The sequence below is a fragment of the Patescibacteria group bacterium genome, from assembly GCA_041674405.1.
GTDB lineage: Bacteria > Patescibacteriota > UBA1384 > XYA2-FULL-43-10 > XYA2-FULL-43-10 > JBAYVT01.
Genome location: JBAYVT010000001.1, coordinates 169,414 through 227,084 on the forward strand (window position 1 = coordinate 169,414; position 57,671 = coordinate 227,084).

Annotated in this window: 56 protein-coding genes and 1 pseudogene (1 of these 57 running past the window's edge); 19 read left to right on the plus strand and 38 right to left on the minus strand. The window is 41.1% G+C overall.

Annotation, left to right across the window (positions count from 1 at the left end; all coding sequences use genetic code 11):
- Positions 1–2,629, plus strand: partial view of a condensation domain-containing protein gene (locus WC080_00965; protein MFA7243847.1) — the 3' portion only. 326 nt of this gene lie to the left of the window's left edge; only the last 2,629 of its 2,955 coding nucleotides appear in the window; its start codon lies beyond the left edge, outside the window; its stop codon occupies positions 2,627–2,629.
- Position 2,630: 1 nt separating this feature from the next.
- Positions 2,631–3,296, plus strand: a complete 666-nt coding sequence (locus WC080_00970) for a 4'-phosphopantetheinyl transferase superfamily protein (protein ID MFA7243848.1) — start codon at positions 2,631–2,633, stop codon at positions 3,294–3,296.
- 4 nt (positions 3,297–3,300) lie between these two features.
- Here WC080_00970 and WC080_00975 read toward each other — a convergent pair whose 3' ends face one another.
- From WC080_00975 to WC080_00990, 4 genes are all read right to left on the minus strand, one after another.
- The gene (locus WC080_00975) at positions 3,301–4,587 is read right to left on the minus strand and encodes an aspartate aminotransferase family protein (protein ID MFA7243849.1); all 1,287 of its coding nucleotides are present in this window, start codon (positions 4,585–4,587) and stop codon (positions 3,301–3,303) included.
- Positions 4,511–5,092, minus strand: a complete 582-nt coding sequence (locus WC080_00980) for a GNAT family N-acetyltransferase (protein MFA7243850.1) — start codon at positions 5,090–5,092, stop codon at positions 4,511–4,513. Before WC080_00980 ends, WC080_00975 begins: the two co-directional genes overlap by 77 nt.
- 284 nt (positions 5,093–5,376) lie before the next feature.
- Positions 5,377–5,865, minus strand: coding sequence for a GNAT family N-acetyltransferase (locus WC080_00985; GenBank protein ID MFA7243851.1), 489 nt, complete (start codon positions 5,863–5,865; stop codon positions 5,377–5,379).
- Between the two features lie 254 nt (positions 5,866–6,119).
- On the minus strand, positions 6,120–6,416 hold the full coding sequence (locus WC080_00990) for a hypothetical protein (GenBank protein MFA7243852.1): 297 nt from the start codon (positions 6,414–6,416) through the stop codon (positions 6,120–6,122).
- A 104-nt stretch (positions 6,417–6,520) separates the two neighbouring features.
- Between WC080_00990 and WC080_00995 the strand changes: the two genes are divergently transcribed.
- Positions 6,521–7,114 carry a class I SAM-dependent methyltransferase gene (locus WC080_00995; GenBank protein ID MFA7243853.1) on the plus strand — a complete coding sequence of 198 codons (594 nt, stop codon included), beginning with the start codon at positions 6,521–6,523 and terminating at the stop codon, positions 7,112–7,114.
- 248 nt (positions 7,115–7,362) lie between these two features.
- Here WC080_00995 and idi read toward each other — a convergent pair whose 3' ends face one another.
- Genes idi through WC080_01010 form a run of 3 tightly spaced genes read right to left on the minus strand, consistent with a single transcriptional unit; the run spans position 7,363 to position 9,417 of the window.
- Positions 7,363–7,872 carry an isopentenyl-diphosphate Delta-isomerase gene (gene idi, locus WC080_01000; GenBank protein MFA7243854.1) on the minus strand — a complete coding sequence of 170 codons (510 nt, stop codon included), beginning with the start codon at positions 7,870–7,872 and terminating at the stop codon, positions 7,363–7,365.
- Between the two features lie 32 nt (positions 7,873–7,904).
- Entirely contained in the window at positions 7,905–8,975 is a 1,071-nt protein-coding gene (locus tag WC080_01005; protein ID MFA7243855.1) for a polyprenyl synthetase family protein, read from the minus strand.
- A gap of 1 nt (position 8,976) precedes the next feature.
- On the minus strand, positions 8,977–9,417 hold the full coding sequence (locus tag WC080_01010; GenBank protein ID MFA7243856.1) for a secondary thiamine-phosphate synthase enzyme YjbQ: 441 nt from the start codon (positions 9,415–9,417) through the stop codon (positions 8,977–8,979).
- Between the two features lie 174 nt (positions 9,418–9,591).
- Here WC080_01010 and WC080_01015 point away from each other — a divergent pair, with 174 nt between their 5' ends.
- The 5 genes from WC080_01015 to WC080_01035 all read left to right on the plus strand — a co-directional run bounded on the left by WC080_01015 (position 9,592) and on the right by WC080_01035 (position 16,024).
- Positions 9,592–10,449, plus strand: a complete 858-nt coding sequence (locus WC080_01015; GenBank protein MFA7243857.1) for a UbiA family prenyltransferase — start codon at positions 9,592–9,594, stop codon at positions 10,447–10,449.
- Entirely contained in the window at positions 10,446–12,104 is a 1,659-nt protein-coding gene (locus tag WC080_01020; protein MFA7243858.1) for an ATP-binding protein, read from the plus strand. Before WC080_01015 ends, WC080_01020 begins: the two co-directional genes overlap by 4 nt.
- A 464-nt stretch (positions 12,105–12,568) precedes the next feature.
- Complete coding sequence (dnaK, locus tag WC080_01025) at positions 12,569–14,467, plus strand: molecular chaperone DnaK (GenBank protein MFA7243859.1); 1,899 nt, start codon at positions 12,569–12,571, stop codon at positions 14,465–14,467.
- A 103-nt stretch (positions 14,468–14,570) separates the two neighbouring features.
- Positions 14,571–15,263, plus strand: coding sequence for a hypothetical protein (locus tag WC080_01030; protein ID MFA7243860.1), 693 nt, complete (start codon positions 14,571–14,573; stop codon positions 15,261–15,263).
- A gap of 98 nt (positions 15,264–15,361) precedes the next feature.
- A complete protein-coding gene (locus WC080_01035; protein MFA7243861.1) occupies positions 15,362–16,024 on the plus strand; it encodes a DnaJ domain-containing protein in 663 nt (220 codons plus the stop codon).
- A gap of 99 nt (positions 16,025–16,123) precedes the next feature.
- On the opposite strand, the gene WC080_01040 is transcribed toward WC080_01035, so the two are convergent.
- The 19 genes and pseudogenes from WC080_01040 to WC080_01130 all read right to left on the minus strand — a co-directional run bounded on the left by WC080_01040 (position 16,124) and on the right by WC080_01130 (position 37,517).
- Positions 16,124–16,489, minus strand: a complete 366-nt coding sequence (locus WC080_01040; protein MFA7243862.1) for a hypothetical protein — start codon at positions 16,487–16,489, stop codon at positions 16,124–16,126.
- Between the two features lie 16 nt (positions 16,490–16,505).
- On the minus strand, positions 16,506–16,883 hold the full coding sequence (locus WC080_01045) for an NUDIX domain-containing protein (GenBank protein MFA7243863.1): 378 nt from the start codon (positions 16,881–16,883) through the stop codon (positions 16,506–16,508).
- Positions 16,884–16,928: 45 nt separating this feature from the next.
- Positions 16,929–17,909: pseudogene (obgE, locus tag WC080_01050) on the minus strand (GTPase ObgE).
- Positions 17,910–18,119: 210 nt separating this feature from the next.
- A complete protein-coding gene (locus WC080_01055; protein MFA7243864.1) occupies positions 18,120–19,220 on the minus strand; it encodes a CHAP domain-containing protein in 1,101 nt (366 codons plus the stop codon).
- A gap of 71 nt (positions 19,221–19,291) precedes the next feature.
- The gene (locus WC080_01060) at positions 19,292–20,521 is read right to left on the minus strand and encodes a CdaR family protein (protein MFA7243865.1); all 1,230 of its coding nucleotides are present in this window, start codon (positions 20,519–20,521) and stop codon (positions 19,292–19,294) included.
- Positions 20,522–21,322: a diadenylate cyclase CdaA gene (gene cdaA / locus WC080_01065; protein MFA7243866.1), complete on the minus strand. Its 801-nt coding sequence runs from the start codon at positions 21,320–21,322 to the stop codon at positions 20,522–20,524.
- Between the two features lie 175 nt (positions 21,323–21,497).
- Positions 21,498–21,989, minus strand: coding sequence for a hypothetical protein (locus WC080_01070; GenBank protein MFA7243867.1), 492 nt, complete (start codon positions 21,987–21,989; stop codon positions 21,498–21,500).
- A gap of 144 nt (positions 21,990–22,133) precedes the next feature.
- Positions 22,134–24,035 carry a translation initiation factor IF-2 gene (gene infB, locus WC080_01075; GenBank protein MFA7243868.1) on the minus strand — a complete coding sequence of 634 codons (1,902 nt, stop codon included), beginning with the start codon at positions 24,033–24,035 and terminating at the stop codon, positions 22,134–22,136.
- Between the two features lie 125 nt (positions 24,036–24,160).
- A complete protein-coding gene (gyrA, locus tag WC080_01080; protein ID MFA7243869.1) occupies positions 24,161–27,277 on the minus strand; it encodes a DNA gyrase subunit A in 3,117 nt (1,038 codons plus the stop codon).
- Positions 27,278–27,298: 21 nt separating this feature from the next.
- Entirely contained in the window at positions 27,299–29,374 is a 2,076-nt protein-coding gene (gene gyrB, locus WC080_01085) for a DNA topoisomerase (ATP-hydrolyzing) subunit B (GenBank protein MFA7243870.1), read from the minus strand.
- 279 nt (positions 29,375–29,653) lie between these two features.
- Complete coding sequence (locus WC080_01090) at positions 29,654–31,726, minus strand: DUF4012 domain-containing protein (GenBank protein MFA7243871.1); 2,073 nt, start codon at positions 31,724–31,726, stop codon at positions 29,654–29,656.
- 44 nt (positions 31,727–31,770) lie between these two features.
- Entirely contained in the window at positions 31,771–32,874 is a 1,104-nt protein-coding gene (locus WC080_01095; protein ID MFA7243872.1) for a glycosyltransferase, read from the minus strand.
- Positions 32,852–34,273 carry an undecaprenyl-phosphate glucose phosphotransferase gene (locus WC080_01100; GenBank protein MFA7243873.1) on the minus strand — a complete coding sequence of 474 codons (1,422 nt, stop codon included), beginning with the start codon at positions 34,271–34,273 and terminating at the stop codon, positions 32,852–32,854. Before WC080_01100 ends, WC080_01095 begins: the two co-directional genes overlap by 23 nt.
- A gap of 193 nt (positions 34,274–34,466) precedes the next feature.
- On the minus strand, positions 34,467–34,613 hold the full coding sequence (locus WC080_01105; GenBank protein MFA7243874.1) for a DUF5679 domain-containing protein: 147 nt from the start codon (positions 34,611–34,613) through the stop codon (positions 34,467–34,469).
- 277 nt (positions 34,614–34,890) lie between these two features.
- Entirely contained in the window at positions 34,891–35,334 is a 444-nt protein-coding gene (locus tag WC080_01110) for a protein disulfide isomerase family protein (GenBank protein MFA7243875.1), read from the minus strand.
- Positions 35,335–35,356: 22 nt separating this feature from the next.
- Complete coding sequence (locus WC080_01115) at positions 35,357–35,968, minus strand: hypothetical protein (GenBank protein MFA7243876.1); 612 nt, start codon at positions 35,966–35,968, stop codon at positions 35,357–35,359.
- The gene (locus tag WC080_01120) at positions 35,965–36,471 is read right to left on the minus strand and encodes a hypothetical protein (GenBank protein MFA7243877.1); all 507 of its coding nucleotides are present in this window, start codon (positions 36,469–36,471) and stop codon (positions 35,965–35,967) included. The genes WC080_01115 and WC080_01120 overlap by 4 nt, the downstream gene beginning before the upstream one ends.
- 108 nt (positions 36,472–36,579) lie before the next feature.
- Positions 36,580–36,774, minus strand: coding sequence for a DUF5668 domain-containing protein (locus WC080_01125; protein ID MFA7243878.1), 195 nt, complete (start codon positions 36,772–36,774; stop codon positions 36,580–36,582).
- 137 nt (positions 36,775–36,911) lie between these two features.
- Positions 36,912–37,517: a ribonuclease H-like domain-containing protein gene (locus tag WC080_01130; protein ID MFA7243879.1), complete on the minus strand. Its 606-nt coding sequence runs from the start codon at positions 37,515–37,517 to the stop codon at positions 36,912–36,914.
- 187 nt (positions 37,518–37,704) lie between these two features.
- On the opposite strand from WC080_01130, the gene amrA reads away from it, so the two are divergent.
- A complete protein-coding gene (gene amrA / locus WC080_01135) occupies positions 37,705–38,262 on the plus strand; it encodes an AmmeMemoRadiSam system protein A (GenBank protein MFA7243880.1) in 558 nt (185 codons plus the stop codon).
- 20 nt (positions 38,263–38,282) lie between these two features.
- On the opposite strand, the gene WC080_01140 is transcribed toward amrA, so the two are convergent.
- From WC080_01140 to WC080_01165, 6 genes are read right to left on the minus strand one after another with little or no spacing between them, the layout of a single operon-like run.
- The gene (locus tag WC080_01140; GenBank protein MFA7243881.1) at positions 38,283–38,627 is read right to left on the minus strand and encodes a hypothetical protein; all 345 of its coding nucleotides are present in this window, start codon (positions 38,625–38,627) and stop codon (positions 38,283–38,285) included.
- Between the two features lies 1 nt (position 38,628).
- Positions 38,629–38,790, minus strand: a complete 162-nt coding sequence (locus WC080_01145; GenBank protein MFA7243882.1) for a hypothetical protein — start codon at positions 38,788–38,790, stop codon at positions 38,629–38,631.
- Between the two features lie 51 nt (positions 38,791–38,841).
- Positions 38,842–39,423, minus strand: coding sequence for an L-threonylcarbamoyladenylate synthase (locus WC080_01150; GenBank protein MFA7243883.1), 582 nt, complete (start codon positions 39,421–39,423; stop codon positions 38,842–38,844).
- A 56-nt stretch (positions 39,424–39,479) separates the two neighbouring features.
- Entirely contained in the window at positions 39,480–40,571 is a 1,092-nt protein-coding gene (locus tag WC080_01155; GenBank protein MFA7243884.1) for a CapA family protein, read from the minus strand.
- On the minus strand, positions 40,544–40,828 hold the full coding sequence (locus WC080_01160) for a DUF5661 family protein (GenBank protein ID MFA7243885.1): 285 nt from the start codon (positions 40,826–40,828) through the stop codon (positions 40,544–40,546). Before WC080_01160 ends, WC080_01155 begins: the two co-directional genes overlap by 28 nt.
- A 23-nt stretch (positions 40,829–40,851) precedes the next feature.
- Positions 40,852–41,427, minus strand: a complete 576-nt coding sequence (locus WC080_01165; protein ID MFA7243886.1) for a metal-dependent hydrolase — start codon at positions 41,425–41,427, stop codon at positions 40,852–40,854.
- An 80-nt stretch (positions 41,428–41,507) separates the two neighbouring features.
- On the opposite strand from WC080_01165, the gene WC080_01170 reads away from it, so the two are divergent.
- A complete protein-coding gene (locus tag WC080_01170; GenBank protein MFA7243887.1) occupies positions 41,508–42,182 on the plus strand; it encodes a phosphatase PAP2 family protein in 675 nt (224 codons plus the stop codon).
- Here WC080_01170 and WC080_01175 read toward each other — a convergent pair.
- Positions 42,172–42,903: a ZIP family zinc transporter gene (locus WC080_01175; protein MFA7243888.1), complete on the minus strand. Its 732-nt coding sequence runs from the start codon at positions 42,901–42,903 to the stop codon at positions 42,172–42,174. The two genes, WC080_01170 and WC080_01175, sit on opposite strands and share 11 nt — an antisense overlap.
- A gap of 547 nt (positions 42,904–43,450) precedes the next feature.
- A complete protein-coding gene (locus tag WC080_01180; protein ID MFA7243889.1) occupies positions 43,451–48,199 on the minus strand; it encodes a hypothetical protein in 4,749 nt (1,582 codons plus the stop codon).
- A 112-nt stretch (positions 48,200–48,311) separates the two neighbouring features.
- Between WC080_01180 and WC080_01185 the strand changes: the two genes are divergently transcribed.
- Together WC080_01185 and WC080_01190 are read left to right on the plus strand one after the other, a co-directional pair.
- On the plus strand, positions 48,312–48,842 hold the full coding sequence (locus WC080_01185; GenBank protein ID MFA7243890.1) for a GNAT family N-acetyltransferase: 531 nt from the start codon (positions 48,312–48,314) through the stop codon (positions 48,840–48,842).
- On the plus strand, positions 48,823–49,281 hold the full coding sequence (locus tag WC080_01190; protein MFA7243891.1) for an MGMT family protein: 459 nt from the start codon (positions 48,823–48,825) through the stop codon (positions 49,279–49,281). The genes WC080_01185 and WC080_01190 overlap by 20 nt, the downstream gene beginning before the upstream one ends.
- Before the next feature lie 189 nt (positions 49,282–49,470).
- On the opposite strand, the gene WC080_01195 is transcribed toward WC080_01190, so the two are convergent.
- Positions 49,471–50,637, minus strand: a complete 1,167-nt coding sequence (locus WC080_01195; GenBank protein ID MFA7243892.1) for a hypothetical protein — start codon at positions 50,635–50,637, stop codon at positions 49,471–49,473.
- A gap of 290 nt (positions 50,638–50,927) precedes the next feature.
- Here WC080_01195 and WC080_01200 point away from each other — a divergent pair, with 290 nt between their 5' ends.
- Together WC080_01200 and WC080_01205 are read left to right on the plus strand one after the other, a co-directional pair.
- Entirely contained in the window at positions 50,928–51,227 is a 300-nt protein-coding gene (locus WC080_01200; GenBank protein ID MFA7243893.1) for an RNA-binding protein, read from the plus strand.
- A gap of 180 nt (positions 51,228–51,407) precedes the next feature.
- Positions 51,408–51,761 (plus strand): hypothetical protein, encoded by a 354-nt coding sequence (locus WC080_01205; GenBank protein ID MFA7243894.1) that lies wholly within the window; start codon positions 51,408–51,410, stop codon positions 51,759–51,761.
- Between the two features lie 69 nt (positions 51,762–51,830).
- On the opposite strand, the gene WC080_01210 is transcribed toward WC080_01205, so the two are convergent.
- Positions 51,831–52,598 (minus strand): slipin family protein, encoded by a 768-nt coding sequence (locus WC080_01210; GenBank protein MFA7243895.1) that lies wholly within the window; start codon positions 52,596–52,598, stop codon positions 51,831–51,833.
- Between the two features lie 118 nt (positions 52,599–52,716).
- Between WC080_01210 and WC080_01215 the strand changes: the two genes are divergently transcribed.
- The 3 genes from WC080_01215 to WC080_01225 all read left to right on the plus strand — a co-directional run bounded on the left by WC080_01215 (position 52,717) and on the right by WC080_01225 (position 55,027).
- On the plus strand, positions 52,717–53,649 hold the full coding sequence (locus WC080_01215; protein ID MFA7243896.1) for an ABC transporter ATP-binding protein: 933 nt from the start codon (positions 52,717–52,719) through the stop codon (positions 53,647–53,649).
- Positions 53,642–54,724, plus strand: coding sequence for an ABC transporter permease (locus WC080_01220; protein ID MFA7243897.1), 1,083 nt, complete (start codon positions 53,642–53,644; stop codon positions 54,722–54,724). Before WC080_01215 ends, WC080_01220 begins: the two co-directional genes overlap by 8 nt.
- 99 nt (positions 54,725–54,823) lie before the next feature.
- Positions 54,824–55,027 carry a hypothetical protein gene (locus WC080_01225; GenBank protein ID MFA7243898.1) on the plus strand — a complete coding sequence of 68 codons (204 nt, stop codon included), beginning with the start codon at positions 54,824–54,826 and terminating at the stop codon, positions 55,025–55,027.
- 60 nt (positions 55,028–55,087) lie between these two features.
- On the opposite strand, the gene WC080_01230 is transcribed toward WC080_01225, so the two are convergent.
- Entirely contained in the window at positions 55,088–55,717 is a 630-nt protein-coding gene (locus WC080_01230) for a hypothetical protein (GenBank protein MFA7243899.1), read from the minus strand.
- Positions 55,718–55,945: 228 nt separating this feature from the next.
- Here WC080_01230 and WC080_01235 point away from each other — a divergent pair, with 228 nt between their 5' ends.
- Positions 55,946–56,389, plus strand: coding sequence for a YbhB/YbcL family Raf kinase inhibitor-like protein (locus WC080_01235; protein MFA7243900.1), 444 nt, complete (start codon positions 55,946–55,948; stop codon positions 56,387–56,389).
- Positions 56,390–56,394: 5 nt separating this feature from the next.
- On the opposite strand, the gene WC080_01240 is transcribed toward WC080_01235, so the two are convergent.
- A complete protein-coding gene (locus tag WC080_01240; protein ID MFA7243901.1) occupies positions 56,395–56,706 on the minus strand; it encodes a hypothetical protein in 312 nt (103 codons plus the stop codon).
- Between the two features lie 288 nt (positions 56,707–56,994).
- Here WC080_01240 and WC080_01245 point away from each other — a divergent pair, with 288 nt between their 5' ends.
- Positions 56,995–57,651, plus strand: a complete 657-nt coding sequence (locus WC080_01245; GenBank protein MFA7243902.1) for a ribonuclease HII — start codon at positions 56,995–56,997, stop codon at positions 57,649–57,651.
- Positions 57,652–57,671 lie beyond the last annotated feature (20 nt).

Genomic DNA, 57,671 nt, shown 5'->3' on the forward strand with positions numbered 1-57,671 from the left:
TTATCAGACAAAGGACCGCTCGAGAGGCTTTGAACTCGAATTAAGAGCTCCCTACCGTTTGGCGATTTTTAAGATAAACGATTCAAACTTCCGATTTTTATTCAGTTATCATCACATATTACTTGACGGTGGCTCAATTCCAATCATCATACATGACATTGCTTACTACTACTCAGAAATTGTTGCTGGCAGGACCCCCAAAACCATCATGAATAAAACCTATAAAGAATATGTAATTTGGTTGTCAGGGCAAAATCAAAAGACCGCAAAAAAATTTTGGGAAGAATATTGTCAGAACTTTAGAGTGAACTTTAACAAAAAGGGAACCGAACTGAAAACAACTCTAAGTTCATCCAAATCTCTAACATTCGACCATAATATTTGTGACAGACTAAAAGTTATTAGTCGAACTAATAGCTTAACCCTGGCAAGTATATTAACTGGAATATGGGGTATTGTATATTGCTCATTTTGTAATCGTGATGAAACAATTCTTGGCATTCCAACTTCCGTTCAGCCACTAGATAAATCAGGGGGCGATTTTATCGGTGTATGCATAAATACCATTCCGCTAAAAGTCAGGCTTACTAATGTATCGTATTTAAAAGTGATTAGAAGAGTTCAGGAAGATTGGTATAAAACAAATCAATATAACCATTTGCCTTTAGGTGAAATTAAAAAATTATTTTCAGGTTACGATCTTAACGATCCTTTTGACTCTATCTTTGCTTTTTCATCACACAAACAGGATAACCATATTTTTAAAGGAGTGAACTGGGAATTACTAGACCACCTGGAATCAACACCATACCCTATCTCTACCGATCTTGTTTGGTCGGATAGTTCAATGCTATTAAAAATTACCTATCGGCCCGAGTTTTATAGCAGCGAAGAGATTGAAATTTTATTAGAAGACTTCAAGAAAAAACTAAATAATTTTTTGAATAATCCGGAAGAAAGTGTTGTGATTTACAAAATAAAGCGTCAAAATCTCTTACCCCAGTCAAAAAAGTATGACGATTCTGGGGTCAAACTCAAATATAATCCGATGATCTTGAATACATTAATCGGAGTTTGGAAAAATCTTTTTCCAGGTAATATCATCGATACTGATAGTAATTTTTTTGAACTCGGAGGAGATTCAATCACCTCGTTACGGTTAGTATCAAAACTTTTAACCCTTGGTATTAAAATAACTCCTCAAGACATTTTTGAATATCAAACTCCTGGAAAAATAGCCAGTAAAATATTCTCTGACCGCCTTAAGCCAGGCAAAAAAGCTGATATCAAAACAAAGAATAAAAAAACAATTCCGAAAGCAGTGATGGATTTTACTACGAGTCTATATGGTAGTCAGCTAGAAAAAGTACTTCCGGTTTCAAATGTGCAGAAAGGACTTCTCGAATCAGGCCAGAAAGAAGATCTATTTCATGACCAATCAACTTTTACTTACACGGGCAATCTGGATCACATGATTTTTGAATCGGCCTGGAACAATGTCATAAAACGGAATAGTTCACTCCGTGCATTCTTCTGTAAAGTTGAAAGAAATTGGTATCAATGCACTATTAAACATTCACACATTAGACTTGACTACATCGATATCTCTCAGAAGTCGACAAAAAATAAGGATACTTTTATCAAAAAAGCGATTCATGACGATCGCCTTAAATCTTTTTCTGTTGAAAATGGGCCATTGATTCGCATCTCTCTTTTTAAATTAGATAAAAAAGAATTTAAATTTTTTCTCCGATTTCATGTGCTTATAATGGATGGGTGGTGCTTTGCTTTTGTTTTAAAAGAGATTATGGACGAGTATGACGCACTGATGCGGAAGACTGAGTTCCATCCCGTAAAAAGGCCTTCATATGAGAAATATATCGAATGGCTAAGCACCAAAGATATATCAGAGGCAAAAAAATACTGGACAAAATACCTAAGCGGGACTAAGTCAGCCTTATCAATTCCGCGAGAAGTGACCAAAGATAATTCATTATCATATGATGTCAAAATGAACCTGATTGATCTGCCTGATCAGCTATTGATAAGGCTCGGCACCTTGGCAGCTAAACATAAGGTAACATTAAATACTTTATTTCAGACAGCCTGGGCTATTAATTTATGCCGCTTTAGACAGACAAAAGAGGTTGTGATAGGAATAACTGTCTCTCAGCGCCCAGCTGGTTTGAAAGGCTCGGAGGAAATTATTGGACTATTTTTTAATGATATTCCCTTAAGGTTTCAATTCAAAAATAACTATAATTTTTGGAAAGCAGCAAAAGCAATACAAAAAGATTTTCAAAACAGTAATGATTATCAATATCTGTCAGCCTACGAGGTTAAAAGAGAATTGGGGCTGAAACAAACTGAAGACTTATTCCAGACACTACTTGTATATGAAAATTACCCCAAACAGCAAGAAGATGCCCTAAAATCAAAACAGCAAAATTATTTTGTAAATACAGGTTATTGGCGAAGAGAGATGTCTGATATCGATCTAACAGTATATATTGAAACACGCACAAGCAACGGACACATAAAAGGGTGTTATCTCGACAAGCTAATATCTGACGATACAGCTTCGTCTGTCCTTAATGGTTTTTTAGCTGAGTTAAATAAAATTAAATAACATGATTAATATCGAAGTTTTAATAATAAGCTGGTCAGAGTCATACGCCCAACAAATTGACTCTGTTCAACTTCATTGTACAGATGAAGAAAAAGAGAGAGGAAAAAAATTTAAAAAAGAAACTGACAGGGCAGCTTACTTGCTTTGGTGCTCGTATATTAGAGAAGCCTGCTCTAAAATGATTGGGATATCACCTGCTTTGATTTCAATTTCTAGGGATAATTATGGCCGACCATTTTTAACCGACTACTCGAATAAAATTGATTTTAATATATCACATAGCGGATCAAAACTCGCAATTGGTATAAGTACCGACGGTAAAATAGGTGTTGACTTGGAAAAAATTATTCCGATAGACATTAGGGAAATTCAGAAATTTTTCACCCGCGAGGAAATGTCATATATTGATCATTCCAGAACCAATAAAACTCAGCGACTTTTTCAAGTCTGGACATCAATAGAGGCCTATTCAAAATTACTGGGTATCGGCCTTGATAAACAGATTAAAAAACGTATTTTTACACTATTAAATAAAGATCAGGCATTAATACAACATGCCGGATCGCCTATCTTCGTTAACTCTTTCAAGTGCAATAAATATATACTCTCAGTTGCTAGCAAAAATAGAAATTTTAAGGTAAATCTAAACAAAATTGACTTGGGCTGATTGTTCAGAAAAGGTTGGCTAAAACAGAGCCCAGCAAATCAAAAGCCTGTTTAAGCTCCTGCTCAGTTATTAATAATGACGGAGCGATTTTTAGATAATCACCGTTAATCCCAGAAGTTTGGATAATCAAACACTTCTCAAAAGCTCTCTTTTTAACTAAGGCGGCAATTTTTGAACTAGGTGTCTGTATGCCGCACGCCAGGCCAACAACACTGGTCTTAAGAACAATTGTTGGATATTCCTGATGTAATTGGCTCATCAAAGTTCGAAATAGTATGGATTTCGCCTGGACCTTCTCAAAAATTTTTTGATCACTGATCATTCGCACAACTTCACGGGCAATACTGATACCAAAAGCATTATTAGAAAAAGTTGAATCTAATCCAGATTTATCAGGGCCGATATTGTCAAAATATTCTTTTCGGGCAATTATGGCACTCAAGGGATAGTATCCACCAGCAAGTGATTTACCAAGTAAGACAATATCTGGTTGAAAATTATAACGCTCAAAAGAATAAAATGAACCGGTACGACCTATCCCGGCTTGAATCTCGTCTGCGATAATAATGATTTGGTGGTGGTTCGCTATTTCCTGTAATTTTTCGAAAAAATAACGCTCTGTTTCTCTAAAACCCGCTGCACCTTGCACTGGTTCGAGAATTATTGCACCAATTTTCTCCCTATATTTAAAAATAAGGTCTTCTAGTTGAGTTAGGGCTACATCAATTGAGGGTCCAATATTAATATCAGGGAAAGGCAAATGAAATATTTGCATATTTTGTATTGTATCGTAACTCTCATTAAAATATCCACGATCAGTTATACCGATTAATCCATTAATATACCCGTGAAATGCACCGTCAAAACTAATAACACCGTGTCTTTTAGTAAATATACGTGCCAACTTAATACTCACATCAACAGCTTTGGCACCTCCAACCGTATAGTATACTTGATAATCTTTGCCGGGAAACGGAAGATGATCTATTAATTCACCACTAAGATCATCTCGTTCACTTGTATTAAAAGCTGGGAAGTTATCCAGACGCTCGGCAGCCTTTTTAACCGCTTTAACTATAGTCGGGTTACAGTGGCCAAAATTAGTAGAACTATATGCCATCACAAGGTCAAGATAGGGCTTATCTTGACCGTCAAACCATATGTAACTTCCTTGTGCTTTTTTTACTAATAAGTTTGGGTTATAAATCCCAATTTCATCGGTTATTGGCAGCAGATTGTTCATTTTTATTTTTCCAATCTTTTTTAGATAAAACCGCTTCCCAACCGTCATATAATTTTCCATCAATAAAAGCGGCCGCAGGTTTAATGCCATATTCCTTAAAACCAAGTTTTTCAAACACTCGGCGGCTAGCAATATTAGGTTCAAAAATAATGGCAAATAAATATTCAAGATTAAGTTCAGAAAAGGCGTATTTAATCACACATTGTTCTACAATGGCTGCAATTCCATCGCCCCAATAATTTTTGTTCCCGATCATGATCCCAGTAAATGCGGTGGCTTCAGGAAATTGAATATCATGGAGCCAAACAGCACCCACGCAAACATCCTCTACGGTTATCTGCCACATGCACCATTGATTTGAAGACTGAAATTCTTTTAATCGTATATTTTCTTTGTTTTCATCTGTTTTTTCTGCATGAGGATCTAGCAATCGCATAACCTCAGCATCATTTAGCCAAGACACCAATAGAGCTGTGTTTTTTGTTTCAGGTTGAACTATAAAAATTTCCCGATTCTTTTTGTCTTTTCCGCAAAAGATTTTTTGTCCAAACATGTTAAACCTGATTAATTATTTTAGATTCATATTATCATTCAATAATTATTACTTCAATCATGACCATAAATTATTATCGATTTGAGCCTTTAAAAAATATGCGTCACCAGACAAAGAGATCTAAAATTTGTCAGATAGTTGTACTACCAAAAACAGGCAAGACCAGGCCTGCCTGCATGGTTTATAAGACGTGTTGTGCGAGTGAAAATAAAAAATTATATTCAGATACCAAAAAATCACTCTTCAAATTCTTCAGAGTGATTTTTTGGGTGAGTTTGCAATCCTTAAAGTTTCTTGTTCATCTTGATACTGTAGGGCACATATCCATTTTTGCTGTAGAAATTTATTGCGTTTTTATTGAAGTCGTAAACCAGAACCGTTAAGTCAGAGATTTTTTTTATTTTTGCCCATTTTTCTACCTCTTGTAATAGTTGTGAGCCGACACCCCGTCTAGCATGGTTTGGCAGGACCGATACTTCATCTACGGAAATTCTGTTGTAGCCCCGCGCTACCTCGTTGTCATCCTCTCGTTCAATTGTTGCGTAAAGAAAACCAACAATCTTGTTGTCAACTTCAGCTACCACGACAAGTGCATTTTGTTCATCCTCGATCATATTTAGAAAGGTACCCTTAGGAAGTACTCTTTTGGGGGTTTTTCTATAAGAATCTGGAATATTTCTGAAGTAGAGGTTGTAAGTTTCAAAATACAGAGAATTTACGGCCCCATAGTCCGCTTCGATCGCTTTTCTGATTTTTGTTCTGTTGTTCGTCATGTTTTTAATATTACACCATTTTCAACTTTTTAGGTGAAATAGCTGGGATGCTTGCTCTTCTTGAGCAAGCATCCCAGAGTTCGGACTGTGACACCGCGTTCAGCGATACTTCGGCGCCTTATAGCTATTGCCCTGGCCATGGCCCTTCGGCGCGCGCGGACCCTTGGGTGCCTTGGTCTGGTGCTGGTCGCGGTTACCCTTGAAACTGCCAGTTGACTGCTTCTTCGGCTTGTGTGCCAATTACTACACCCCCTTTAAGGAATCAAAATTTTATTCACGAACTCGTCAATGTCTCTCGGATTGGATTTTAGAGAATCATAACCAACCTTAAATGTTTTGTTCTGTTCTATCGTTTCCATATATATAACCGAGGATGGCTTTCTATTGTCGCCCGACCTCATAAAGCTATCGATGCAGTCAGACAAATTATCAAAATCTCCAAAATCGTCTACCCCATCAAGCAAATAGTATAGTTCTTTGACAATACTTTTTGGCGATTGATGGCTTTTTGCCCGCCTATCAATTTTTTCAGTTGGAATTCTTTCTGTCACGGCTTCTCCTTAGTGCATATTTGCGTCAGATCTTTTCGAGCAATTTTTGGAAATTGTCTTCGAGTAATGTTTTATCGCTTTCTGGTTGATATAATCATTTATATATGGACGCAGGTTTAATTAACAAATATGTCAATTTTAAAAATCCGGCAAAGATTCTGGACATTGGTTTTGGCTCCGGCAAAGATTCTGTTTATTTTGCACAAAACGGTTTTGACGTTGATGCTATTGATTTTGATGATGAAAAGATTTCTGTATTTAAGAAACGAATTGGACATTTGAAAAATATAAATATCATCTATGAAAACTTATTGGATTTTGAGTTTCCTCAAAACCATTATGACGTAATCCTTGCAAACCATGTTTTGGATTTTATTAGATATGCTGATTTTCAAAGGATTATTAGAAAAATTCATAATGCATTAAAGCTGGATGGCATTTTCTTTTTAGCAATTTTTAATATCTCTGATCCGTTTTTCAACAAATTGTCAGAAAAAAACTTACGAAGACCCGAAAATAATTCTTTTCTGATCAACGATCATGATGTCAGACACTTTTATACAAAATCGGATATTGAATTTATGAAAAAATTTTTTGAGATCGAATTTTTCGAAGAAGAAAGCGTCGATGATAATCATGGCCCGACTGGCAAACACCACCACAATTTTTTTCGAATTGTAGCAAAGAAAGTTGTCTAGTTTCCACCAAAAAATCACTCTGAAATTGTCGAAGAGTGATTTTTTGGGTGAGCCTTCAAGAAAAAGATACATTGGTGCGTCAAGTAACACTACTTGAAGGCCCGGATAATAAATCCCGGGACTTGTGTAGGGGAACATCATCAGGGAGCGCACATACTGAAATTCCCAAGGCCGTCAGGGCTAGCATTTGACGAGCCACTTGGATATTTTAGCAACACACAGGAAATATGTCAAAGGTCGAAGAGATCTTAAAATGGTTTAATTATCCCCATCTTGATGATTTTCTTGAACCAAAATGTATAATTTTGCGGGTTTCTTAAGATATCGTCTTTTAGAGCGCTTAATGAAATCCACTTCGTGGTCTCAATTTCAGCCGGATCCGGATGAATCGGCCCATTATACTTGCCAATAAATACAACATCGTATTCGTTTTCAATAAGCCCATCATCAAAATCAGCGCGGTAAATGAACGGCTTTATTTTCTTGACTGGGCAATCGAATCCCACCTCTTCATGTAATCTACGATGAACAGCTGAAATGTAACGCTCCCCTGGTCGTGGATGACTACAGACGGTATTCGACCACAGACCACCAGAGTGATATTTGCTTGAGTGCCTTTTTTGCAAGAGAAGCTCACCCTTATTGTTAAACACAAAAACCGAAAATGCGCGGTGGAGAAGGCCTTTTTTGTGAGCCTCAAGTTTCTCTTCCGTTCCTAGTTTTCGGTTTGATTTATTAACTAGAACAACTTGTTCCATAAATTTTGTAGTTAGAGATGAAAAATGAAAATTTAATAGTCTCGCTTGACCATGTAATCAGCAAGCTTGAGCATGAAATCTTTGCCTTCTTTTTCGAGTTTCATTGAGTTAAGAGCGTTTGTAGCTTTTTTGACTAAATCCGAAGCTAATTTTTTGGAGTAATCAAGTGAACCTGTTTGCTCAATTATTTTGCGGACAGATTCAAGACCGCGGATATTTACCCGTTTGTTGCCAAGGTTCAGAAGAATTTTGTCTCTCTGGCTTGGCGTTGCTTTCTCAAGTGCGTCAAGAATAAGTAAGGTTTTTTTGCCTTCTTTAAGATCTGAAGTAACCGGTTTACCGACTTTCTCTTCTGAGCCGAACATGCCCAAGATGTCATCCTGAATCTGAAAAGCAGTACCTAATGGATATGAATATCTTTCAAGTCTCTTTATTTCGCGGTCATTTGCACCAGCTAACATTGCCCCAAGCTTGATTGGCCCATCAAAGGTATAGGGTACGGTTTTTAGCTCATGGATCTGGATTGTATCTCCCTTTTTTACGTCATCACGAATTTCAGAAAAAATATCGAGCGCCTGACCCATACCTTCAACTGCATAAATTTTGTTAAGCTCTGCTAAAGCTCGAGATTTGAAATTGGCTGCAAATTTACAGTTCGAGATAATCTCATTACTCATCGCACAAGAAATATCACCGGCTAAAATTCCAAGAGCGCTGCCAAAATCTTTAGAATTGGTCTTTCCATTGAACTTATCTTCCGCGATCAAGCGATAGCTTTCATGAATAGTCATCCCGCCACGGCGCAACACATCATCATCCATTATGTCGTCATGGATAAGAAGATATGTTTCCGAAAGTTCCATCGACATCGCTGCTTTTATCGCCTCACGTTTGTTTTTTCCGCCATGGGCAATGTAGCTATAATACAAAAGAGCGGCTCGAATTCTCTTTCCGCCTCGGAGGGTCAGATCATAAATGTGATCCATCAGCTCTTTGGCGTAAGGAGAAATTTTTGCCGCCTCACTTACTTTTCCCTTTAGATATTTCTCAAGCTCTTTATCTAAAATTTTCTTGAATTTTGCTAGTTGTTCCTTGGCACCCATATTAGTCCTCAACGATTTTAACTAATACCTTGCGGTTTTCTCTGGGACCATCGAGCTCTATAAGTCCTATGTCTTGATATGTGCCGAGGTTTAGCTTTCCATTTTCTATATCGATAATGATATTTTGATTGGTGAGGACCTGACGAACATGGCTTGGACCATTGATATCATCAGTTTTGCATATTTTTTTCGGGTTATCTGTGCATCTATGTTTGTACTTGGTTCCGTCATCATCCACCATTTTAGTAAGCTGGTCGATGATATCCTCACAAAGGTGCGGCTCGCATGATTCCTGCATCATCAAACCTAAAGTAGTGTGGAGCGTATAAGCAAAAAGAGTACCATTTTTAATTCCGCTTTCTGTGACAACTTTTTCTATATCCTCCGTGACTGGAATAATTTCCGCTTTTTTGTTGGTAGTATACGAAAGAACCTTTTTCATTTTTCCCTTCTCCGTTCAATTTTAAATATAAAACAATCTTACTCGCATATATCAGTTTTTTCAAACATCAAAATATACCAGAAATATCTCATTTTGTCAATCTAGGGCTACTCTACTTTTTGAATTGGAACTTTTGAGGTAAAATGGAAGAAGAAAATTGGATGGGGATTTTGAATGTCAAAGGTTCTAAAAACAATTTGGAGTGAATTTATTTACGGAGGACACCTATTATCAATTGGCTCTGCAGGCATTGTATTTTCCGCTGCAAAACTTATTGGCAGCAGTTATGACTGGGCGATATTAATAGTGGTGTATTGCTTTTCCCAAGCGATTTATCTTTTTAATAGACTAGAAGAATTCGAAACGGATATAGAAACAAATCCCTCGAGAACAGAGCATATAAAGAATCGCCTCAAAAGCCTTAAAATCGAGATCTTGGCCTATTTAGTATTCGCATACGTCATTATGATTTACCAAAGAACATGGGGAGCGATATTTTTCAGCTTTATCCCATTGTTTATCGGATGGACGTACACAAAATATCTGAAAGATTTGACGTCTAAAATTATCGGCCTGAAAACAATAATCGTGTCAATCACATGGGCACTTTTATTACCATTTTATTATCTTTATTTTGAGATTTCTTCAAATCTAATGACTTTTCTGCTTGTTTTTCTGTTTATTTTGTTAAGGTGGGTTCTAAACACAAGCTTCTTTGACGTTAAAGACATTGCTGGCGACCAGAAAATTGGCCTAAAAACCTACCCTGTCTACTTTGGGATAAAAAGGTATATGTTATACGCAAAAATATTAAATTTCGTTTCTGTTGTCCCAATAGTAATTGGGGTTATCAATAGTATATTTCCGAAATGGGCACTAGTTTTTGTAATATTAATCCCTTTTATTCATGTTTGTCTAAATAATTCCCAAAAGTATCCCAAAAAAATGTCATATTATTATGTTTATGCAGATTCTGAGTTCATAGTTTGGGCACTTTTAGTCGTAATTGGCTTGAATTTAACACGCATATGAGCATAGACCTAATAAAATTATTATTTCTAATATTGGGAGCTGCCCTAACTTCGATTATCGCATTTTTCGTTTATCAGTCAGATCGTAAACGGACGCAAAACCGCTTTTTCGTAGCAATGTCGTTTTTTGGCATACTTTGGCTGTTATTCGCATATTTTTCGGTTGTGGACGCAGATCTAACAAGAGCAGCAATTTGGGCAAAATTGAATTTTGCATCTGTAACAATTTTTATCATTCTTTCATATTTTTTTGTAATTAATTTCTTTAAAAAGACTAAAACCACGAGAGCTGTCGATTATGCCATCGTGGCTTTTGGAACTGTATTATTATTTACTGTCACATTTTCTCGTCTGATAATTGACAGTACTAGCTCGGAAACATGGGGGAATCAAATCAATTATGGTCCTTTGTGGTTATGTTACGTACTTGCCATTAGCCTGATTGGCGGATATTCAGTATTTATTCTGCTCCAAAAATATAAGGATCTCGACACTGAAGGAAAAAGCAAATTAAAGTATTTTCTTGTTGGTGTATTTTTATTTTTTCTTGGCAACCTAATTTTTAACGCTTTGATAAATTTGATAGTCGATTCAAATAAATTTGACTCTTTCGGTGACTACTCAATCCTTATATTTCTGGGATTTACGGCGTACGCAATTATTAAAGACAAACTTTTTGATATCAAGTTGATTGCAACCCAAATTATTGTTATCGCGCTTTCGGTTTCATTATTGATTGAAGTATTTATTTCCAACACGCTGAGCGAAGGAGCGATAAAGGCTATTATTTGGGGATTGGCAACTTACGGTGGATATTTATTAATCAAGTCAGTTCAGGTTGAAATCAAGCAGCGGGAAGATTTGGCGGTTTTGGCAAAGAAACTTGAAAAGGCAAACGATGATCTTAAAAAAATGGATCAGCTCAAGGATGATTTTATATCGATGGCATCGCACGAGCTCAATACGCCTGTTTCAGCTATTAAGGGGTATATGTCCATGATCTTGGAGGAGGGGCTTGGCGGCAAAATCCCCGATCAGGTGCGAAGCTATCTCGAGAAGGTATATTCTTCTTCGCAAAGGTTGGCATCCATGATCAAGGATCTTCTCAATGTTTCACGTATTGAATCTGGCAGAATACACTTGATCTATGAGCAAAAGCCAATAGAAGAGCTGATAGACCAAGCCATTGGCGAGATTATGTCGAAGGCAAAAGAAGCCAATCATACCCTTGTGTTTAATAAACCAGAAAAGGCGTTGCCGCTTACCTGGTTTGATGTGACAAGAATTATGGAAATCCTCATCAATATTATTGGCAATTCAATCAAATATACTGATCCGGGTGGCAAGATCGAAGTTTCGGCATCAGCCGAGGACAAGCTTATCACTGTTGCGATCAAAGACAATGGCCGCGGTATCCCGAAAGAAAAGCAGGACCAGGTATTCTCCAAATTTACTCAGGTTGACGTACTTAAAGATGAGGTCAAAGGCACAGGCCTTGGCATGTACATTTCAAAAGAATTTATTAATCTCCACAAAGGCAAAATTTGGTTTGAGTCTGATGGCGAAAATAAAGGCACGACGTTTTACTTTTCACTGCCAATTTTGAAGGAGAAACCTCTCGACCCTCACGAAGGAGAAGGAGCCGTTTTGCACTAGCAAAACGGAATGACAAATTCCTAATATCAAATGTCTAATAAATTGGATATATTTCCGTATTAGTCCTAGGTAAATTGAACTAAGCTAGAACTTAGATGTCTTTCGATTGCACTCGGGATCAATGCCCCTGTCATTTAATGAAGTATTTGGGAATTATTAGCTTCTGTAAAAGATAATTCTGCCAAGTACTTGTGCCGAGCGAAGTCGAGGCATTGACATTATGTAAAGTATACTTTACATTTATAAAGAAGGTCAATTTGCCGGCCTGGCTCCTTACCAAGGAGTTGCCTACCCCCTCCGGGCGGCTCCTTGGTAAGGGGTCGGGTCACCATAATCCAAAGCAGATTGGCCTTCAGCCAAACACAACCCGACTAAAGAACCAAAGAACGCAAGAACAAGTATTCAACAAAGTGGTTCTTGGGTTCATTAGTCCATAAGTTCTTAAGTTTCTACGAAGGAGAAAAATGGGTAAAATTATCGGAATTGACTTGGGTACGACAAACTCTGCCGTTGCCGTAATGGAAGGCGGAGAAGCCAAAATTATTACGACTGCCGAAGGCGGGCGCACTTGTCCATCAATTGTCGCCGAGACTAAAAAAGGCGATCGCCTCGTTGGGCAACTGGCCAAAAGGCAGGCTGTGACCAATGCAGAAAACACGATTTTTTCAGTAAAGCGCTTCATCGGCCGCAATTTTGACGACAAGGAAGCACAGGCTGACCTTAAAAAAATGCCTTACAAAACAATGAAGGCCTCCGACGGTTCAATCCGCGTTGTCATGAATGGTAAGGAATATAGCCCGCAGGAAGTTTCAGCTTTTACCTTGCAAAAATTAAAGACAGATGCCGAAACATATCTTGGCGAGAAGGTCACAGACGCCGTAATCACCGTCCCAGCCTACTTCAATGATGCACAAAGACAGGCTACCAAGGATGCGGGCAAAATCGCTGGTCTTGACGTGAAACGAATTATCAACGAACCTACTGCCGCTTCGCTTGCTTATGGCCTCGATAAGAAAAAAAATGAAAAGATCGCAGTTTATGATCTCGGTGGTGGAACTTTTGATATTACCATCCTTGAGCTCGGCGATGGCGTTTTCGAAGTCAAGGCGACCAATGGTGACACTCATCTCGGTGGTGATGACTTCGATCAACGCATCATGGACTTTATTATCGATGAGTTCAAAAAGGATCAGGGGATCGATCTTCACTCAGACACGGCTGCGCTTCAGCGTATAAAAGAAGCCGCAGAAAAAGCCAAAATTGAGCTTTCTTCGACAACCGAAACTGAAATTAATCTGCCATTTATTACTGCCGATGCTTCCGGCCCGAAGCATCTGACGATGAATATTACCCGAGCCAAACTCGAAGATATCGTCGGCGAATTAATCGAAGCAACTCTTAAGCCATGTGAAACTGTGATGAAAGACGCCGGCGTTACCGCCAAGGATATCAATGAAGTGATTCTTGTGGGTGGTATGACCAGGATGCCTAAGGTTCGCGAAACAGTGAAAAAGTTTTTTGACAAAGAGCCAAACCATTCCGTAAACCCGGACGAGGCTGTGGCAATCGGCGCTGCAATTCAAGGTGGAATCTTGGGCGGTGAGGTTAAGGACCTTCTTCTTCTCGATGTCACTCCCCTATCTCTCGGAATTGAAACACTCGGTGGCGTGATGACCAAGCTTATAGACAAAAACACGACTATTCCGACTTCAAAATCACAGATTTTCTCAACAGCAGCAGACAACCAGACACAAGTTGATATCCATGTCCTTCAGGGCGAGCGCGAAATGGCTGCTGACAACCGCACGCTTGGCCGATTTGTCCTCGATGGCATTCCTCCAGCTCCACGAGGCATCCCGCAAGTTGAAGTCTCCTTTGACATTGATGCTAATGGCATAGTGAATGTGAAAGCAACGGATAAGGCCACTAACAAAGAGCAAAAAATTACAATCACCAGCTCCTCCGGCCTTTCCGACGAAGACATCGAGAAAATGAAGAAGGATGCTGAACTTCACGCCGAAGAAGACAAGAAGAAAAAAGAACTTATTGATGCCAGAAATATGGCTGACAGCTTGATTTTCACTGCCGAGAAGACTATCAAAGATGCCGGAGAAAAAGCTGACTCGAATCTAAAGAGCGACGTTGAGAGCAAGATTGAGGCCCTAAAGGGAGTAAAAGAGAGCGACAACACAGAAGAAATCAAGACTCAAACCGAATCACTATCAAAATCGCTTCAGGAACTGGGCGCAAAGATGTACGAACAGGCTGGACCGCAACAAGCCCCTGAAAAACCGGAAAATGAAAGTAAAGATGGTGCTAGCAAAGAGGAAAAGCCAGACGACAAGGGAGAAGAAAATAAATAAATTTTGGCGAATTGGCCCCGACCTTGCTGGTCGGGCCGATTCTTGATAGAATTGCAATAAGCTAACAGCGATAAGTTAAGGATGTAAGCTTATAGGAGGGGCAATGTTGGATATCTTCAAAAGGCCAATTACCGTCATTATCATTGTTGGGGCGATTGTGATCGCCCTTATCTGGTCATATGTTGACAAGAGAATTCAATCCAATAAGGAAGCTGCGGAAGCTAAAAAAATTACCGATGCCGCTCAGATCATTACCAATCTTACCAATATAGATCCCAAAGATTACGATGAATTAGTGAAGGCTGAATATCAGAAAGCAGTTACGAATGCGACAGCAGCTGATCCAAATAATGCATTTTCGGCGTTGGTGGTAGAATTGCCAGGCGACCTTGCCTTAAACTCGGGAAATGACAGATTTGTTTTTACTTCTCCGGACAATGCTGCAAATAACTGGACCATCACATTTTCTGAGCTTACCGGCAACTTTATTCGGGCAATAATTCCCAAAAGCGATTATTTAGGGGAACTGAAGCCGGTAAATACAAACCTATGGAAATTCCAATATGTGACGGCAATTCAAATTGCCGAACAAAATGGCGGAAAGACTTTTCGTGAAAACAATTCTTTGACCGGAGTTACACTTACCCTGAAGCACGGAGACCCGAATAATTGGCTGGCATGGACAGTCGAATACAACAGCAAGGATAATAAATTTGTAAAACAGGTTGATGCCAATTCCGGAAAAACGATTGATTCAATTTCAACTACCGGAGATCAAGCATCTTCTGTCCAGTAATTCAAATCTCAAATTTCAAATCTCAAAAATAAGGAATTAAATATTTAAATATTTGAGATGAAATTTTGACTTTTGAAATTTAAGTTTTGAGATATATCATGTCCAAGGATTACTATAAAATTCTAGGAGTGGACAAGAGGGCTTCCGCCGACGAAATCAAAAAAACATATCGGAAGCTTGCTTTGGAATGTCATCCGGATCGAGGCGGAGGAGACAAAGCGGAAGAGAAATTCAAAGAACTGAACGAAGCTTATCAAGTTCTTTCGGATTCACAGAAACGGGCACAATACGATCAATTTGGCTCAACATTCGCAGGCGGACAGGGCAGCGGTGGATTTGGCGGTTTCGATTTTGGCGGATTCCAAGGGCAAGATTTCGGTGGATTCGGTCCCGAAGGGGCCCACTTTGGGGGCTTTGGCGGCGGCGGGCTTGGCGATATATTTGATGATTTCTTTGGTGCTGCTTTTTCATCCGTGTCTGCTGAGATTGAGATTGGCCCCGCGCAAGCTGTTCTCGGTGAAAAAATTTCGATCAATGTTAGTGGTGAAAATATTGAACTAAATATCCCACCTGGCATTCAGGATGGAACTACTTTTCGGTTTCTTGGCAAGGGTCGCGCATACAACAAGTCGGGTAAGAAAGGCGATCTCAATGTGATAGTGCACATAAAAATGCCTCAAAGAATCACACCGGAGCAAAAGGAGCTATGGGAGAAGCTTAAGGAAGCCGAATCAAAGAAGAAATCTTGGTGGCAACGCTAGCTGCGCTACGCGCTAGTCTAAAGAGAAAAGATGAAAGTGTAAAGACAATTAATTTGTTTTTTTAAGCTTTTCTCTTTCCACTTTACACTTTCCACTAATTTATGCTGCCTCCGGCATTTGATCTTGCGATTCTAGAAATCTTAAATCATCTTCATCTGCGGCCGTGTCTTGACCCAGTGAACGCTCATTTTCAATCTTTCTTTGAAGAAAATGCTCGATTTCCCGCCGATCTTTGCCTTCTCGGAGAATTTTAATCATATTCTCCAGCGTTTGGATCTCGCTCTCGTTGATATGATACAGGCCGCCCTGTTCTCCATGAAGGGCTCGATCAACTTGCTGTTCACGATCGATTCTTCCCTTTACCCGTTCAATTTCGCTCTCGAGATCCGAGATTAGCCGGTTACAGATCGACCGCTCCCGATCCACAGTTTCTTCTTCTGGAGCGGCTTCTGTTTCAATCGCCATGATCCCTCCTTTTTCCTTATAATTTGTCAATTTTAGAACTGATTGAAGCAAAATAATCTTTGATATTTTGATAATTTAAGTTTTCTTTGACCTCATTCAGCAACACCCAAACAGGAATTTCGTCGGTTTCTTTTTCTCCAAGATCCACTTTCTCTGATCTAAAAAGAAACATTTTACAGGTGATTCCTTTCGGGTTCATTTTATTTACATACTCGAAATCGGGCAGATCAGTTCCATCAGACACTACAACCCCGGTTTCTTCAAATATCTCTCTGATAGCCGCTTTCTTTTCATCTTCTCCAGGCTCTAAGTGGCCTTTTGGAAATGAAAACTCATTGTTGTGACGCGGCCGCTGGATCATCAGAACATATTTTTTGCCTTGGCGCTCCAACACAACTATTCCGCCTGATTTTAGAGTGTGCCCTGCTGGATTTTTTACTTTATTTGGATGATTCAGCTCCGAAAGAATAACTTTTATTAATTCTTCTATACCTTTATTAGCTGCGGCAGAAATCGGAATAGCAACCACGCTAATTTCTTCAAATTGCCCGATTTTTGACTTGATGTTTTCTGAAGATTCAACATCGGTTTTATTTAATACAACAATTTCATTTTTGCTGCTTAAGTTTTTTGAAAATTCCTCAAGCTCCTTGCGAATTGTTTTGTAATCACGAATCACATCGTCACTCATCGAATCAATCACATGCACAAGCAAATTGGTGCGCTCGATATGTTTTAGGAATCGATCGCCAAGCCCACGTCCAGCCGATGCTCCTTCAATCAAGCCAGGGATGTCGGCGACAATAACATTGCGATCTATACCCTTAATAACCCCTAGATTCGGCGTAAGCGTAGTAAAGGGATAGTCGGCAACTTTCGGCCTAGCATTGGAAATAACCGATAAGAGAGTTGACTTACCAGCATTTGGAAGGCCGATGAGCCCTACATCTGCGATCATTTTAAGTTCCAGGTTTAAACGTTTTGATTCTCCGAATAAGCCCTTTTTTGACCATTTTGGAGCTTGTTTGATCGAGGTGGCAAAATGTACATTTCCCCAGCCGCCTTGCCCCCCACTTACTGCGACGTATGAACCGGCATCACCCGCTAGATCAGCTACCAATTTATCATCTTCAAATATTTGTGTGCCTAGGGGCACATTCAATTTAAGATCATCGCCGTTTTTGCCGTGCATTTTTTTACCCATTCCATTTTGGCCATTTTCCGCACTGAATTTTCTGATGCGGTTAAAATAAGACAGATCCGATGTGTGTGAATCGGCAGAGATGATGACACTGCCACCATTTCCTCCATCTCCCCCATCGGGCCCACCTTTTGGAACATATTTTTCATGGCGAAAAGAGGCAGACCCATCTCCGCCATTGCCGGCTTTCACATAAATTTTCGCTTCATCAAAAAACATGACTTTCACAGAATGGTTATCACAGAATTTCACAGAATTGATTGCAGCATGGATTCATGAGATTCACAGAAATGATATTTTTCTGTGTCTTTCTGTGTGATTTTTCTGTGCAGTAATTTCCTATTATTATATTCTATAATAACACAAAATCCCTCATGAAGCTAGGGATTTTTGCATTTATACTACAGACTAAGGACTACAAACTACGGACTAATATATGAATCCTCGAATCGCGCCTTCACCGGCAGATATTGTGCGGCGGCTGACTACACCCCATCCGGCATAATTCATCTCGGAAATCGTGAGTGAGTTTCCATTTACACTTTCGACATATGCAACATGTCCCCACCAAGATTCAGAGGTAACTACAATCGCGCCAACAGCCGGGGTTGAACCAGTAGACATTCCGCGTGATCGAGCCGAAGAAAGCCAGTTCTTGGCATTTCCCATGCTGGTCGGCATTGACCGGCGAGTTGCCACATAATATGTGCAGTATCCATAAGGATAGCCGTTGTTTCGGCTGCCGGCTGGATGGCTAATCGAGGTTGTTTTACTTCTGCTTGAGCTCGAGGAACGATTAACGGTGCTTCTGGAAGCTACGGCAAGCTTTGCCTGCTGAGCCGCATATGCGGAATCGGAAACCTCATAACCGGCTTGTGGAATTTTGATGGTTTGGCCAGGCTTAATAAGGTCGGAGCTACCCATATTGTTTACATATTTAATTGAAGCTAACCTAACACCAAATTTCCAGCCCAAACCAGTAAGTGTATCACCGGATCGAACGGTATATTGCACAGATCCACTTGAGTTATCAGGCAAAGGTTCTTCTCGAGCAGTGATATTGGTATCAACGGTGGTTTTTACTTCTGTAAACGATTGGCTTGATGCCAAATACGCTTTTTCCACATTGACATGCCCGTCTGGAATCAGCGGCGTATATTGATCTACAGAAGCAGCTACAGCGATTTCTTGCTCCGGTTCAGCAGGAACAAGGGAATCGGAATTTTTTGCCCTTGCTTGCACCACAAAGTTTGAACCAACCACGATTAGAGTAAGAGCAGTTACAACAGCGTGCGGAAGATATTCCGAAATTATTCCGGTTTTCTGCATTTTTTTGAAAGCAGAAATATTCTGCCCACAAAAAATAGCAGTAGCCTTGTAACCGGTCGCTGCTAGCTTTTTGGCTTTCGCCAATTCGTCAAAATATTTATTTAAATGGTTTTTAGTTTTGGAAAGTTTTAAAGTAAAATTTTTGATTTTTGAGTTTCCGCTACGTTTATGCGGCGGTTCTACGTCATCTTGTAAAATCATTGTGTTTTCCTACAACGTTAACCATTATATACAAGCCTCGAATTTTGTCAAGGCTTGAATAAAAAGTTCTATTATTTGTTGGCTAGCACAACAGAAATTGAGGAAGGAGAAACTGAATTTACCGTCACTCCCTGTGGAACTTTTATATCAGAAGCATTAATATCATAAGAATATGTGCCGGAGGGTTTGCCTGAAAAATCGATAGACAACGACACGTCACCCGCACCGAGATTATTGATCTCCGACTGAGGCCCAGAAACGACCGCATTTATTGCTTGGGGCGTAAAACTAAAATTCAGATTGTTTAAGTTTAAGGGAATAATTGTAACCGGCATTTGCCGTGTAATTATGTTTTCTGATGCAACAATATTTACCTTAACAGAGGCGACCTGTCCGGGATCAAGCGCGATTCCATCAGGAATCACAATACTTGCGGTTTTATCCGTTGACCCGTTAAGCCCGCTAACATCTATCAGGCTGGTCTCAAGAAAACTTAAGGCTAGAAGGGCAGACTCTGACCCCGTTACATCCACCGTGTTTGGGAGAACGCTCACCTTTGAGATATAAAAACCATCTTGCGGATTTCCGATAATTTTCGGCCTTATGCCTACGGTTTTATTGTTTCCAGCCCTTACCATAGACACGGAAACTTTGATATCCATCGGATTGAATACAACATTTGTAATTTCATTGCCCTGGTCGTCAAAAGCCTGGACTTTGATGGTTTTTTCAAAATTATTTGCTTCCCCAGAAAGCCCAATGACTACAACTCCCTCTGAGATCCCTTCTACAATGCTCTTCGGGCCAGAAACAACAACACTTTCGGGATCATAAGTAACATCACCCACAACCATGCCCTCGGCCGGAGAACCTTGAATTTTTCTATTTACATTGATGGTTTTATTGATGGATGGTTCTAGGCTGACCATAATTTTGTCGGGTGTTTTTTTGACAATTTGAACTCCCTCCACCGTGCTGATCACACTTATGGGTAGGTTGTATGTTCCCTCAGACAAGCCGGTTAAATCCACGGTGGCGCGGAAAGAATCAGCAGAAAGCTTGTTCCAAACAGCTGGTTCCGCAGATATTTGAATCTCAACTTCTTTTTCATCATATATGGGTATGAGCCCTGTCTGAATATTTTCGGCTTTGATCGAAATTTTTGAAGGAAATTTGCCGGTGGTGCTTTGTCCTGACGCAACATAAACCCACAGCACCAGCGCGGCAAGAATACATATTAGCTTCACCGGCCAATCTGATAGTATATACCTTTTGATAAATTTTCGAGGTTTGAATTTCATCTACTTTCCACTCCTCAGAAGTGATCTTAAACGATTTTCTAGCCGGTCGCTGCCGATTCTTCTCTCAATCGCCCCATCCGCAGCAAGTGAAACATTGCCAGTTTCCTCCGACACAATTACAGATACCGCATCAGAATTTTCGGTTATTCCAAGACCAGCCCGATGTCTTGTTCCCATTTTTGATGATGCCTCAAAATCGGATACTGGCAGGGTAACCGATGCGGCAACTATTTTCGATCCGGAAATTATGACGGCTCCATCGTGCAGCGGGGATCGAGGAAAAAATATCGAAAGGAGTAACTCGGCGGATACTACGGCATCTAGCTCGGCCCCTCGTTCAATATATTCCCGAAGACCGGTTTTGCGCTGAAAAACGATCAAAGCGCCAATTTTTTGTTTGGACAAAATATCTACCGCCGCAAGAACTTCGTTCACTACATTAAGCTGTGTACCGCGGCCAAAATCTTTGATAAATCTGGTCCGGCCAAGCCGCTCAAGGGCGTTTCGAAGCTCGGGCTGGAAAACAATTGGAATTGCAACAACAAGCATCGCCATAATATATTGGAGAATCCAATTTAATAGTACCAGATTCATTAATCTGCCAATCAACATAAGAGCTAGGAGAAAAAATAGGCCATAGAGGATTCTCATCGCTCGCGTTTCTCGCAGAAAAATATAAGCCCAATAAAAAAGAACCGTCACTATAAACACATCGAGAATTATGAGAGGCCACGAAGTAGCATGGAGGTTCTCAAAAAAATAACTAGCCTTTGATGTAACACTTAGGACTTGACCAGACATTGAATCCACTGAAAAATCCCTCTGTTGTAATAAATGAATACACTATCATTTTACCACAAGCAGAATTTGATGCAAAAAATACGGGTAGACCCCTTTCGTCGTAATTTTCAACGACTCATCAGAACACTTATGTGTTGAGGGGTGGACGAACAGCAAATGTCCGCCCCGGGCAGGCTTAGGCCTCCTCCATGACCTGAGCCAGAGTCAGAAACTCCTTGTCCCGACTAAACGACTCGAATCCCATCGGGACATCATTCTCCCGCCGCAGCTTAAGTACGCCGTGGCGTTCGAGAGCCACACCCATGGTGACGGCAAGGTCGCACAAGGCTACGGCATCTTCCCCCTTGCAAACCCCGAAGTCCACCATGAAGCTTCTCGTGACCAGCTCACACAGCGTGAAGCAGCACTCCGTGCTTGGCTGGCCCCACTCTTCCAGTGTCGGCCTCGGATGTTCTGCCGCCGCCTCCGGCTTTTGCACCTTGTGGCGTGCTGCAAAATCATCGAGGATTCCGACAATCTTCTCCCAGTCTGCCACATCTTCCGCACGGGAAGATTCTTTCAGTGGCAGAAGTGAGAGATAGATACTTGCCAGCAGCCCCTCGAACTCTTCATACCTGAAGTCGGTGTGGGGCATCGTCCCGACATTCAGTTGGGCTTCTTCGCCCATTGGGCACCACTCCTTTATCACTCGAGTTTCGCACTAGACAATACAAGATTTATCCTTTAATGTCAAGGATCAATCAGTAATTCAGACTAATAAAAAAGATCGAGAACTCGATCTTTTTTATTATTTCCGAAAAGATATTATTTGTTATTCTATCGTTCTGGGTTTTTCGATAGTTTTGAAAATGATAATTTTATCACCTACAGCAATCTTTGCTCCGGCATCCGCACCAAATCCAAACTCAATTCCGGCATCAACTTCTTTAACCTCGTCCTTTTCTCTTCGCAATGAGAGAATTTTTCCTCGCCACTTTTCATTGTCATTTTGGAAAACCTTGATTTCATTTCCAATGGCAGCTTTTCCACCATCAAGCCTTGCGCCAGCAACTACACCTTTCTTGTCATCACGGAATATTGCCAAAATCTCGCCGCCTCCAAGCTCATCTTCAATAATTTCTGGAGGAAGCATACCAGAAAGTGCCCCCTTAACATCTTCAATAAGTTTATAAATAACATCATACAGCTCTACTGGGATCTTTTCTTTTTCAGCAATTTTTAGAGCTGCCTGAAGCACTTTGACTCGAAAACCAATAATGATTGCTTTGGTCGCCTTAGCAAATGTAATATCTGATTCTGAAATCGTGCCAATTCCTTCGGATACGACATTCATTTTAATTTCTTGGGTATCGATTTCGTTAAATGACTTCTTGATTGCTTGTAGCGATCCGTTTACATCTGCCTTTAGAACAATGTTTAATTCCTTGGATTTTCCAGTGGCAATATCGTCCGCCACCTCCTCAATTCCAACTTTTTGTGCCGTAGCAACATGAGCAATACTTATGCTTTCTTTGATCTGCGATGCTGCTTCCCTTGCTTCTTTTTCATTGTCGTAAGCAATTAATTTGTCACCAAAAGTCGGCAATGATTTTAATCCGGCAACTCGGGCTGGAAAGCTTGGTGGAGCTGATTTGATTGGCCTTCCTTGATAATCTTCCAATATTCTAACCTTACCCCATGACGAGCCTATCTGGACGGGATCACCGACTTTCAAGGTACCATTTTCGATAAGCGCAAGCGCCAGTGCTCCGGCTCCTTTATGCATATGTGATTCGATAACCACTCCGACAGCCTTGTCAGAAGGATTAGCTTTTAGTTCCATAAGATCAGCTTGCAGTAAAATAAGCTCAAGTAAATTATCAATGCCAATGCCAGTTTTCGCTGAAACCTCTACCATCGGTGTTTTACCGCCCCATTCCTCTGGAACAAGTTCATATTCGGAGAGCTGTTGTTTAACTTTCATTACATCAGCATCAGGCAGGTCAATCTTATTGATGGCGACAATCACCGGCACATGATGAAGCTTGATTTGTTCGATCACTTCCTGCGTTTGCGGCATAACTCCGTCGTTGGCCGCAACAATAAGAACGACTATGTCCGTAATTGCCGCTCCATGGCTTCGAAGGGCCGAAAAGGCTGCATGTCCAGGAGTGTCAATAAATGTGATAGTGCGATTTTTAATGCCACTTTTTACCTTGTTTAGCGTGACTTGATAAGCAGAAATGTGCTGGGTAATTCCGCCTGATTCACCCTCGGCGACATGTGCCTCTCGGATTTTATCCAAAAGTGAAGTCTTGCCATGATCGACATGTCCCATAATAGTTACGACTGGTGGGCGAATTTCGGATCCCTCGGATGAGATTTCAATCTTTGCCTTTTCTTGCGATTCTACCGGGTTTTCTTCTTCCTTTTCCTTCACACTGATTCCAAGATCATCCGCAATGATAGCCGCTGTTTCAAAATCAATTGTTTGGTTAATATTGGCCAATATGCCGTTTTTCATCAGTTCAGAAATAATGCTAGTTACAGGCAAGCCGGTTACGACGGCAAAATCTTTAACCGTAATGACCGCAGGAATTAATATTTCTCCCCTACTCTCCCTAGTGGCTGTTTCCTGCATTTCAGGAATATTATTTTGGGTAGCAAAAGAGCGGCGATTCTGCGCCCGCTTTTTTTTGTCGCTCTTTTTTTGTGGATATCGTTTCTTTTGCATTTTTAAAAGCGAAAATTACCCTTTTACGCTCACTAAGAATAGCACACTTAACCACTCTTCGCAACGAAGAGCAAACACAACATGTTTAGATCCTAGTATCGAGTAAAATAATTAGATATTTGACACTAGTTATACAACCCTTTTTGCTTACCCCAGTAGTTTGGCTCATCATCCTTTTTTATTGAAGGAACCTTTTTGATCGTAAACCCAGCTTCAACTGATTTTTCCTCGTTTTTTTCTTCCCTTACTTTCACCTCTGCTGTTTCTTTGTAATTATGGATTTCTGGAATAATTGTTTTCGAAGAATTTGATTTTTCTTCTGGCTGTTTTGTTGATTTTGTCTCCGGCACTTTTGGCTCCTTGTAGGATTTAATCTTTAATTCCGCAGCCGGATCATTCTTTTCATCTTTTTCTGCAGCTCTTTTTTCAACACTTTGCGAATTGGCAACTTCTTTTGAAGAATTATTTTTCGACTCATCGGATGATTTTGTTTCTTCTTGTGGCTTAATATCTAATTTTGGCGGTTTTCCATTATCCAGCGGAAGCTGACTGCTATCTCCTTCGTCTTCATCATTCGGCAAAATCAGGGCAACAGACGCAACCTTATCTCCTCCCTTTAATCTCATGAGCGTAACGCCCTGAGTGTCTCGGCCCAAACGTTTAATATCTTTAAGTGCCATTCTTATAAACTGGCCTTTGTTTGAAGCAAGGACAACATCTCCTTCATCAGAATAGGTAATATGCATACCGATTACGTTACCAGTTTTCGGAGTGCAGTTAGCGGCTTTTATTCCCATTCCTCCGCGTTTCTGCAAGTGGAAATGTTTCAGCATTGTGCGTTTTCCAAATCCATTTTCAAGAACAATTAGCATATCCGGCCCAGTATATTTGGTGATTGTTTCGTCAAATATACCCGCAAATTTGCTATGAATAACATCCATCGACATCACATTATCGGAAGCCTTGAGCCTCACTCCGGTTACGCCGCTTGCAGATCGTCCCATTGGCCTGGCATCAGTTTCGTTATAGCAGATTGCAAGGCCTTTTTCAGAGACCTCGACAATCGTGTCGTTGCCAGAAGTTGCCTTAACCCATTTAAGCTCATCGCCAGATTTCAAGCCGATTGCAACAATGCCGGTTTTTCTTATATTGTCATACTTTTCAATTTCTGTACGCTTGATTTGGCCGTTTTTGGTCCCCATGACAAAGAATTTCATGCCGTCTTTTACTTGCGGGACAGTCAAAATTGAAGTTACTTTTTCAGTTGGACCAAGCTGGATTATGTTTACTACCGGTGTGCCTTTTGACTGGCGTGAAGTTGCCGGAAGTTCATAGACCTTACTCTTGAACACGCGCCCTTGGTTGGTAAAAAAGTATATATCATCATGAGTATATGAGCACACCAGATAATCAACAATATCCTCTTCCTTGGTCGTCATCCCAACTACACCAACACCGCCACGGACTTGTTTCCTGTACGTCCCAACCTCTTGGCGCTTAATGTAGTTGCCTCGGGAGAGAGAAACAATTACTTGTTCGTTCGGGATTAAATCTTCAGCAGAGAATGATCCGAGGGCATGCGGAACGACAACTGTTCTTCTGCCGTCGCCGTATTTTTCTTTAACTTCAGAAAGATCATCTTTGATAAGCCCAAGAATTTTTTCGGGATGAGCAAGAATATCCTCAAGATGAGCAATCCTCTTCATAATTTCGGCAAGCTCATCTTCGATTCTCTTTCTCTCAAGAGCTGCTAATGCCGAAAGCCTCATGTCCAGAATAGCGTCAGCTTGTTTTTCGGAAAGCTCAAACCTTTTTATCAAATTTATTTTTGCCGCATCACGGGTTTCGGATTCTTTTATTGTCTTGATAACCTCATCGATATTATCAAGAGCAATTTTCAAGCCTTCTAAAATATGAGCCCTATCTTTGGCACGATTAAGCTCATATTCACTGCGCCTAGTAATTACTTCTTTCCGGTGTTCAATATAATAACCAAGCACATCTTTGAGTGACATCACCCTTGGTTCAAGATCGGGAGTTAAGGCAAGCAAATTTACATGAAATGCCGTCTGCATGCTTGTAAGCTCAAATAGGCGGTTTAAAACCTTATTTGGATAAGCACTGCCCTTGAGCTCAACCACAACCCTGACCCCGCGGCGGTCTGATTCGTCTCGAAGGTCAGAAATTCCATCAATTTTTTTCAGCTTTACAAGTTCAGCAATTTTCTCGATCAAAGTTGCTTTATTTACCTGATATGGAATTTCCGTGATCACGATACGGAAGCCGCGCTTCGCTTCTTCGATCTCAGCTTTTGCCCGCATCATAATGCGGCCCTTGCCGGTCGCATATGCTGTTTTGATATCTTCAATATTGTAGATATTTCCGCCAGTTGGAAAATCTGGCCCTTTTATAAATTCCATGAGATCATCAACAGTTGCTTCAGAATTATCAATCAAATGTATGACACCATCACACAATTCTCCCAAATTGTGAGGTGGAATATTGGTTGCCATGCCAACGGCAATTCCCATGGAACCGTTCAACAATAGTTGCGGAATTCTTGCCGGTAATACCATTGGTTCCTGTGTCGAGCCATCATAGTTATCTTGCCAGTTGACGGTATCTTTATCGATATCAAGAAGCATTTCTTCTGCAATTGCGCTCATACGGCACTCAGTATATCGCATTGCAGCAGCAGAATCGCCATCCATAGAGCCAAAGTTTCCCTGGCCATCAATCATAGGATAACGCATTGAAAAATCTTGAGCTAAACGCACCAAGCTATCATAAACCGCTAAATCGCCGTGTGGATGAAAATTACCAAGTACCTCACCCACGACTTTTGCCGATTTGCGGTATTTCACATTGTGGCGAAGCCCCGTTGAATACATGGCATATAATACGCGGCGGTGAACCGGTTTCAGGCCATCGCGAACATCAGGCAGTGCCCGAGAAACAATAACACTCATAGCATAATCGAGATATGAGACTTGCATTTCTTCTATCAATGACCGCGGTTTTAAAAGGCCAAATTCACTCTTGATTTCTTCCTCGATTACTTCGTCAGGAATTGAATCAATGTTTTCAGCTTCATGAACTTCGCCGGTATCATCAGACATATGATGAACAGGTTCAATTTCTTCGGGCTCTTCTTCAGATTCTGCTATCGAGTTATCGTCTTGTCCGGTTTGGTCTTCAGAAACATCATTGTCGTTCTTGTTTTGGTCTTTCTCTTCGTCCATACTAGTTCCTTGTCATTTATGTTAAATATCCAAATTTTTAACCGTCTTCGCTTGAGTTTGAATAAATCTCTTGCGAGGAGGTACTTGATCACCCATTAGCATTGAAAATATTTCGTCTGCTTTTTCAGCGTCATCCAGTTTTACTTGCCACAGCATGCGGTTTTCAGGATTCATGGTTGTCTCCCAAAGCTGCCCGGGATTCATCTCACCCAAACCTTTGTAGCGCTGAATCGAGATACCCGTTACCTCTTCCTTGCCAGCTTTAATTTCACGGACCTTCGCATCTTTTTCATCGTCAGAATAGACCCAGTATTTATCTTTTCCCTTGATTATTGAATATAATGGTGGTTGGGCAATATAGATGTGCCCTCGTTCGATAAGATCTGGAAAATTTCTAAAGAAAAACGTAAGGAGAAGTGTACGGATATGCGCACCATCGACATCCGCATCAGTCATTATAATGACGCGGTCGTACCGAAGGCGCGAATAATCAACCTCCTCACCGATACCGATACCAAGTGCTACAATCAAGGCTTTGATTTCATCTGAAGAGAGCATCCTATCAAGCCTGGCCCGTTCAACGTTAAGAATTTTTCCCCGAAGGGGTAAAATCGCTTGAAATTCACGATCTCTGCCTTGTTTGGCTGACCCACCAGCAGAATCACCCTCAACTATGTATATTTCTGATCGTTTTGGATCTTTTGAAGAGCAATCCGCCAACTTCCCAGGGAGAGTCATTCCATCGAGCGCACCCTTACGAATAATAGTATCTCTGGCGGCACGGGCAGCAAGCCTGGCACGAGCTGAAATCGAACATTTTTCAATGATTTTTCTAGCTTCTGCAGGATGTTCTTCAAGATAATACCCCAACGATTCCGTGGCGACAGATTCTACAATAGTCCTAACCTCAGTATTGCCAAGCTTCGCTTTCGTCTGGCCTTCAAACTGTGGATCGGGCAATTTTACTGATAAAACAGCCGTCAATCCCTCTCGGACATCTTCACCAGAAAGGGCTGTTCCCTTAATCAAATTATTCTTTTTAGCATAATCATTAATTGCGCGAGTTAAGGCCGTCCTAAAACCGGTCAGATGTGTGCCGCCTTCTGCGGTATTAATATTATTAGCAAAAGTATAAGTATGTTCCTTAAAATCATCGGTGTAGGCAAGTGAAAGCTCAACAACAACATTATCGGATTCTTTCTCAATATAAATCGGCGGATCATTAAGCGGAGTTCGCGACTTATTGATATGGCGGACATAGGAAGAGATTCCACCCTCAAAATAAAAGGAATATTCTGGATTGTGGGCAACAATTGATTCCTTCTTCTCGTCCGCAGCCGAGCCACGGCCGGTTTTCATGTTTTGCTCGAAATCCTCTTTGTCCTCTTCGGTTTCGAATCCTTCCTCTGGCTCTTCCTCTTTTGCCTCTTCTTTCTGCGAAGGCTTATCGCGAAGATCTTTAACCGTAATCATAACCCCCTTAGTCAGATAAGCCTGTTGTCGGCTATGAGCCAAGATGGTAAGAAAATTAAAATTGATATTAGAAAATATCTCCGGATCAGGCAAAAATGTCACTTTGGTACCGGTATCCGATGCTTCGCCGATAACTTTGACTTCTTCTTTGGCAACTCCGCGTTCAAACTCTTGAAAATACAGCTTTCCGTCTTTTTTGACCTCCACTTTCACCCAGGTTGAAAGAGCATTAACGACGGAAACGCCCACCCCGTGCAATCCTCCGGATACTTTATATCCTCCATCGCCGAATTTACCTCCCGCATGAAGAACGGTAAGAACTGTTTCAAGAGCCGATTTACCGGTCGCTTTAACTTTGTCAACCGGAATGCCTCGGCCATTATCATCAACGGAAACCGAATTATCTTCATGAATAATAACTTCGATTTTATCGCAAAAACCGGCCATCGCCTCATCAATTGAGTTGTCAAGGACTTCCCAAACCAAGTGATGGAGGCCGTCGATTCCAGTGCCGCCAATATACATGCCCGGTCGTTTTCGGACCGGCGCAAGTCCTTCCAAAACAGTAATTTGAGATGCGTTATAAGAATCGGCTTGCTTGTTCTTATCTTTGTCTTCCGGCATCAAAACTCCTAATCTAACATTAAATTTCGAGAATAAATTTCAAACTAATCCAAAAACAATAACCGTTGCAATTAATTACTTAATGTTTGCAATTTTGGCTTTGAAATTTTGATTTTGAATTAATTATTACGTATATATTTTATCACTCGACTCCAGATTTGCCAAGCACAAAATGAATCTAAAATTCCAGAATTTACCCTCTGGAAGTAGCAAAAAGCATCACCAATTATTGTGTATAATTAGTAGGCCCATACTTGAGAATTGCTTGTTTAAAATATACTATTTCCGTTGCAATTTGATTGATATGTTTTTGTCAGAAATTAAGTCAAAATTAAAAGTTGCCGAATTTGTCTCCGCATTGTACTCTTGTAGATTTATCGGTACTAAATTTTCTGGAAAATGTAGCGTATAAGTAATTCTGTCGGCGTTTGCACCTGGCTGGCGTTGAAAAACAGCGGAGTAAATCAATCCATTTTGGTCAAAGTTATTTATTGGAAAAGAATAATTGATGGTAGCCTTACTTTCCTCTTTTGGTTTGGTGTTGATCCAAAAAACCATTTCGGGATTACCCGCCTCTTCGCTTGCCCAATAGGGCTGGCCATTTTTATAGCCAGAATTGCTATTTTGCTCAAAGTTACCGACAACCGGATCAAAATTTGTAACTTTCGAATTTGCTGGCAAAAGAACCCGTAAAAGGTTGATGTTGTATCCGTCTGGCCATTCATTCGATCCGTTATGAATGCGATTGATGATAAGAGAATTGTTTACTATTCCATCGCTACCAATAGTGGAATCTAATGATAAATTTTCCAAAATGTTTGAGCTTGATTTGAACCCATTCAAATTTGAATTATTAACATATAAATAATCGTTTCCCGTATTCAAGACCTTTCCGGCGATATTGTATTTTTCCAAGTCAGCCTCAATGTCTTTGTCAAAAGCGTAGAACATCATGTGCTTCTGGCTGAAAGAATCCGAGAACGTTTTAAATAAGTTTACAATTTCTGTTTTGTCGGAAAGTTTGGAAATCAAACGATCGACTACAGCCGGCATCATATCCGCAAGCATTTTTTTGGGCTCATTTTCCTCTAGTGCACCCGATTTGTTGAAATAATCTTGGTGTACTTCTTTTTCTGTTTCCATTTCAAAATTATTTGCATCAATTATTTTCTCATAAGCCGGCAAATCAACCGGGCCAATTAATCGTAATATATCCACGAAAGCAGATGTGTCCAATTCAAACACTCCATCAATCTTCTGTCCTGTTTCAGCTTCATAAAACCATTTAATTTTCTCAAATGCCTCGGGTCCGTCAACAGCCCATCCGGAATCCTTTAGTGCCCATGTCCCATCTCTGACAACCCACGAAAGATCATCCGGCGGTGCAATTTTTGTTGTGGCCTCAAATGCATGATCGATTTTGTAAATATTCGTGCCAAAATCAATTCCATTGAACTTGCCATTTTCAAAATGTGCTACCCCAAAAGAACCAAAGGACCCGCCACTTCCACCCCTAAGTTCCGCATTGTTTTGAAAAATTATCAGAAAATCACGTTTTTGCCCATCTTTTGCCGAAATCCAAGGCAAGTCTGTAGAAACAAGTTTTTGAGAAGATTCGATCGACTTTTTTGCCGAGGAAATTGCCGCTCGGGCTTTTTCTATACTATTTTTGAAGGATCCTAGCTGACCAAGATTTATTCTATTTAAAATTTTTTCACAATCCGATAATCTATCGGACGAATCTGAAATGGTTTTTGAAAATGCTTCTGACACAGCGGCAATATCAACAGCAAAATTGACGTTTTTGTCCTTTTTATCTTTAGCAAACTCTTCGGAAATTATTGCTTCCAAACTTTTTTGCGAGTCGGTAAGCGTATTTAAAATAATATTTGCTGCATCGAGCGTCATTTCCAAATTAACCGTGTCGGAATGTTTGTTGGAGATCAAACTTAAATAACTTAAATCCTGCCCCCAAGATTGGAGATTGAGTTTTATTTCAGAAATATTTGCTCTGGCTTTTTCAGCTTCGGACAGCGCCTGATCGATTTCGCCCTTGTTTAAGCTGGAAAACGCATTGTCTAAATAAATTTTAGTGTTTTCAACTAAGATTTCTACTTTACTTTTAGCATCAAATGCTCGGGCAAGTGAAAAAGCTAAAAGAGATGTTAAAATTGCTACAGCAATACTTCCTCGTGCAATCGCCATTTTCAGTTTATCGCTCAGAATTGGCTTCTTTTCAAAATTTTCGGAACCATGCCAAAAACCATCATCGTAGCCGTCTCTATTTTCGTAAGATACGGCAATCGGTTTTTTTCTATTAGTCCTGATTTTGATGTCGTGAATTTTCCTCACACCCCTCGCCTCATATTAGTTTCTGACTTTTAGTTTTTGGCAACTCATTTTGAATTAGTATTAGTATAGCTAGAAACTAATTTATCAATCGTTGTCTTGAATTCGTTCCTGAATCTTTCCGATGAGAATTTTTCGGCATGCTTCCTGATTTTTGTAGTATCGTATTTCTTTGGGTCAAATGCTTTGACTGCAGCAATTAATGAGTCTGTTGTTTGTTCGGTAAAAAATTCGCCTGTTACACCGGGCACGATTGTTTCCGCTGCACCGCCAATCCCATAAGCAATCACAGGCCGGCCGGATGCCATCGCCTCTACTGGCACGATTCCAAAATCTTCTTCGGCCGCGAAAATGAACGCTTTCGCTTCACAATAGTATTTTTTGATCTCATCATCACTCAAAAAACCCAGAAACTCAATATTTTTATTTGCCTTTTTTGCCAACGCTTCCTTCTCTGGCCCGCGGCCGATAACCTTGAGCGGAAGCCCCAACTTATTGAAAGCATCAATAACAAGATCACATCGTTTGTACCCGACAAGCCTGGAAACAAACAGGAAATAGTCTCCGGTTTTGCCATTTTTGTCTGGTGAAAATTTTTCAACATCAACCGGCGGATATACGACCACACTATCTCGATGGTAAAATTTTTTGATTCTTTTAGCTACATAATGTGAATTTGCAATGTAATAATCGACTCGTTCAGCAGCGGCGATGTCCCAGATTCTATTTTTGTGCGCCACTTTTTTCCGAAGACCCGACAGGAACCCTTTACTAGCCCTGGGATCTACCTGTGGTTCCCACAAATACCGAGATGGCGTATGACAATAGCATATGTGTACGGTATTCGGCTTTGTAATTATGCCCTTTGAGGGAAAACTCGTGGATGAAACCACAACATCGTACTTGGAAAAATCAAAGGACTCAAATGCAAGTGGGGTGTATGGGATCAGAAGTTCTCTTTTTGATTTAAAAAACGGCCAATTATTTAAATAGCTGGTTTTGATATCAAATTTTGCAAATTCTTTGGCACCAACCGGATCAAATACCGAAGTATATATCGGAGCGTCAGGATAAATCTTTTTGACCTCAAAAAGAACTCTTTCTGCTCCAGCCATATTTGTGAGCCAATCATGGACGAGTGTGATATTCATACTTTCCGCCGAATATTTCATAAATTATTAAACCGATCGTTTTAATCACAATTTTCATATCAAACCACAAGCTCCAATTTTCAATATAGAACATGTCATATCTCACCCTCTCCGGAATAGAGGTGTCTCCTTTTAAACCATTGACTTGCGCCCAACCGGTAAGGCCTGATTTGACCCTGTGTCGCTTATAATATTCAGGAATTTCTCTCTCAAATTTTTCTACAAAGGTTGGTTGTTCCGGACGAGGCCCAACAAAACTCATATTACCTATCAATATATTCCAAAACTGGGGCAATTCATCAATGTTTGTCTTCCGAATTATTTTACCAAGAGGAGTAATTCTGTTCTTTTCATCTTCGGCCGTAGTCCATTTGGCGCCGCCATCTTTAAAATCACATTTATCAATGTACATCGATCTGAATTTATAAACTTTGAATTTTTTTCCATCGCGGCCAATACGATCATGAGAATAAAAGATTGGACCCCTTGAGGTCAGTTTTTCCAACAGCACAATTATTAGCAAAATCGGGGACAAAACGATAAGTAATAAAGCAGAAAAGATAATGTCACAGATTCGCTTAATGATTCTACCCCAGCCGTCCAGAGCAATCGTTTGGACATCAAGAAGTGGCATCGACCCGATTGTGTCGTTTTTGACGCTTATGGTCATTGCGCCAAATATTGAGGGAACAAAGCTCAAAGCTATAGACCTATCGCTGCAAGTTTCTATAATTTGCGCGATTTTAGTTTGTGAGAGTTTAGATTCCGATGCGATGACTTGGTCGATTTGTTTTTCAGAAATAATTTTTGAGAGCTCAGACAGATTGCCAAGATATTTCAGGGCCTCACCAGATCTTTCATCGTCTGATGCAACCCCAGCCACCCGCATACCTAAGGAAGGATTTTTTCTGATTTCATTTGCCACAAACGAAGTGACATTATCTGCACCAATTAAAAGTATATTCCGGCGCCCGATTCCAAATTTTAAAAGATAAATTTGAAGCTGGTCTAGAAGCATTCTGCCAAATGAAATCAAAATTATGCTAAATGCCCAAGTTAAAAGCAAAATTATTCTTGAAAAAAATGTGGTTTTCGAAAAAAACAAAATCATGGTCAAAATAAGTATAACCACAGAACTTGAAATAAAAATTTTGAATAAATCGGAAAACGGGTTTCGGTCTGCTCTTTTTCTATACAAACCAAAGGCGGCAAAAATAATTATCCAAATGGGAATGAGATAGAGTGCATACTGAAGGTATTGCCAAAATCCATTGCGATTAAACGTTTCGCCAATTTCAAGGTTTATTCGAAGCAAGTAAGAAAATGCAAAACCAGCGATTATCATCGCGATATCCAAGGGAAGCAAAACGAATATAAAAAATAATTCGGCTTTCTTCATAAATGTAACTTGATTCTAGCTTATATGATACCATTATTCAATAATTCGCCGATAATTGGACGATCGTCGATATTTCGACGATAGCTGAAATGAAAAAAGCTCGCGTCTCACAACTTTTTCATTAGGCTGAAATGAAAAAAGCCTTATTCAGGCTTTTTTCACTATCAAAAACAAAAATTAAAAGAGTCTTTGATTAGGCGGCTTTTCCGATTCGGAAAACCTTAGTACCACATGCTGGGCAGACGCCTCTTGTTGCTGGCTTGCCATTCTTCATGGTAATTTGCTCAGCTGACTGCATCTCAACCTTTTTGCGGCATTTAACGCAATATGCTTGTGCCATTTTCTTCACCTCCTTCCGTGTGGGATTTTTACTTATCTTACGTACATAAACCATTGTATTAGGCGTGGATCACGCTTGTCAAGCACTTTTTCAAAAGAAAATTTTACTTTTTTGCCACAGAAATATTCCAAGATATAATATTGGCTCTCATATTGGCTAATTACGATTAAGATATAAAATGCATATAGCTACAATAAATTTACTACCATTGTTGTTCCCGACAGAAAAACAAAAATGCAGCAAGAGCCGCATTCTTGAATGTTGCACAATATTCTGTCTATTTCTGATTATATCCGACAATATTTGCCAGTTCCTGCAAAGATTTATCACCGGAATATTTTGTTCCGTTGTAAATCCAGGTCGGGTATCCCTCTATGCCCTTGGCGACACATTCGTCTGGATTTGCATCCGGTCCTGAAGCATCACACTCTACATAATCAACATATTTAAAGGCATCTCCGAATATTTCCTTCTGGCTTTTGCAATGAGGGCACCAATATGCCCCATACATTACCATTCCTTGAGCTGTCATGTATTTTGCAAGTCCAGTGGCGAAATCCTGATCCTCTGTGGTCACCCCTGCTACATTACCTTCGCCGGAATTGTCCGAATTTGCTTGTTCGCTGCTAGATTTTTTATTGGAATAAAACAAAATAACCAACCCAATTATTACAATAATCACTGCGATAAATACGAATAGATATAGTGGTTTGTTTTTCATATTCTCCCTTTCTGAATAAAATTTATATGCTGCTACCCAAAACTATATCGCTGGTTTCAACAAATGTAAATACGCCATTTCGGTATCTATAAGTGGTGCGCAAAGCGTCGGATAACGGATCAAGTTCATAATTTCTATTATCAACATGAATCAAGTTTAAATCATGGTTAATAGCAAAATTCGGCTCATCCGACACCATATTTGCGGTTTCCCCACTCTCAGTTTTGAATTTAACCACATCAATTTTTCTGTCTTTATATGCCACAAATTGAATATTTTGGCTATGAGCGCCAACATTTCCAATCAGGCACAATAAGTTATCGTCGGAAAAATTATACGACACTGGATCACAAAATTTCACCTCATCCTGAAAACCGCTTAGTGAAACTGACTGAGCAAGAAACCATGATTTCGAAATGGTAAGAATAAATATCGTATTGTCGCCCTCTTTGTAGCTTTTCAAGCTGACCGATTCATCTTTCTTGTCTTGATCCAGGTTAAGATGGATAATCTTTTCTGAAACGATATCTCCCTTTGGTACATTTCTGGAAAGATCGCCCCTGAAAATAAAAACTAGCGAGGCTACCCCCGCCAAACATATGATAAACGCCAATAAATATATTTTTCTATTCAAAATTGCCCTTCCAAAATTACAACTCCCGCTGCTTCCCCCATATTGTTTTCGCGATATACATATATATGATCATAACTACTCATGTCTTCACCCTTGCGATATTCTAGGTAGTACGTGCCACCATCATCATCCAATTTTCCAAGAAACAAAGGTTCGGACGATTCATTGGCTGATTTGTATGCCCATCCTTCATATGACCACCCTTGTTCTAAATTTGGCAACTGGGCATTGATAGTCAGTATAAACTCACTGTTTGCATAAACCCTTCCAGATATTCCACTCGCTTCAGTCCCCACCGCTTTTAGATTTATTTTTTGGGGAGAAGGAGCTACATTTGTTTGGTCTTCGTCTTTCGAATTATCTTCGTCTGATGAAACTGGACCATTTGACACTAGGGATCTCTCATTTGAAGTCTTCTGGTCATAAAGATATAGCCCACCCCCCAAAAGGAGTGCGATTATTGCGACTGCGAGAGCAATATTTGATGATTTCATTTTAACCACACTGATTTTTAATCTAGCCAGATAACGATTGATGAATTTTATTTGTGATAATTTTTATTTAATCATCGATCTTAAGACTCTTCAGTGAGGGAATCTGAGACAAAAATACTATTTATTATCTTTATCTTCTTCGTTTTTCTCAGCGCTAACAATAATTTTCTTGTCCTTTTTGAGGAGGATTGAAATTCCAAGAAGAATTATGAATGCCGGCCATACGATATTCCAGACCTCACCAGTAACATATCCAAGGTTTTGCAGAAGAAAAACAACTCCAACAACGATAAGCACAATTCCGAACCACATATTCGCTCCTTCCGGGTAGTGAAAATTTGACCGCCGCATACGGCTAACTACCCACTATTTTATTATTAAAAATTGTCAAACTTCTGCTAACAGGCTTTTGCCTTCAACATGCTTCAGCTACATAATAGAATATATTCTCAATTATTAAAAGTTATTTTCTCATAAACAGCTCTTGTAGCTTCAACATCACGCTTACAATACTCAATAATTTCATCGCCCTTACCAGAGAGGAAATAATCATAAACTTTTCCGCCATCAATCCCCTGCTCTTTCGGCGAAGCAATTCCCAAGATTAAGCTTAGCTTGTGCAGACTTGTGCATCCATTGCTCCATTTTTCCCACTCCTTCATCGTGTCAAAGATCGGATTATTGCGATAACGGGCAAACGACAAATCCTTAGATGGTTTCACGCCAAGAATGATCGAGCGCTTATAAATAAACCTCAAATCAAAGTCTATAATGTTGTGCCCGATGAATAAATCAGCATTCTTTGCAAGTTCCCAGAACTTAATAAGAATTTCCCTTTCTTCGCCAGAAACACAATCCGTCGGTTTGTCATCGGTGGCATAACCGATGCAAAAAATTCTGCCAAACTCTCCCGAAAGTGAAGTTAAGCGAAAATAATCATCAAATGATATTTTTTCTTTTGTTGATTTTCTGCTCGTTTCTTCCCAAAGTTTTTTGAGAAGTTCTAATTTATCGCCGGCTGCCGGCAAAGTCTCGATGTCCAAAAATAGTTTCAAAAGGCACCTTTCTTGTCTATTATGTAATATGTAACAACTAAAAACGAATAACCATCCGAAAATCAGTTTTGTTGATTAGTTATCAGTTTTGTTATGTTTATATTAATATAGCGCAATTTTTCTGCGATTGTAATATTATGTGTATATCCTGGTCTTTACTTAATAGTTATTAGTTTTAAGTTTCATTATGAAAACCGAATCTAAACAATTTTTGTTAAAAATCGCTCGAAAATCGCTCGAGAATTACTTTAGGGGCAAAGGAAAATTGAAAGTTGATGAATCTAATGCTCCGGCCGAAACAAATAAACTAGGAGCAACATTTGTTACGTTAACAAAAGATGGCGAATTGCGTGGCTGCATCGGTTCACTGATCGCGAAGAAAAAAATATATGAGGACGTAATTAATAATTCACTCAATGCCGCTTTTTCCGATCATAGGTTTCCACAGCTTGCTGAGTCCGAACTTAATGAGATTAAAATTGAAATTTCGGTCTTGGGTGAGGCAAAACACATGCAAATCAAATCGCCTAAAACGTTTTTGGAAGAAATCGAAAGGAATAAGCCAGGTTTGATCCTACAGGTTGGAATGAACCAAGCAACTTATCTACCCCAGGTCTGGGAAGATTTACCGGAACCAAATGAATTTATGTCGACCCTCTCCCAAAAAGCTGGCCTTCTGGCTGATGCGTGGGCTCGTCCGGATGCCGAAATCTTTACATATAATGTCGATGATATTCAAGAGTAGTAAAAGATTTGAGATGCCAATTATTTTTCCCAAATCGAGATCGTAATACATGTGCCGGCAAGAAAAAGCCAAGCCGGGATTATATATAGTACCCAGTACGTCCCTTGAACGATCGAAGTTGCAAGAACAAGAGCAAATAATACTCCGTAGGCAATGGCGCCTGCTTTTTTTGAAAACAATGCAACAATCAAGCCCGCAAGAAATAAAATTGTTGGAATAATTACAAGTCCGGAAAAAGCCGCATCATGGGTAGCCACATAAGATGCAATTACATACCAAATAGATACGGCAACAAGTAACGCACCGAGAAAAATGCCGAGCCAAAAAATTATCCCCTTTTTGCCTTTCACATTTTTTGAAGGCATATTACTCCTTCGTGTAGATTGCCCAAACGCCGAAGACCACCGCCACTATCAACCATGAAGAGGCTGATAGCCAGACTCCGACTCCAAGCGCATCTAGAAGCGCTAAAACCGCAGCGATTACCGACAGCACGATAGCTGTCATTGAAAGTCCTTTGCTTTTCACATTTCCTCCCTTTCCGCCAGCTGGCGGATTAACATAACTATCTACATTATATCAAATTCCTGCAATAATTTCTTTGGCGGTATCGAGACTTGCTCCTTTGCGAAGTATGGATTTTGTTTCCAGATCGATCAATGTAGACGGAATCTTGATCGTGCAATCGCCCGATACGATAAAATCTACCAGTAATTTCAAGTCATCACTTCGAACTATATCCGGGTCACCAGAAATATTCGCGGACGTTGTGATTATCGGTTCACCCAATTCCTCAATAATTTTTATGATAAGATCATATTTTGGTATTCTTACACCAACCTTACCAAACCCCGCTGTGATTTTCTCACTAACCAAATCGTTTTTTGGAAGGAGAAATGTGTATGGCCCAGGCAGATATTTACGTAAGATTTTCTCATACTCTTCCGGCAATTTAACATACTTCTTAATCATTTCAACAGACGAAAACGCCAAAGACATCGGCTTTGAAAAATCTCTCCCTTTCAATTCAAAAACTTTATCGACGGCGTCTAAGTTGGAAACCACACAGCCTATGCCATATGTTGTATCCGTCGGATATCCGATAACTCCACCAGAACGAAGTGACTGAACGGCTTTTTTGATAATTACAGCGTCTTTCATTGTTTATTTGTAGCAATTTCACCGCGGTCGCGGAAGAATTACTACATTTTTCATAATTATTTAGTTAGGTCTATCTTTATAGAATCATCTGCAATTTTTAATGAGTTAAATTCTTCATCGTCAGGGAAAATGGCTTTGATCCTAGCTAATTTTGTACTCCCGGTGTCAAGGGCTGGTTTTACATTTGTCGAGGTGAATGGGGAAAATTTCAATGTCATACTTGATTCATCTATGTCTCCAGAAATTATAAGCCCTTGCTGGGTTTCGGGCGAAAAAAATTGATCAAAGACAAAATTTCCGAGAGAGTAAATTATCGGTCGGTTATTATAGACTTGTACATCTTGTACAACATGCGGATGCCCCCCGATAACCATTGTTGCTCCGGCATCAATCCAGGATTTGGCCATGTTTTCTTGTGTTTTATTGTGAATACTTTGATATTCGACCCCCCAATGCGGGATGATAATTACGCGCTCGCCCTTTATAACTTCGGCTTTGATTGAATTTACAATTTCAGAATTATCCAAACCGACTAGAATGTCGGCTGTAATAATTGCGATTGGAATTTTAGTCTCAAGCTCGACAATATTTGTGGAGTCAAAATCATTTTGGCTGCCGGAATACTTTATTTCAGACTCAGAGAGAACTTTTTTTGTGTTAGCAAACCCATTTGTGCCAGCATTCATCGTGTGGTTGTTGGAAAGCGAAACAATATTCAAACCAAGATATTTTAGCGTATCGATAGTTTCAGGCGGAAAGTTAAAATTCATGCTGCCGGAAAGATAATCATCGTTGATTTCGCCTGCCGAGATCGGCCCCTCCAGATTTGCAAATGCGATGTCGGAATTTTTAAAAATCGCAATATCTAAATTATCAAAAATCCGGTTTAAACCGATATCCTTGTATTTGTGCCAGACATTCCGGTCGAACATCAAGTCGCCACCAAAAGCAAAGGTGGTCTTGGCAATCTCCGCAGGTTTTGATTCTTGTGGAGTCTCGTTGGCAGAATTCGTCTTAATTTCTGTCGCGCTAGCGGGTTTATCGCTTGTTCTGCTTTTTGAAAAGTAATAAAAACCGCTTGCAACAAGAAGGATCAAGGCGATAAAAATTAGCAGGCGAATTAATTTTGGTTTTCTTTTTTGTTCCAAAAATCCTCCGCTTCTGCTTCTAATTTTTCGAGCCGGTCATAGTAATCAGGATACTCATTAAGATGCGCCAAAGCGATTTTTCCGGTTACAAGAGAATCATCACTGGTTACATTCGTGGCTTCATCGCGATTGCCATGTTCTAATTCAACACCCATCCCCTTGCGATACTGCTCAATATCAAAACGCGACCAATCGATGCCCAATCTTTCTCCAATTTCTTTTGCCTCTTCCGCAGAAAATGATTCCTTTGGCATAATTTCTCCTTCATGGACTTTATAAACTATTTAAATAATATCATATGAAGATTTGACCAATTTGAGACTATTAATGATATTAAAATAATATTGGCAACAGGAAAAATAATTAGATTTTCAAACCAATGCCCGGTTTCGATTCTGATTCCATCAAATGGCTTAGGCGGAATGCCGAAAAAGCGTTTCCAAGGATAGAACAATGGGATTCCCTCAACCGTAAACATGTCGGCTAAAAGATGGGCCAGATAAGCAAGCCCAAAAGCTATGATGACCGGAGCCGGTAAAACACCCCAATACAAGGGAAGCGAATTCAGCAGTAAAATTATCAAAATATTAAAGATTGCATAACCAAGAATTGAGTGTGTGATATTACGATGTTTGATAAACGGATCAACTAGATGGCCAACCGCGTGCCCTGAACCAAATGGTAATTTATCCCAAATTTCCGAAGCCGGCTGGTCGATATCAGGCAAAAGCGCACCAAAATAAGAGAACAATAAAACCGCTGCAAATGTCGCCGGCATATAGCTAGCATCTTGCATTGCAATAAAGCTTCCCATTCCTATTGTGATACCAATTGCTTTATGGGTTTTTCCGGTCATTTACATCCCAAATAAATAATATGGAAACAATCCAGCATTCCCGATAAAATAGATTATGAGAAAATTATATCAAACCTTTTATGAGACAGAAATTACTCCGAAAATATTCAATTATTATTATTGCGATAGCCGCCACGCTTTTAGCAATTTTGATCTACCTTGTGTACTATCATCCAATTTCACACATTGATATTGCCTTTTCCCGAGATTTGCAATCGGAAGGTGACACAGGTTTGAGCCGAACGCTTTTTTTTAGCATATTTAGGTCCATCAGCTTTTTGGGGATACCAGTCGTTGCCGGAGTTATGATTGTGCTTTCTGCTCTCTTATTCTGGTTTTTCGGCTATTTCCGTGAATCAATTTATATATTGATAACTGTTGTCGGTACTCCAATTGAAGAACTAGCAAAACTGATCATCGGCCGGCCGCGGCCTCCAGCTGATGTCGTCAAAATAATCGACCAGCAATCCTCTCCGAGTTTCCCTAGTGGGCACGTAGTTTTCTTTACAATTTTTTTCGGATTTTTGATAGCTGCGATGATTATAAATAAAAAAATAAAACTCTGGATTAGAGTTGCATTAGCATCAATTTCTACAATTTTGGTGGTTTTAGTTTCTTTTTCGCGGGTTTATCTCGGATCACATTGGATATCCGACGTTATCGGAGGCTACCTTGTAGGAATAATCATACTTTGTATGATTTTGTATTTTTATCTAAAACCAATATTTAAAATATCTGACCGAATTAAAATTTAGCTAAAATAAAAGCAGCCAGAAATCCTAAAACGGTAATTATTCCGATCGAAAATCCACCCTCCTCATATGCTTCCGGCATCATCGTGTCCGCTAACATGGCGAGAATTGCACCGGCCGCAAACGCTTCGATAATACCAATGTTGTTCGGATCGATGTCGGTAAGAAATATGTAACTCAATATTGTTATCACTAGAGTTGTGATCGCTACGATCGCCCAGGTGGTGAATATTTTTTTGTTGGAATAGCCCTCTTTCTTAAGCCCAGTAATGGATGAAATTCCCTCCGGGAAGTTGGATATAACGATCGCCATTGCCATCAGGAAGCCCCTGCCATGCCCCGCAAACAAAGATATGCCGAGAGCTGCCGATTCGGGTATTCCATCCAGAATTGCCCCCAGAGTGATTGCGCGGCCATTGGTTATTGCACCAGTCTCGATCATTTTTCTTCGTTTGTGATTACGTCCTCCGTAAAAATGAAGTAAATAATCCCCAAGAACATATGCCAAGCCACCGATAAGAAAGCCGATGGTTACAGCATCAAAACCACCAAAAGAAAAGGCGTCTTCCATTAGCCCAAAGGTGAGGGCGCAAACCAAAACCCCGGCACCAAATGCCATGAAACGAGCTATTACCCGTTGTGAGAAATTAAAATATATGCCGACAGCTGCCCCACCGACGAGTGCAAGTCCAGAAATTGCTCCATATAAAACTGCATATTCCATAAAAATATTTTATCAAATTTAGCCATTAAAAAGAAACTCCCGCCCCCGGAAACCGGGGACGGGTGACGAAATTCGCGGGGACTCGGCCTAGAGGCCGGCAATCCCATTCGCCATTGCTGGCGAGAGGATGGTGTTGCCAGAGGATGACGCTTCGACGGAAGTTCCGCCACGCCATCGCTCTCCGGCAATGTGTTGGCCAACCCACATCGCGTGGGCAGCCTGCTGCTGCGGAGTGGGAGGGGAGCAAACCACGGCTCCCTTCGACCTCTGTCGGCGGAAGTACTCCTCCGCCTCTTCCCAAGCAGGGAAAATCAACATATGCCACCTCCAGCGGAAGAGTAGTAACAAAAATACTCTACAATATATATTGTGATTTGTCAATATTAAGGCAACAATATTTTTATTAATAATAAAGGCACAATAGAACGATAAAACAAAAAGTTATCCACAAAAATTGTAGAACGCAGGGATTAAACTACCACCATCAATCAAAGAATAAATATTCCCTATTGCATAAAAATGAAGATATTAAACTGGAACTCGTTCGCTATGGATTTGTAACTGTGATAGGAGTAGTTGCAGAAGCAGTCACCCCAGCACTATCTTGGACTGTCACTTTGGCAGTATAGGTGCCGGCTGCAGTATATGTACAGACCCCGGATAGGGTTGGAGTGTCCTTAAGCACTCTGACTGGAGTAGTGTTGCCAATCTTACAGTAGTAGGAGTAGGTCTTAGTGCCTGTGGCGCCACCGGTGACATTTGAGGTAAGGGCAACTGTTTGAGTATTGTTTACAATCAAAGAGCTGGGAGTTGCATTGAGCGTTACGGCGAGAGATGCGGGAGGAGCAGCTGCTTGCGTTGTACAACGTATTGTCGTCGTCGCCATTCTACCTGTAAGAATGTTGATTCCTGTTGGACGAGAGTTGACACACAATTTTCCAGTACCTCGCTGCCGAATTGAACTAATTAACTGGCTACCAGATGGGATATTTCGAATTATGAAGTAGCCTTGACCGTTTGTGATTGCGGCTTTCGGACCAATTTGGATGACGTAATTGGCGAGAATTGTTGAATCACTGGCGCTACGCAGCGTCCCCTGGACCGATCCTAAATTTGTGATGTGTAGGGCTGCTAAAGCACTATCTGCCCAATTATTTAAGGTTTGAATGGCGGAAACTACGGTCGCCCGTACTGAGCTTATTACGGGAGCTAGAATTCTTTGATACTGAATACTTACTTTTTGAGATAACGGCAGTTTGTCGTAAGTACTCTGGATCCAAGAACCATTAGAAATCTGGGCGTAGGTATATGGGATGCCGGTGACGCTTCCGCCAACCGATTTGAACACCTGGCCATCATCCGGGTCAACCCTACCGACATTGTCAGCAAACCATTGCCACATATACTTCATAATATTTTGGCACGTACCAGTAGTATGGTCTCTAATAATCCCATGAAGCCGTCCGTGCTGCATGAAATAAGCCCAGTAAAAGCTTGCAAAGAATTCATTATCATTGTCCCACGGGTGTCCTCCTGTATCCCCAGGCATCAGCTCAACATTCGAATCCGTTATCGCTCCCATCACACAACCTTTATCCGGTCCAGCCATAACCCGGTTGTAAAGATCGTTCCATGGTGCATATATACTTGGAGTTGAATTCCTAATTTTCTCATTAACAGCGTGGCCGTACTCATGGGCGATGGTAGCGCCAACATCAGCACCGGTCGGGTCTGAAGCCAGTGAAAAGTCTAAAAGCTCGGTAGAAAAAATGATCGGCTTCACGTCTTTGCCAATTTTAGCGCAATTCCACATGCCGTTCCACTGGTATCCTTCAATTTTTCCCATTGGCAGGAAGCCAATCACAACAGGGCGGACATCCTTAGATTGTGACTTTAACCTACGGAGTGATTGTGCCGCTTCATCGAAAATTGAGCTATGCTGCCCATATATAGTCTTGGGCTTGAATATCATATAAATACCATCGCCGTAATCTTTTAATAAACTGTTGTCATCAGGGCTGCAAAGGTCTTCGACATCACCGAGACGAGTCCAGTTATCATAGCCTGGAGTAAATTCTACCGGCGGGGACTTGGCGTTGTGCTTATTTATTCCCACGCGGTATGTGCCAGCGCTTGTCGGAACAAATTTGGCTGTTTCTTCTCCAAAATCATTGACGGCCAGAAAAGCCTTGTCGGCTGTCTTTGACCACGATCCGTCGGCAGTTTTCTTTTCCAGATAAAGGTCAGTATAATCGCAATCCTTGAAGTAGTCGTAGTTATAGACATATATTCCCGCCTGAGCTTCCAGGGCGGGGGCCTTTTGAAGAGTTAGGACGATGACCTTTGGTTGTTGTGTTTCGACGTCTTTTTCGACCACGGCGGTTGTATGTAGGAGTTTATATCCCTGTTTCAACACCATGAGATCCAGCGGCTGTCCCTCGGCAAACCCTTGAGGCACAATCCCGGCAGGGGGAGAAATTGGCGTCCTGTTGGGCTGCAAATAGCTCGAATAACTCTCGTAAAGGCTAAAATCGTTTTTTAATTTTAAATCGAGACCAGAAGACGATGTTCCAATGTAAGCGGCATCTGTGAATCCGAGATTGGAAAAATAGTAGTTGTTAAGCTTATTTACCACAGTGGCCCCCGCAATTCTTTTACCACTCTCGTCAATAACTTTAATCGGTACGGGCGAAAACTCAGATTGGCCGGTGTCTAATAGCATCAATAGATTCCTGGCGGCAAAATCTTTCTGTTGATCGAGGGTCAGCGAAAAATAATTTTGCGGTATTGTGAAACTTTGGGTTTTGGAAGCGCCATTTTTTGTTGCTTTGGCAGTATAGGTTTTCCCTAATTCAAACGAAAAATTTGCCTTCCCTAACCAGTCGGTAATTTTTGTTTGAACGACACCTTGGCCGTTTAGCGTAACTTCGGCGTCACCGATGGCTTTAAGTGTTTTGGAGTCAGCCACCATAATCGAGGCCGGTAGACCTGATGTTATATATTTTTGCAAAGAAAGTGTAATAGAAATCTTGCCCGTAAGTCCTACATCAAGCGTGATACGGCTTGAAGAGTTTTGCAGATATCCAGTTTTGAAGGCATCAACAGTCAGGACACCGGTGACATTTGTAAAGGATGCATACCCAGAAGTGTCAGTATTTTTCGATATAGGATTTTCGTCAGAAATATTCCTTCGCACATTAACCTGAGCAGCGACGATTGGTTTACTATCTTGATCCAAAACCTGAACTTTTATTTCGCGATCAAGTGTCTGCGCCCTTTGCAAATTTACAATAGTTTCGTCTCCTCGCGTGTTGGGATAGCCAATAAAATCGTAGTAACCCACCTTTGTGACCTTGATCATCGGTACTGGAGCACATCCGTGAAACTTCCACGCCAAATAATCGAAAATATCCTGGCTGTAAAAGTACGCTTTTCCCTGGGGATCCGTTATCTTGGAGGGCACATTCAGGTAGCTACATCCACGATCAAAGACGGTCACTTGAGCGCCGAGCACGGGGGAGGTTGGGTAAGTTCCGTCTTTCACTGCCACCTTGATGCCAAGATAATATATATCAAGCGATAGATCAGGAAGAGTGATTACGCCGTTTATAATCTCCGACTTCCTGAAGATTCTAATAGAGTCAGTATTATTTAGAAATTTCAAATATCCCGGAATCGTATAGGTTACTTTGTAGCTATCGGAGCTAATGGGAATATCTGCAATCTTGTAATTCGCGCCGTTGTTTGCATCAATCGAAGCCGCTTGAGATGTTGTGTTAAAGTGCTTATCGGTGCCAGAAAGCTGGATATCAACTCCAATTCCGCTAATTAATTCTCCAGTACCTTTCATCACAACTCTGCCTTGTGCCTTAAAGGTATTGGGCTCTGTTGCGGCGGGATCCGCTACGACTTGAGCGACTGCGGTCGCTCCGAGAACATCCCTCTCAATAATAACTTTGGGCTTAAACGTACCGCTGTCCGTATAGGTATGGCTGACCGTTTTGGTCAAATCCGTGACATTATCAAATTTAACCCCATATCTAGAATCAGCCGGATCACCGCAAACAGTAATAATACTGCTGATAAAATTGCCCTGATTGTCACAATTCCACCAAAAAGTATAGTTCAAAGTCCCTGTAGCGGTCCCGGAAGCGGTTGCGGTCAATGTATCAGACAAAGGCGCCGTTCCTGAAGTTGGGGTGGCAGTCAATGTAGCATTGAGTGTGGGGGTTGTTGGATTTGGTGTTGGATCCGAGACCGTAACATTTACCGAACCAGAACCAGAACCGGCGGAGCTCGTGCAAGTCAGAGAATATATTGTGGTAGCCAAGGGAGAGATATTTGCACTGCCACTCAATGTATTATTCCACCACCCGCTTGGCGATGCGGTACATAGACTGAGTGTTGCATTTGTTATTGTCCAAGTTAGTGATGTAGTTGTGCCCCTCTGCATCGTTACGGCGCTGGCACCGCCCGCTGTCTTAAGATTTACAATTGGCTTCGGAGAAGCCGTGCTTGCCATTATGAAATTTGCTTCCGAAGTAGCCCCGGAAGAAATAGTAACGGAACGGCTGGTGGGCTGAGAATTATATCCGGCCTTGTAGGCAGTCACAGTGTAATTACCGACAGGAATGTCTGAAATAGAATAATTGTAGAGCGTAGTACCGGAAGTAGTTGCAGTTTTGACGACAGTGGTTTGCAAGATATTTACCACATCGTTGGATCCCAGAACATTAATAGTTACACCATCCAGATTCTTTTGAACACCATCGACGTAAGATGTTACTTGCCCATGCAATATTCCCATATTTGCGGAACAGGTAGCTGGGTCGACTTTTCCAACTTTAATAGTTGCGCTATTTCCGTATGTTCCCGGATCGTGCGTGCCCCAGGTGCCTTCCGGCGGTGGGCTATTATTCCATGCGCCGCTTTCATAGCCTAAAAAACCATAATTGGTCACTGACCAAACTCTCTGTCCTGACCAAGGATAATCGATAAGATTGATAGTGTGATTACTGTCCATTCGGTAATATACCCCCGGATTTCCTTCCGAGGTGTCGTTCGTCCCCGTATATGTATAATACCCGTTAAATTCCGCTCTGCCGGCATTACATACTGTATATGTTTGTGGCCAAGCAGCTATTGTATCGGCCTTGATATGAAGAACATTAGCTAGCTTAGGAAAATATCCGAATTTGGCGGCTGCAATGGAGCCGGAAGCAAGAAGGACAAATACAAAAAGACCGGCGTAAAGTATTAGCTTGCGTTTTGAGATTTGTTTCAGGCGTTCGAACATATCCCCTCAAACTTAAAATCAGCTGAACCGTGATTCTATATGTATTATTGTAAACCCGAAATTAATATTTTGGAATAGTGGAGTATAATTTAAAAAATCAATTGGAGAAAAAATGACCAGGGAAATTGTTTTCCGAAGATTGACCAAAAAGGAATCAGAAATACTAACAAACGAAGTTAGAAACACTCCGAATATTGTGGCAGTGCCGATCAATCGCTGGAGATCATTTGATAAGATGTTCGTATTTGAAGATGAAAAAGGGATAGGCGGTGTCTGCGCCTTGGATTATTTTGGCAAAGATTGGGCGGAAATTGCCGACTTTATTGTTCTCCCCCGCCTTCGCGGCAAAGGAATTGGCAGAAAATTGTTCGATAAAGCGTTCGGGTATTTAAAGATTCATCAGTATAATATTTATATTGTGAGCAGAAATCCGTTAGTGATTGGGATGATGGAAAAAGCCGTTTTTAATATATATCAAAACTTTTTCCAGATGCCATGGCCGGTGATCTGGCATTCGACCAAGAAAACGTTAAATCTGGCTGTAATGACCGAATTTGTACGGAAATTATTCGTTTTCAGGAAAAAAACATCCTTAGTATATGGAATATTAAGAAAGGAAGATTATGGGAAAAACTTGGACTGAAAAATTGCATGATTCAAAAGACTTGCCAAAAACGGGAAAGCTGAACAAAAATGCCCGGATCCATTGGCATGGCGATACGATGACGGTGCCAGCACCGCTCGAGGTTGATGAAATAATGAAAAAAGTGCCGAAGGGCAAGATCATTACGATCAATGAAATCAGGCAGAAGATCGCAAAAAAGCATGGCTCAGATATCGCCTGTCCCCTAACATGCGGGATTTTTTCCTGGATTGCTGCCCACGCCGCTGAGGAACAACGCGAAGAGGGCAAAAAGAACATCACGCCGTGGTGGAGAACATTGAAATCCGACGGATCGCTCAATCCCAAATTCCCCGGTGAATGCGATCTTCAGAAAAAGATCCTTGAGGACGAAGGTTTTACGATCAAGAAACGAGGTAAAAAGTATTTCGTCGAAGATTTTGAAAAATATTTGGCCTAAACCTTTCATCGCAACTAATTCCAATAATAGTCTCAAATGCTTTAATACGTGCAGTATAAAGCATTTTTAACAATTTGGGGCTAAAAATCAAGAACCCGCCGGGGAGGGCGGGAACTTGGATACTTCTTCGGAGCGTGGAGCTCCAATTTGAGATTCGTGGAAAGAGGTACCCCGAAAAGCAGGATGGACTTAGCCGGCCTTCAGGACCCTAGGCGGGTCATTGGCGAAGTAGTCGGGAGCCTCATTGATCAGGCAGCGAATGCCCGCGTAGTACCATGCTCCATATCGGTATAGCGGTTTCTCACTAATGACGACCTGGTCGTCACCCACAAGATCCGTTATTACTTGCTGAAGCTCTGGCTCCCCTCCACTCATGACCACTCTGCCGTCCGCGGTCTGATAGACGCCCATAGCCAGTGGATGGTGGATTCGTTTGATCCGATGGAACTCGATGCCAGCGCGTATGGCCCGACGACGACACTCACGAAGCGTCGAATCAGGGTTGTACTTTGGCGGTTTTCTCTGTCCCTGGAAGCCAGACCAGATCAAGGGGTCAGCAAGCAGGTGCAAGCCACCTCGACGGTCTTCAATTACGGCGAAGAACCGATCGATGTGGTTGTCGGCGCCATAGCCCATCTTGCTCGCTTGTCCATCCAGGAAGGTAGCTGATACTTCCGGGAGTTCGAGCACTGCCATTCCCAGATCCTTGAGTGGCTGTATCGGCGGCGGTTTGAGCTCATAGCGATCTTCTCCCAACGCCTTCAACGTTTCTGGTCCAGGCATTTCGACCTTGTCGAACACAACTGCCAAAGACTGCCTGAAGAGTATCCGGCCGCCTTCGCCGTAGATACTGTCGACAACGTTGTTCTTTTCCACCCAAGCCGGATCGACGACCCGGCTATGTCGCGGATCGAGCACAGCTTGGAAGCGGTGCCAGCTCAGGTCCATCATCACCGTGCCATTCGGCAGCATGGTCCACAGGTCCCGAGGGAACCCTTGAACCAAGATGTCAATGTCCGGGAAGTTGATGGTCGGGAAAGGGCCACTCTTCATCGCATCGAAATACTGCTGGCCCAGAAGCTCCCTAAAGGCTAGCATCACCATGGGAGTCAAACCTGCCGCAGCCAGCATGGAATAGATCAGGGCCCATTCTTCCGCAGCTTCCTGAGCCATTCCCCGGAGAATCCCCATGAATTCGGGGTCTTTGGCGGGAAGAGCATAGCTGCGGCCCGGGACTAAACTGTACCGGGAAAACGTTGGAAGCGGGTACGGCGCAAACCGCTCGTCTTGCCCATACGGTCTCGTCTTGTAGACGTTTGATACGGCAAAATGCGGCAAGCCATAAACGTGAATCACGCAGATGCCCTCCTTTCGGGCTTCGCTTTGGGATAGTACGGCTACATTTGGATTACCACAATTTTTAGAAAATAGCAAGGCTGGTTAAGTTCAAAATTATTTACGCTGCGTTTTCCAAAATATTTTATTTATCCACTTCCAAAGCGAAAAAAGTATTTGACAAAAATATTTCATTAGTGTACAATATTACCAAGTTTGAGAGTGTAGGTGTGCTAAGAACTTTCGTTCAAATCCCCCGAGACAATCAAGCGGGTCGATTTAATTATCGCTTAGGAAAGCGAACTGAAAACATGGATCAAGAAGTTGAAAAGAGCAACAAGCTCTATGTAGGAAATCTTCCCTACAATGTAGATGATCAGCCTTTCCGTGATGAACAGCTTAAAGCAATCTTCGCCGAAGCCGGCGAGGTTTCTGAAGCTACCGTTATCACAGAGAGAGAAACTGGTCGTTCTAAAGGGTTCGGATTCGTCACTTATGCTGACGAAGCCACAGCCACCAAGGCTTTGGAAGAACTCAATGGAAAAGAAATTGGCGGCAGAGAATTAAGAATTTCTTATGCCCGACCAATGCGCGAGAGAGAAGACAGATAATTTCGTCTACTTGACGCGAATAAAAGCAAAAATCCCCCAAAGGGGGATTTTTGCTTTTATAATTGATTTTTTACGCCCAGTGCGTTAGTATTGCGGTGCTCGCAGCAAGGCAACTTTCCAGTCCGGATCTGGCCGCCCCTCACGAAAATTCAACCGCCTATGGCGGAGGAGGAGCTGACCATGACAAAGAGCTGGAGAATATTGCTAGAAGGTTTCGAGGCACTCGAGGAAAAAGTCCATCATGCGTTGTTCGAAGTCGCAGCAGCGCAAGAGGACGCAGATGCGGGATGGGACTCGTGGCTAGAGTGGGAAGAACTCGCGAAGCAGGTCCGGCGCGCAGCGCACGCCCGGGACCTCTCGATAGACGAGTTTGACTCGCTTTGCCGCACGGCCCGTCGGTACCAGAACAAGAGAGTGCATGACCTCTGCGTCGCACTCGAGATCGAGAGTTTCGCAGAGGAAGACGGCACCATGATCTGGGAGCAGTTTTGTGCTTTAGTTGGCAAACTCGAGCACCTGGCGCCAAGCCCGTAGGGAGCTCCGAGCCTTCAACGAGCGAGTCGGGCGGTCTGATGCATGGACCGCCCACAATTTATTTTAGACCTATTTCTTTAAGTTCTCACTCGACATAAACTTTTTGATGTCATTGATCGTAGACATGAATTGGGCAGGAAAAATGATCGTGGAATTTTTCTCTGTCGAAATTTCAGATAGGACTTGAAGGTTTCGAAGCTGCAGTGCAATTGGGTGTTTATTGATAATATCAGCAGCTTTACCAAGTTTGTCCGCCGATTGAAATTCGCCTTCGGCAGCGATAATTTTTGCTCTTTTCTCCCTTTCAGCTTCTGCCTGTTTTGCCATCGCTCTCTGCATCGTATCAGGAAGTTGAATATCTTTGATCTCAACAGTTGTTACAATCACGCCCCAAGCTTCTGTATGGCTATCGATAATTTTTTTGATTTTTTGGTTAATTTTGTCCGTGTCAGAAAGAACCTCATCAAGTGAAAATTGGCCCACGATATTTCTCACGGTCGTTTGGGCAATCTGGTTTACCGCCGCATAAACATTTTGGACGGCAACGATCGATTTGGTTGCATCTACCACATGGTAATAAGCCACGGCTGCCACATCAATCGAAACATTATCGCGCGTGATAATTTTCTGGGATTGAACCGGCATTGTAATTATCTGTAGAGAAATTTTGTAAAGTCGATCAATAATCGGAATAATCATCCGAATTCCTGGCTCTTTTTCTCCTATCACCCGCCCAAGCCTAAACCAGACTCCCCGTTCATATTGCTGAACTACCCGCAATGCCGCAGCGATTAATATCACCGCAATCCCGATCACATACCACCATACTATGCTCATTTTTTCCTTTCGTTATTGATTAAAATGTAGTGCTAGTTTAGAAAAATTGCAATAGGCAGGACAACTAGAACAATCGCTTCGGCTTGGGTATAATACGGAAAGACAAAAGAAAGGAATTATGGCGAAAGTAATCGAAGTAAAAAATTTGTCCAAAAAGTACGGACCGCTTGTTGCGGTTGATGGAATCAATTTTAGTGTTGAAAAGGGTGAAATTTTTGGTCTTTTGGGTGAAAATGGAGCCGGTAAGACGACAACACTTGAGATGATTGAGGGGTTAAGGAAACCATCTAGCGGAGAAATCAAAGTGCTTGGCCATGATTCGCAGAGTGAAATTGCCGAGATTAAGAATAGGATTGGAGTCCAGCTCCAGTCATCAGCATATTTCAGCTTTTTAAATCTAAGAGAAATTCTTGATCTTTTTGGTGGGTTTTATCCGAAGAGAATCGCCACGGATGAGCTTCTTTCCATGGTCCGGCTCAGGGAAAAATCAAAAGACTTCGTCGGCAACCTCTCTGGCGGACAGAAGCAAAGATTCTCGATTATTGCTAGCCTCATAAATGATCCCGATGTGGTTTTTCTTGATGAGCCAACCACCGGCCTCGACCCTCTGGCGCGCCGAAACCTCTGGGATATTATTCTGAAAATCAAGTCGCAAGGAAAAACAATAATTCTGACCACTCATTACATGGAGGAAGCAGAAAAACTTTGCGACCGAATTGCAATCATGGAGAGAGGAAAAATTCTCGCTATTGGCACGGTCCACGAACTCATCTTGAAGGTAAATAATCCATTCAGAATTCAATTTGTCGCCGCTGGTATTCCAGCAAACATTGAAAAAAACATTCGCGGATGCTGTGGAGAATTCGTGAAATTCGATGGCAAAACTGACCATTACGAGTTGCAGCTTAAAAATCGCAAGGATTTAAAAACTGCTCTATCAGAGATTGAAAAAATAAATTACGAAGATTTACTGGTAACGCGAGCATCACTTGAAGAATTATTTATCGAGCTTACAGGAAAAGCGATTGAGGACGAGGAGGCAAATGCTTAGATTATTTATCGCAGACCTGAAAATGCTGGTCCGGAATCGACAGGCGCTTTTTTGGAGCTTGATGTTTCCGCTGATGTTTACAATAATTTTTGGCTTCTTTTTTGGCGGGTCAACCATCGCCGGCACAATTGGCTTGATCAACAATTCGAACACACAGATAGCGCAGGGTCTAGTTTCTGCACTCAAGGGAACCGACTTACTCAAAGTCCAGGACGAGAGCGATTTGAACACAGCCAAAGATTTGATCAAGAAAAACACAATTTCTGCGGTCGTCGTGATTCCTCAAGGTTTTGGGGATATCACCCCCGATTCACCAAGACAAGTTGATGTTATTTACGACCCCGGATCGCAACAGCTTGTGGCAATTATTAATTCTTTTCTGAATACTTATCTTACCAATGTAAATTATTCCGTTCAGAATGCTAAACCGATTTTTTCCGTTAATGCCCAGGCAATAAATTCGGAGAGAAAGTTAAATTACTTCGATTTTGTTCTTGCTGGAATCCTCGGGATGGCAATCATGCAATCCTCCATTATCGGCGTTTCTATTGCCATCAGCACTTACAGGCAGGAAAAAATACTAAAGCGCATAACCACCACCCCGATTAAGACATGGCAATTTATCATCGCCGAAGTTTTATCGCGTTTAGTGGTAAATTTAATTCAAGTTGCCCTCGTTCTGGCGCTTGGCGTTTATGCATTTCACGGACATATTTATGGAAATATCTTCGAAATTTTCGGCATCGCTCTTTTGGGTGCCCTTCTATTTCAGATGATCGGTTTTGTGGTTGCCAGCTTTGCCAAAACCGCCGATGCGGCGCAAGGGATGGCAACCGCTATCGGAATCCCGATGATGTTTCTAGCCGGCGTATTTTTTCCGATCGATTCTTTGCCCAAGTGGCTTTACTCTGTTGTCCAATATCTGCCACTTGCACCACTTCTCAGAATCCTGCGCACTGTGGCCCTTGAAGCTGGCTCGGCTTTTCAAAACCCAGTGAATATGGCAATCGTCGGTGCCTGGATTGTCGTATGTTTGGCACTTTCGCTCTGGAGATTTCGCCTATCAGAAGAATAGTGGACAAATGGGCTATTGCCGAGCCCTACAAAATGATATGATATATATGGTGAATTGTGAAATTTGCCATTTGAAATATTTAGTGAGGAGGATACCACAATGGATCCAGAAGAGACACAAGAAGAAACAACCCCTGTTGAGGGTGGCGAAGCTGAAGGCACTGAGGCTCCAGCAGCACCAGAAGCGAATGCAGAAGGTGGAGAAGAATCAGAACTCGGTGCACCAGCCGACGAAGAAGCTCCAAAAGCTCCAGAGACGGGAGCCGAAGGCGAAAGTGAAGAAGAACCACCAGCCACAGAGTAATTCAATTGAACAATAAGAAAAATCAGGCCTTGGCCTGATTTTTCTTATTGTAAATATAATTTATTCTGCGCTTGTATCTGTTGATATTTTGGAAACGACCACATCAAACATGTGTGTTCCGGAGGAAACAATATACATCGAAATATCGCCTTTATCAAAATATGCACTGAACGAATCGCTTGTGTTGTAGTTCGCCGTTTTGGTATAGCCGGCATTTACAAAAGCATTTTCTATGTCTGAATATTTTGAGGCATTGACTTCATTTTTTGTAGTATAATACAGCGTTGCACTATCCGTTGCCGATGACCAAAGCGAAAGTTTTGCTCCGCCAAACAAATTGGTAAGTATTGGCTTGATTTCCGCATTAACAGAAATCGACAAGGAATCAGACGGAGTAACTTCTTGAACCTGTGAATAATCATTGGTATCAGTGCCAATATTTGTAGTGTCAGTGTTCACACCGGTGGTGTCTTTGATCACATCCGACACTGCATTGTGGACTCTATTTTTGACAAAACGATAAATTCCATAACTAATTCCGCCACCCACAACTACAAGGACGAGTACCACAATCAGGATAATCAATCCTACATTTGTTTTTTTCTTGGCTGGTGCGGCCTGTGTCGGCTGCGGCGCTGCCGTTTGCGCTGGTGCTGGCGCCTCAGGAGTATTTTTTTGATCCTCTGGCATAAACCCTCCATATTCCTTTTGGAATTTAGTTCTAAATATTATTACACAGGATTATTTTACCCCCATTTTATAAAGATTCAAAGTTTTTATTAGAAATTATAATGCAACATCTTTGTTGATCGGCTAAGATTCTGATAGCGTTAAACAAAAAATTAAATGATTTTATTTTCAGTTTTAATTTTTGATTCCGAAGGGACCCCTTTGGGGCTTTGATTTAGATGAGGTGCCATGATTATTACCAGCCCCGATTTTCAAGAAGGAGAAAAAATTCCAGAAATATATACCTGTGACGGCAACGATATTGCGCCGGATATCATTGTTGATGATGTCCCAGATGAGGCAAAAAGTTTAGCATTAATTATGGATGATCCCGATGCCCCGATGCATACTTGGACTCATTGGATTGCTTGGAACATTCCTCCCGGGACGAAAAAAATCAAAGAAGGAATGACACCCGAAGGCACAATTGAGGGAATAACTTCTGCTGGTAATGCCGGATACCACGGCCCTTGCCCAACCGAAGGAGAGCATAGATATTTTTTTCGATTCTATGCGCTGGATACGATGCTGAAAATATCTGAAGAATCAGATCGGCACAAGGTTGAACAAGCCATGTCTGGCCATATTATCGAAACATCGGATCTGATGGGGCTGTATGAAAAAGAAGACTAAGCGTTTTACACAACTGCAATTACAAATAATGCAATTAATGTAATGATTGCAACGAAGAGAACGGTATAAAGAAGAAGGCTTATGGCTTCTTTTTTCTTACCATCAAAGTAAAGCATAAGCGGTTTTCCTACCGATAATATGCCCACGACTAGAGCCGAAAGCACAAAAACCATGAGAAATGTGGCACTTCCGATTATCGAATTCATTTTCCCGAAAATCTTTTCACCATTATTAAGAAATAACACAACCAGAACTACATACGCTGCAATACCAATTGCGTTGATAACGCCTCTCCACATTAGGCTCAAATTTTTCATTTAATCTCCTTTTTAATAGTAATCGATATTATAGCACAGCTTGAAATTAGTGCTAAGATAATTGTATGAATAATGGCGACAAAAAAACAAAAGGCAAATTTGTTTATGTTTTAATACAAGTTCTAGGTGTTTTTTTGTTAATTCTGGGAGTACTGGGAATATTACTCCCGATATTACCCGGTTGGCCATTGATTTTTTTTGGGCTCTTGATTTTGGGAGCAGATGTTGCATTTCGTGACCGCATAATCAACATATTTCCCGAAAGGTTTCGTCCTGTAATTCGCCATCATGCAGACAAAATATATGCAAAAAAACACAAATAATAAACCAACTTTTGAAATTGAAAAACATTTTCAGGAGCAAGGTTTCGAACTTGTCGCTGGGGCTGACGAAGTCGGAAGAGGAGCCCTTGCTGGTCCAATTTTTGCCGCAGCGGCAATTTTTGATATTGAAAAAAACTTTCGCGGAATCCGAAAAATTAAAGATTCGAAATTGTTGAAAGCAAAAGAAAGAGAAGAAATCCTGAAATATATACGAAAAAATGTGATCGATTCGGCAATAGGGTCAGCATCTGTCGAGGAGATTAACAAACATGGAATTGGTGCGGCAAATATCATGGCTTTCAAGCGCGCTCTCGATAATTTAAAAAGTGTTGATTTTGCCATCATTGACGGGCGGCAATTTCGAGGTTTCGCATATAAATATTTTTGTGTGGAGAAGGGTGATAATAAATCAATTTCGATAGCTGCAGCCTCGATAATTGCCAAAGTCGAGAGAGACAAATTGATGAGCGAATTAGACCCGAGTGATATATATGGTTTCAAAAATAATAAGGGCTACGGCGCCAAAAAACATCAAGAAGCCTTGAAATCTCATGGCCCAAGCGAACACCACAGAACTCAATTCATACGCGGGATTCTGAATTCTGATCCGAAATTGTTTTGAATAGTACAAACTTAATTATC

Bases quoted from the DNA above. Each gene is read 5' to 3' on its own strand.
- WC080_01175 (MFA7243888.1), bottom strand. From the start codon at position 42,903: ATGGAATATGCAGTTTTATATGGAGCAATTTCTGGACTTGCACTCGTC.
- WC080_01205 (MFA7243894.1), top strand. From the start codon at position 51,408: ATGACAAAGAGCTGGAGAATATTGCTAGAAGGTTTCGAGGCACTCGAG.
- WC080_01100 (MFA7243873.1), bottom strand. From the start codon at position 34,273: ATGAAGAAAGCCGAATTATTTTTTATATTCGTTTTGCTTCCCTTGGAT.
- WC080_01180 (MFA7243889.1), bottom strand. From the start codon at position 48,199: ATGTTCGAACGCCTGAAACAAATCTCAAAACGCAAGCTAATACTTTAC.
- cdaA (MFA7243866.1), bottom strand. From the start codon at position 21,322: ATGTCTGGTCAAGTCCTAAGTGTTACATCAAAGGCTAGTTATTTTTTT.
- WC080_01010 (MFA7243856.1), bottom strand. From the start codon at position 9,417: ATGAAAAAGGTTCTTTCGTATACTACCAACAAAAAAGCGGAAATTATT.
- WC080_01110 (MFA7243875.1), bottom strand. From the start codon at position 35,334: ATGAAAAACAAACCACTATATCTATTCGTATTTATCGCAGTGATTATT.
- WC080_00995 (MFA7243853.1), top strand. From the start codon at position 6,521: ATGGACGCAGGTTTAATTAACAAATATGTCAATTTTAAAAATCCGGCA.
- WC080_01240 (MFA7243901.1), bottom strand. From the start codon at position 56,706: ATGAAAAATTTGAGCCTAATGTGGAGAGGCGTTATCAACGCAATTGGT.
- WC080_01060 (MFA7243865.1), bottom strand. From the start codon at position 20,521: ATGAAATTCAAACCTCGAAAATTTATCAAAAGGTATATACTATCAGAT.
- WC080_01140 (MFA7243881.1), bottom strand. From the start codon at position 38,627: ATGCCTTCAAAAAATGTGAAAGGCAAAAAGGGGATAATTTTTTGGCTC.
- gyrB (MFA7243870.1), bottom strand. From the start codon at position 29,374: ATGCCGGAAGACAAAGATAAGAACAAGCAAGCCGATTCTTATAACGCA.
- WC080_01070 (MFA7243867.1), bottom strand. From the start codon at position 21,989: ATGGGCGAAGAAGCCCAACTGAATGTCGGGACGATGCCCCACACCGAC.
- WC080_01200 (MFA7243893.1), top strand. From the start codon at position 50,928: ATGGATCAAGAAGTTGAAAAGAGCAACAAGCTCTATGTAGGAAATCTT.
- WC080_01015 (MFA7243857.1), top strand. From the start codon at position 9,592: ATGTCAAAGGTTCTAAAAACAATTTGGAGTGAATTTATTTACGGAGGA.
- WC080_00980 (MFA7243850.1), bottom strand. From the start codon at position 5,092: ATGTTTGGACAAAAAATCTTTTGCGGAAAAGACAAAAAGAATCGGGAA.
- WC080_01185 (MFA7243890.1), top strand. From the start codon at position 48,312: ATGACCAGGGAAATTGTTTTCCGAAGATTGACCAAAAAGGAATCAGAA.
- WC080_01105 (MFA7243874.1), bottom strand. From the start codon at position 34,613: ATGGCACAAGCATATTGCGTTAAATGCCGCAAAAAGGTTGAGATGCAG.
- WC080_00970 (MFA7243848.1), top strand. From the start codon at position 2,631: ATGATTAATATCGAAGTTTTAATAATAAGCTGGTCAGAGTCATACGCC.
- gyrA (MFA7243869.1), bottom strand. From the start codon at position 27,277: ATGGACGAAGAGAAAGACCAAAACAAGAACGACAATGATGTTTCTGAA.
- WC080_01235 (MFA7243900.1), top strand. From the start codon at position 55,946: ATGATTATTACCAGCCCCGATTTTCAAGAAGGAGAAAAAATTCCAGAA.
- WC080_01035 (MFA7243861.1), top strand. From the start codon at position 15,362: ATGTCCAAGGATTACTATAAAATTCTAGGAGTGGACAAGAGGGCTTCC.
- WC080_01220 (MFA7243897.1), top strand. From the start codon at position 53,642: ATGCTTAGATTATTTATCGCAGACCTGAAAATGCTGGTCCGGAATCGA.
- WC080_01125 (MFA7243878.1), bottom strand. From the start codon at position 36,774: ATGTGGTTCGGAATTGTGCTTATCGTTGTTGGAGTTGTTTTTCTTCTG.
- WC080_01215 (MFA7243896.1), top strand. From the start codon at position 52,717: ATGGCGAAAGTAATCGAAGTAAAAAATTTGTCCAAAAAGTACGGACCG.
- amrA (MFA7243880.1), top strand. From the start codon at position 37,705: ATGAAAACCGAATCTAAACAATTTTTGTTAAAAATCGCTCGAAAATCG.
- WC080_01165 (MFA7243886.1), bottom strand. From the start codon at position 41,427: ATGACCGGAAAAACCCATAAAGCAATTGGTATCACAATAGGAATGGGA.
- WC080_00985 (MFA7243851.1), bottom strand. From the start codon at position 5,865: ATGACGAACAACAGAACAAAAATCAGAAAAGCGATCGAAGCGGACTAT.
- WC080_01225 (MFA7243898.1), top strand. From the start codon at position 54,824: ATGGATCCAGAAGAGACACAAGAAGAAACAACCCCTGTTGAGGGTGGC.
- dnaK (MFA7243859.1), top strand. From the start codon at position 12,569: ATGGGTAAAATTATCGGAATTGACTTGGGTACGACAAACTCTGCCGTT.
- WC080_01040 (MFA7243862.1), bottom strand. From the start codon at position 16,489: ATGGCGATTGAAACAGAAGCCGCTCCAGAAGAAGAAACTGTGGATCGG.
- WC080_01245 (MFA7243902.1), top strand. From the start codon at position 56,995: ATGCAGACAAAATATATGCAAAAAAACACAAATAATAAACCAACTTTT.
- WC080_01055 (MFA7243864.1), bottom strand. From the start codon at position 19,220: ATGATTTTACAAGATGACGTAGAACCGCCGCATAAACGTAGCGGAAAC.
- WC080_01170 (MFA7243887.1), top strand. From the start codon at position 41,508: ATGAGACAGAAATTACTCCGAAAATATTCAATTATTATTATTGCGATA.
- WC080_01230 (MFA7243899.1), bottom strand. From the start codon at position 55,717: ATGCCAGAGGATCAAAAAAATACTCCTGAGGCGCCAGCACCAGCGCAA.
- WC080_01030 (MFA7243860.1), top strand. From the start codon at position 14,571: ATGTTGGATATCTTCAAAAGGCCAATTACCGTCATTATCATTGTTGGG.
- idi (MFA7243854.1), bottom strand. From the start codon at position 7,872: ATGGAACAAGTTGTTCTAGTTAATAAATCAAACCGAAAACTAGGAACG.
- WC080_01210 (MFA7243895.1), bottom strand. From the start codon at position 52,598: ATGAGCATAGTATGGTGGTATGTGATCGGGATTGCGGTGATATTAATC.
- WC080_01020 (MFA7243858.1), top strand. From the start codon at position 10,446: ATGAGCATAGACCTAATAAAATTATTATTTCTAATATTGGGAGCTGCC.
- infB (MFA7243868.1), bottom strand. From the start codon at position 24,035: ATGCAAAAGAAACGATATCCACAAAAAAAGAGCGACAAAAAAAAGCGG.
- WC080_00975 (MFA7243849.1), bottom strand. From the start codon at position 4,587: ATGACGGTTGGGAAGCGGTTTTATCTAAAAAAGATTGGAAAAATAAAA.
- WC080_01005 (MFA7243855.1), bottom strand. From the start codon at position 8,975: ATGGGTGCCAAGGAACAACTAGCAAAATTCAAGAAAATTTTAGATAAA.
- WC080_01150 (MFA7243883.1), bottom strand. From the start codon at position 39,423: ATGAAAGACGCTGTAATTATCAAAAAAGCCGTTCAGTCACTTCGTTCT.
- WC080_01190 (MFA7243891.1), top strand. From the start codon at position 48,823: ATGGGAAAAACTTGGACTGAAAAATTGCATGATTCAAAAGACTTGCCA.
- WC080_01095 (MFA7243872.1), bottom strand. From the start codon at position 32,874: ATGAATATCACACTCGTCCATGATTGGCTCACAAATATGGCTGGAGCA.